General features: G+C 64.2%; 48 protein-coding genes, 2 tRNA genes and 1 pseudogene (1 of these 51 running past the window's edge). 32 read left to right on the plus strand and 19 right to left on the minus strand.

The window, feature by feature from the left end; all coding sequences use genetic code 11:
* Nucleotides 1-85 precede the first annotated feature (85 nt).
* Entirely contained in the window at nucleotides 86-1,666 is a 1,581-nt protein-coding gene (locus ACP7BY_RS18495) for an NERD domain-containing protein kinase family protein (protein WP_137903094.1), read from the minus strand.
* A 517-nt stretch (nucleotides 1,667-2,183) separates the two neighbouring features.
* Nucleotides 2,184-3,380: a Fic family protein gene (locus ACP7BY_RS18500; RefSeq protein WP_033964513.1), complete on the minus strand. Its 1,197-nt coding sequence runs from the start codon at nucleotides 3,378-3,380 to the stop codon at nucleotides 2,184-2,186.
* A 223-nt stretch (nucleotides 3,381-3,603) separates the two neighbouring features.
* Here ACP7BY_RS18500 and ACP7BY_RS18505 point away from each other — a divergent pair, with 223 nt between their 5' ends.
* The 14 genes from ACP7BY_RS18505 to ACP7BY_RS18570 all read left to right on the plus strand — a co-directional run bounded on the left by ACP7BY_RS18505 (nucleotide 3,604) and on the right by ACP7BY_RS18570 (nucleotide 16,625).
* The gene (locus ACP7BY_RS18505) at nucleotides 3,604-4,509 is read left to right on the plus strand and encodes a HEPN domain-containing protein (protein ID WP_137785126.1); all 906 of its coding nucleotides are present in this window, start codon (nucleotides 3,604-3,606) and stop codon (nucleotides 4,507-4,509) included.
* 161 nt (nucleotides 4,510-4,670) lie between these two features.
* Nucleotides 4,671-6,695, plus strand: a complete 2,025-nt coding sequence (locus tag ACP7BY_RS18510) for a conjugal transfer protein TraG (protein ID WP_137903093.1) — start codon at nucleotides 4,671-4,673, stop codon at nucleotides 6,693-6,695.
* A 7-nt stretch (nucleotides 6,696-6,702) separates the two neighbouring features.
* On the plus strand, nucleotides 6,703-7,107 hold the full coding sequence (locus ACP7BY_RS18515; protein WP_033964514.1) for a hypothetical protein: 405 nt from the start codon (nucleotides 6,703-6,705) through the stop codon (nucleotides 7,105-7,107).
* Nucleotides 7,107-8,105, plus strand: a complete 999-nt coding sequence (trbB, locus tag ACP7BY_RS18520; RefSeq protein WP_033964515.1) for a P-type conjugative transfer ATPase TrbB — start codon at nucleotides 7,107-7,109, stop codon at nucleotides 8,103-8,105. Before ACP7BY_RS18515 ends, trbB begins: the two co-directional genes overlap by 1 nt.
* Before the next feature lies 1 nt (nucleotide 8,106).
* A complete protein-coding gene (locus ACP7BY_RS18525) occupies nucleotides 8,107-8,442 on the plus strand; it encodes a TrbC/VirB2 family protein (RefSeq protein WP_033964565.1) in 336 nt (111 codons plus the stop codon).
* Nucleotides 8,439-8,699 (plus strand): VirB3 family type IV secretion system protein, encoded by a 261-nt coding sequence (locus ACP7BY_RS18530; protein ID WP_033964516.1) that lies wholly within the window; start codon nucleotides 8,439-8,441, stop codon nucleotides 8,697-8,699. The genes ACP7BY_RS18525 and ACP7BY_RS18530 overlap by 4 nt, the downstream gene beginning before the upstream one ends.
* Nucleotides 8,693-11,131, plus strand: coding sequence for a conjugal transfer protein TrbE (trbE, locus tag ACP7BY_RS18535; protein WP_137903092.1), 2,439 nt, complete (start codon nucleotides 8,693-8,695; stop codon nucleotides 11,129-11,131). The genes ACP7BY_RS18530 and trbE overlap by 7 nt, the downstream gene beginning before the upstream one ends.
* 6 nt (nucleotides 11,132-11,137) lie before the next feature.
* Nucleotides 11,138-11,884, plus strand: a complete 747-nt coding sequence (gene trbJ, locus ACP7BY_RS18540; protein ID WP_033964519.1) for a P-type conjugative transfer protein TrbJ — start codon at nucleotides 11,138-11,140, stop codon at nucleotides 11,882-11,884.
* Nucleotides 11,885-11,992: 108 nt separating this feature from the next.
* Nucleotides 11,993-13,297 carry a P-type conjugative transfer protein TrbL gene (trbL, locus tag ACP7BY_RS18545; RefSeq protein ID WP_033964521.1) on the plus strand — a complete coding sequence of 435 codons (1,305 nt, stop codon included), beginning with the start codon at nucleotides 11,993-11,995 and terminating at the stop codon, nucleotides 13,295-13,297.
* A gap of 19 nt (nucleotides 13,298-13,316) precedes the next feature.
* Nucleotides 13,317-14,117, plus strand: coding sequence for a conjugal transfer protein TrbF (trbF, locus tag ACP7BY_RS18550; protein ID WP_033964523.1), 801 nt, complete (start codon nucleotides 13,317-13,319; stop codon nucleotides 14,115-14,117).
* On the plus strand, nucleotides 14,114-14,956 hold the full coding sequence (gene trbG / locus ACP7BY_RS18555; protein WP_033964525.1) for a P-type conjugative transfer protein TrbG: 843 nt from the start codon (nucleotides 14,114-14,116) through the stop codon (nucleotides 14,954-14,956). Before trbF ends, trbG begins: the two co-directional genes overlap by 4 nt.
* The gene (locus tag ACP7BY_RS18560) at nucleotides 14,953-16,173 is read left to right on the plus strand and encodes a TrbI/VirB10 family protein (RefSeq protein WP_033964526.1); all 1,221 of its coding nucleotides are present in this window, start codon (nucleotides 14,953-14,955) and stop codon (nucleotides 16,171-16,173) included. The genes trbG and ACP7BY_RS18560 overlap by 4 nt, the downstream gene beginning before the upstream one ends.
* Before the next feature lie 9 nt (nucleotides 16,174-16,182).
* Nucleotides 16,183-16,413 carry a DUF2274 domain-containing protein gene (locus tag ACP7BY_RS18565; protein ID WP_033964527.1) on the plus strand — a complete coding sequence of 77 codons (231 nt, stop codon included), beginning with the start codon at nucleotides 16,183-16,185 and terminating at the stop codon, nucleotides 16,411-16,413.
* Nucleotides 16,410-16,625, plus strand: a complete 216-nt coding sequence (locus tag ACP7BY_RS18570; protein ID WP_033964529.1) for a helix-turn-helix transcriptional regulator — start codon at nucleotides 16,410-16,412, stop codon at nucleotides 16,623-16,625. The genes ACP7BY_RS18565 and ACP7BY_RS18570 overlap by 4 nt, the downstream gene beginning before the upstream one ends.
* A 6-nt stretch (nucleotides 16,626-16,631) precedes the next feature.
* On the opposite strand, the gene ACP7BY_RS18575 is transcribed toward ACP7BY_RS18570, so the two are convergent.
* The gene (locus ACP7BY_RS18575; protein WP_052192287.1) at nucleotides 16,632-17,939 is read right to left on the minus strand and encodes a tyrosine-type recombinase/integrase; all 1,308 of its coding nucleotides are present in this window, start codon (nucleotides 17,937-17,939) and stop codon (nucleotides 16,632-16,634) included.
* 445 nt (nucleotides 17,940-18,384) lie between these two features.
* Here ACP7BY_RS18575 and ACP7BY_RS18580 point away from each other — a divergent pair.
* A pseudogene (locus ACP7BY_RS18580) lies at nucleotides 18,385-18,578 on the plus strand (Arm DNA-binding domain-containing protein); the annotation flags it as partial.
* A 182-nt stretch (nucleotides 18,579-18,760) separates the two neighbouring features.
* Entirely contained in the window at nucleotides 18,761-19,075 is a 315-nt protein-coding gene (locus tag ACP7BY_RS18585) for a DUF3363 domain-containing protein (RefSeq protein ID WP_231565035.1), read from the plus strand.
* Nucleotides 19,076-19,198: 123 nt separating this feature from the next.
* Here ACP7BY_RS18585 and ACP7BY_RS18590 read toward each other — a convergent pair whose 3' ends face one another.
* On the minus strand, nucleotides 19,199-19,657 hold the full coding sequence (locus ACP7BY_RS18590; protein ID WP_033964533.1) for a MarR family winged helix-turn-helix transcriptional regulator: 459 nt from the start codon (nucleotides 19,655-19,657) through the stop codon (nucleotides 19,199-19,201).
* A 228-nt stretch (nucleotides 19,658-19,885) separates the two neighbouring features.
* Here ACP7BY_RS18590 and ACP7BY_RS18595 point away from each other — a divergent pair, with 228 nt between their 5' ends.
* Nucleotides 19,886-21,007 (plus strand): FUSC family protein, encoded by a 1,122-nt coding sequence (locus ACP7BY_RS18595; RefSeq protein WP_231565037.1) that lies wholly within the window; start codon nucleotides 19,886-19,888, stop codon nucleotides 21,005-21,007.
* A gap of 436 nt (nucleotides 21,008-21,443) precedes the next feature.
* Nucleotides 21,444-21,743, plus strand: coding sequence for a pirin-like C-terminal cupin domain-containing protein (locus tag ACP7BY_RS18600; protein ID WP_137903091.1), 300 nt, complete (start codon nucleotides 21,444-21,446; stop codon nucleotides 21,741-21,743).
* 429 nt (nucleotides 21,744-22,172) lie between these two features.
* Here ACP7BY_RS18600 and ACP7BY_RS18605 read toward each other — a convergent pair.
* Nucleotides 22,173-22,248: transfer RNA gene (locus tag ACP7BY_RS18605), tRNA-Thr, on the minus strand.
* A gap of 204 nt (nucleotides 22,249-22,452) precedes the next feature.
* Here ACP7BY_RS18605 and ACP7BY_RS18610 point away from each other — a divergent pair.
* Nucleotides 22,453-23,736 carry a PAS domain-containing protein gene (locus ACP7BY_RS18610; RefSeq protein WP_033964534.1) on the plus strand — a complete coding sequence of 428 codons (1,284 nt, stop codon included), beginning with the start codon at nucleotides 22,453-22,455 and terminating at the stop codon, nucleotides 23,734-23,736.
* Between the two features lie 83 nt (nucleotides 23,737-23,819).
* Nucleotides 23,820-28,424: an NAD-glutamate dehydrogenase gene (locus tag ACP7BY_RS18615; protein ID WP_137903090.1), complete on the plus strand. Its 4,605-nt coding sequence runs from the start codon at nucleotides 23,820-23,822 to the stop codon at nucleotides 28,422-28,424.
* 29 nt (nucleotides 28,425-28,453) lie between these two features.
* Here the strand turns inward: ACP7BY_RS18615 and ACP7BY_RS18620 are convergent, their stop codons facing one another.
* From ACP7BY_RS18620 to ACP7BY_RS18660, 9 genes are all read right to left on the minus strand, one after another.
* The gene (locus ACP7BY_RS18620; protein ID WP_033964535.1) at nucleotides 28,454-29,542 is read right to left on the minus strand and encodes a PepSY-associated TM helix domain-containing protein; all 1,089 of its coding nucleotides are present in this window, start codon (nucleotides 29,540-29,542) and stop codon (nucleotides 28,454-28,456) included.
* Nucleotides 29,542-30,225: a Fe2+-dependent dioxygenase gene (locus tag ACP7BY_RS18625; protein WP_033964536.1), complete on the minus strand. Its 684-nt coding sequence runs from the start codon at nucleotides 30,223-30,225 to the stop codon at nucleotides 29,542-29,544. The genes ACP7BY_RS18620 and ACP7BY_RS18625 overlap by 1 nt, the downstream gene beginning before the upstream one ends.
* On the minus strand, nucleotides 30,219-30,944 hold the full coding sequence (locus ACP7BY_RS18630; RefSeq protein WP_137903089.1) for a tetratricopeptide repeat protein: 726 nt from the start codon (nucleotides 30,942-30,944) through the stop codon (nucleotides 30,219-30,221). Before ACP7BY_RS18630 ends, ACP7BY_RS18625 begins: the two co-directional genes overlap by 7 nt.
* The gene (locus ACP7BY_RS18635; RefSeq protein WP_033964538.1) at nucleotides 30,941-33,403 is read right to left on the minus strand and encodes a TonB-dependent receptor; all 2,463 of its coding nucleotides are present in this window, start codon (nucleotides 33,401-33,403) and stop codon (nucleotides 30,941-30,943) included. Before ACP7BY_RS18635 ends, ACP7BY_RS18630 begins: the two co-directional genes overlap by 4 nt.
* A gap of 67 nt (nucleotides 33,404-33,470) precedes the next feature.
* Nucleotides 33,471-33,719, minus strand: a complete 249-nt coding sequence (locus tag ACP7BY_RS18640; RefSeq protein WP_033964539.1) for a ribbon-helix-helix domain-containing protein — start codon at nucleotides 33,717-33,719, stop codon at nucleotides 33,471-33,473.
* The gene (gene cobT, locus ACP7BY_RS18645) at nucleotides 33,712-35,559 is read right to left on the minus strand and encodes a cobaltochelatase subunit CobT (protein ID WP_033964541.1); all 1,848 of its coding nucleotides are present in this window, start codon (nucleotides 35,557-35,559) and stop codon (nucleotides 33,712-33,714) included. Before cobT ends, ACP7BY_RS18640 begins: the two co-directional genes overlap by 8 nt.
* Before the next feature lie 110 nt (nucleotides 35,560-35,669).
* Nucleotides 35,670-35,891: a hypothetical protein gene (locus ACP7BY_RS18650; RefSeq protein WP_137903088.1), complete on the minus strand. Its 222-nt coding sequence runs from the start codon at nucleotides 35,889-35,891 to the stop codon at nucleotides 35,670-35,672.
* The gene (locus ACP7BY_RS18655; RefSeq protein ID WP_033964542.1) at nucleotides 35,888-36,178 is read right to left on the minus strand and encodes a hypothetical protein; all 291 of its coding nucleotides are present in this window, start codon (nucleotides 36,176-36,178) and stop codon (nucleotides 35,888-35,890) included. The genes ACP7BY_RS18650 and ACP7BY_RS18655 overlap by 4 nt, the downstream gene beginning before the upstream one ends.
* A 56-nt stretch (nucleotides 36,179-36,234) precedes the next feature.
* On the minus strand, nucleotides 36,235-37,761 hold the full coding sequence (locus ACP7BY_RS18660) for an acyl-CoA carboxylase subunit beta (RefSeq protein WP_137903087.1): 1,527 nt from the start codon (nucleotides 37,759-37,761) through the stop codon (nucleotides 36,235-36,237).
* Between the two features lie 117 nt (nucleotides 37,762-37,878).
* Between ACP7BY_RS18660 and acs the strand changes: the two genes are divergently transcribed.
* Both acs and ACP7BY_RS18670 read left to right on the plus strand, forming a co-directional pair.
* On the plus strand, nucleotides 37,879-39,819 hold the full coding sequence (acs, locus tag ACP7BY_RS18665) for an acetate--CoA ligase (RefSeq protein WP_033964543.1): 1,941 nt from the start codon (nucleotides 37,879-37,881) through the stop codon (nucleotides 39,817-39,819).
* Nucleotides 39,820-39,894: 75 nt separating this feature from the next.
* Nucleotides 39,895-41,937: a M13 family metallopeptidase gene (locus ACP7BY_RS18670; RefSeq protein ID WP_033964544.1), complete on the plus strand. Its 2,043-nt coding sequence runs from the start codon at nucleotides 39,895-39,897 to the stop codon at nucleotides 41,935-41,937.
* A 48-nt stretch (nucleotides 41,938-41,985) separates the two neighbouring features.
* On the opposite strand, the gene gorA is transcribed toward ACP7BY_RS18670, so the two are convergent.
* The 3 genes from gorA to pgi are packed head-to-tail and all read right to left on the minus strand — an operon-like array spanning nucleotide 41,986 to nucleotide 45,226.
* Nucleotides 41,986-43,341 (minus strand): glutathione-disulfide reductase, encoded by a 1,356-nt coding sequence (gorA, locus tag ACP7BY_RS18675; protein WP_033964545.1) that lies wholly within the window; start codon nucleotides 43,339-43,341, stop codon nucleotides 41,986-41,988.
* Nucleotides 43,342-43,361: 20 nt separating this feature from the next.
* A complete protein-coding gene (locus tag ACP7BY_RS18680) occupies nucleotides 43,362-43,736 on the minus strand; it encodes a DUF4174 domain-containing protein (RefSeq protein ID WP_137903086.1) in 375 nt (124 codons plus the stop codon).
* Nucleotides 43,736-45,226, minus strand: a complete 1,491-nt coding sequence (gene pgi, locus ACP7BY_RS18685) for a glucose-6-phosphate isomerase (RefSeq protein WP_033964572.1) — start codon at nucleotides 45,224-45,226, stop codon at nucleotides 43,736-43,738. Before pgi ends, ACP7BY_RS18680 begins: the two co-directional genes overlap by 1 nt.
* A gap of 116 nt (nucleotides 45,227-45,342) precedes the next feature.
* On the opposite strand from pgi, the gene lepB reads away from it, so the two are divergent.
* The 5 genes from lepB (at nucleotide 45,343) to ACP7BY_RS18710 (ending at nucleotide 49,189) form a co-directional block, all read left to right on the plus strand.
* Complete coding sequence (gene lepB, locus ACP7BY_RS18690) at nucleotides 45,343-46,152, plus strand: signal peptidase I (protein WP_033964547.1); 810 nt, start codon at nucleotides 45,343-45,345, stop codon at nucleotides 46,150-46,152.
* On the plus strand, nucleotides 46,149-46,814 hold the full coding sequence (rnc, locus tag ACP7BY_RS18695; protein ID WP_033964548.1) for a ribonuclease III: 666 nt from the start codon (nucleotides 46,149-46,151) through the stop codon (nucleotides 46,812-46,814). The genes lepB and rnc overlap by 4 nt, the downstream gene beginning before the upstream one ends.
* A gap of 109 nt (nucleotides 46,815-46,923) precedes the next feature.
* Nucleotides 46,924-47,316, plus strand: coding sequence for a GIY-YIG nuclease family protein (locus tag ACP7BY_RS18700; RefSeq protein WP_081988672.1), 393 nt, complete (start codon nucleotides 46,924-46,926; stop codon nucleotides 47,314-47,316).
* Nucleotides 47,313-48,218, plus strand: a complete 906-nt coding sequence (gene era / locus ACP7BY_RS18705) for a GTPase Era (protein WP_126845104.1) — start codon at nucleotides 47,313-47,315, stop codon at nucleotides 48,216-48,218. Before ACP7BY_RS18700 ends, era begins: the two co-directional genes overlap by 4 nt.
* Nucleotides 48,215-49,189, plus strand: a complete 975-nt coding sequence (locus tag ACP7BY_RS18710) for a carbon-nitrogen hydrolase family protein (protein ID WP_033964549.1) — start codon at nucleotides 48,215-48,217, stop codon at nucleotides 49,187-49,189. Before era ends, ACP7BY_RS18710 begins: the two co-directional genes overlap by 4 nt.
* Before the next feature lie 4 nt (nucleotides 49,190-49,193).
* Here the strand turns inward: ACP7BY_RS18710 and ACP7BY_RS18715 are convergent, their stop codons facing one another.
* Nucleotides 49,194-49,901 carry an NAD-dependent deacylase gene (locus tag ACP7BY_RS18715; RefSeq protein ID WP_033964550.1) on the minus strand — a complete coding sequence of 236 codons (708 nt, stop codon included), beginning with the start codon at nucleotides 49,899-49,901 and terminating at the stop codon, nucleotides 49,194-49,196.
* Between the two features lie 203 nt (nucleotides 49,902-50,104).
* On the opposite strand from ACP7BY_RS18715, the gene ACP7BY_RS18720 reads away from it, so the two are divergent.
* From ACP7BY_RS18720 to ACP7BY_RS18740, 5 genes are all read left to right on the plus strand, one after another.
* Entirely contained in the window at nucleotides 50,105-51,973 is a 1,869-nt protein-coding gene (locus ACP7BY_RS18720; protein ID WP_033964551.1) for a methyl-accepting chemotaxis protein, read from the plus strand.
* Between the two features lie 118 nt (nucleotides 51,974-52,091).
* Nucleotides 52,092-53,735: an alginate export family protein gene (locus ACP7BY_RS18725; RefSeq protein WP_033964552.1), complete on the plus strand. Its 1,644-nt coding sequence runs from the start codon at nucleotides 52,092-52,094 to the stop codon at nucleotides 53,733-53,735.
* 106 nt (nucleotides 53,736-53,841) lie between these two features.
* Nucleotides 53,842-54,570: a 4-hydroxy-tetrahydrodipicolinate reductase gene (gene dapB / locus ACP7BY_RS18730; RefSeq protein ID WP_033964553.1), complete on the plus strand. Its 729-nt coding sequence runs from the start codon at nucleotides 53,842-53,844 to the stop codon at nucleotides 54,568-54,570.
* Nucleotides 54,567-55,229, plus strand: coding sequence for an endonuclease III (nth, locus tag ACP7BY_RS18735; RefSeq protein ID WP_126845108.1), 663 nt, complete (start codon nucleotides 54,567-54,569; stop codon nucleotides 55,227-55,229). The genes dapB and nth overlap by 4 nt, the downstream gene beginning before the upstream one ends.
* 378 nt (nucleotides 55,230-55,607) lie before the next feature.
* A tRNA-Arg gene (locus ACP7BY_RS18740) sits at nucleotides 55,608-55,684 on the plus strand.
* Nucleotides 55,685-56,392: 708 nt separating this feature from the next.
* On the opposite strand, the gene tnpC is transcribed toward ACP7BY_RS18740, so the two are convergent.
* Nucleotides 56,393-57,671 carry the 3' portion of an IS66 family transposase gene (tnpC, locus tag ACP7BY_RS18745; protein WP_171010576.1) on the minus strand. Its footprint extends 266 nt past the window's final position, so the window shows 1,279 of its 1,545 coding nt (coding positions 267-1,545); its start codon lies off the right edge, out of view; the stop codon is at nucleotides 56,393-56,395.

Consider the following 57,671-nt stretch of genomic DNA (forward strand, 5'->3'; position numbering starts at 1 on the left):
TCTCGGACCAACTTCACCGCCTCGAGCTTGAACTCTCGGCTGAACTTCCGTCGTTGCATCTACACCCTCCGGTTCCGAAAACACCTTATCTTGGTGTCCACGAAACCGGCAGCAGCTCAATGGAGCGTATCTTGCGATAGGCGATCAGTGCCGTCTCGCCGACCTCGGGATTAAGGACAACCTTGCCAACAAATGTGCCTATAGGTTCGTCAGTCTGGCCATCGAGTTGCTCAAGCTTGAACGTCCGGCCCGCCGCTCCCTCGCCAAGTCTTGAAACGACCCGAAACCGCTCATCATTCCATTCGATGATCGCTCCCTCGTCCCAATGAAGCGGTGATTTAGGGGGATTCGCTTGGCTTGGAACAACGGCTTCCGCTGTCAGAGCGTCGGCGATCTCGCGCGCGGGCGCTCGATGCGCGGGCGCGTCGCTAAGTCCCTGCTGCAGGATGACACAGGCGTCGTCGGCCTCGGCGGAGCCGTCTGTAAAGAGTTCCAGAAGCACCTTGCAAAGGCTGTACACGTCCGACCGTACATCGGCCGTGGCAAGGCCAGACCGTAGAACCTCGGGCGCAGCATATTGGTCAGCGCTGACATTCGCGCCAGCGCCAGCAATCGTCTCCGCTTTTGGCAATCTCGCCCACCGCCATCCGGCGAACAATGGCCGCCCGTCCGAACGGACGCGCACTGTTTCCGGCGTTAGAGAGCGGTGAACAAGCGTCTCTCCGTCCAGGGTGGGCTCGTGGAGATCTGAGAGTTCGCGCAAAGCTGCCGTAGCGAAGGCAAGCCGGCCAGCTATTGTCCAATCTAGATCCGTAGACGCCTCAGCGATGGACGTCGCAGCGCTATCAGCGGTCGAAAAGAAAAACAGCTCACCTGCATAGTCGGGCAAGGCTTGGAAGCTGTCGACCAGGCTTGGAAGTGCGGGCGATTTCTGAAACCGTCGGACAGTGTCGAATTCACGGCGTGCCAGATTCTCCGCGTTTGAGGCGCTGCTGGCTGATAAATCATACAGGTAGATTGTCACATGGTCGCCACCGCTGACATCCTGCGCGGAATAGACGCGCACGAACTGATCTTCAGCCGGTGACAGGCGTTGAAGCTGGGCATAGCGGCCGAGGCGCCTCAACTCACCGCGTGTGACGGAAAGCTCATAAGGCGCAAGTTCCTTCGCCAGCCGATGGGTATCAATGATCGCACGATTCGTAAGGATGTCCGCAAACGCCTCTTCGAGGTCCACCAGACCGTATAGCTTGACCCCTCGGACAGAGGGCAGTTGTCCATCGCGACGAGTCGTTTTCGGCCCGGTGGTAAGCAACATGCCTGCTGCTACGTAGCTGAGTTCGGGATAGAGGCGTCGCAAGCGCGTAGCTACACGCTTGGCCTTGGTCGTGATGAGGTCGGCATGATGCTCGAACTCGCGCGCACGGCCCTTCAACCGCCCAATATCCCAATGCTTGACCTCGATCGCCGTCGCGCCGCCAGGACCAATCACGACCAGATCGATTTCGTCGGGCTGACCGTCGGGCTTTAGCGCATGGGCCAGGTTGGTCAGAACATAAACGGTGCCCTCGCCAACCGTTGCCCGAAAATGGGCCTCGACGGCGCGATAAGCGAGTTCCTCGCTCCGGTTTGCAAAAGGCCCGCAGGGCAGATGTTCAACGCGCAACTTCGTCCCTCGCTAATCCAAGTCCGGCGATGCGCGATTGATTGAAACGGTGCGCCGGCCTTGTCCTCACGAAGAAAAAGTTCACGCCGCCACCCCCATTAACATTGCGCCCAGTTGCCCCACGGTAACCATAGGCGATTGCCCTCCCGTTCGTCGATGACGAAGATGTATTGATATCACCTTTAGGCGTCTTTGGTTACGTCCCGCGGGATAGATATCTCTCGCATTTCCACTGGCTTCTGGACGTTTTGCCTGGCCGGGAGAGCCTTGTAGATGCGAGCTAGTGATAGTGTCCGGTAGGCCCGCTCGCCACCAGCGGACCGTTCGGAACGGCCTCGCGGACCTCGCAGACCTAGTTCCCCTCCATGTGAACCAACGATCGCTTACAGCAATTGCCCGTCAAATCCTGACGGTGCGCAAGGTTCGACGTTGCCGACATTCGGCAAAACGATGGCGCGTTCGTTAGGTCGTTCGTTCGTGCGCTGATGGATGGCCCGTTGGAGCGACGGACGCGGGACTAAGTCGCTATTCCTGATGCTGCGGATGACAACGGTTCCGTCCCTTCGCTGAGGATAGCGAGATATCTGCGATAGCCGAACACCCGGCCTCGCTTCTTGCCCGTGATTTCATCGACCACGCCGAGGCGTTCAAGGTCTGCCAACGCCGCATTAACCGTCGGCGCCGAGAGCCCTGTTCGTTCGACGAGTTGGTTTGCGGTGAGAAACGGGTTCTGCTGGAAAAGATCATGAACCCGCAGGGCCGAGCCTGCGCGATCACTCTGGGCCGTGATGCGTTCGCGATCGTCCTTGAAAAGATCGACTATGCGGGTAGCGGCGTCGAAAGCCTGGTTGGCGGTGTCGGCGACACCGGCAAGAAAGAAGTCCAACCAGGCCTCCCATGCGCCATGCTCGCGCACCTCCTGAAGCAGCCGGTAATAGTCGGTCCGGTGGGTTTTCAGATACAGGCTGAGGTAGAGCAGCGGCTTGCGAAGGACGCCGTTGACGCAGAGGTACAGCGTCACCAGCAGACGGCCGATGCGGCCGTTGCCATCAAGGAACGGGTGGATCGTCTCGAATTGGACGTGGAGGAGACCTGCCTTGATCAGGGCGGGCAGGCGAGATTCACTCTCGTGCATGAAGCGTTCGAGAGCATCCAGGCAGCCATCGAGTTCCGTAATCGGCGGTGGCACAAACAGCGCGTTGGCTGGGCGCGTGCCGCCGATCCAATTCTGCGAACGGCGGAATTCGCCGGGGCTCTTGGTGCCGCCCCGGCCGCTTTGCAGCAAGCGTTCGTGCATCTCTCGGATGAGACGGAGCGACAGCGGCAGCTCTTCCAGCCGATCGAGCCCGTACATCATGGCGTCGACATAGTTCGAGACCTCGCGGATATCGTCGATCGGCTGGCCAGCCTGCGCCTCTGTTTCGAAGCGGAGCAGGTCCGACAAGGTCGATTGCGTGCCCTCGATCTGAGAGGACAGCACCGCTTCCTTTCGCACGTACATGTAGAGGAAGAGCTCCTGGCGCGGCAGCAGCATGGTGATACCGTCGAGGCGCCCCAAGGCGCGCTCGGCCAGACTGAGACGGTCGAGGAGGCCCAGCACGTCGATGGGTGGCGCTGGTGGAAGCGGTGGGGGCACGAAGGCTCGCACAACCTCGCCCGCAACGGGGGTCTCGACGAAGCGGCCCAGCCGCAGATTCGGTTCAGGATCGACCATGCGGACCCAATATGCGGAAAACCTCTTATTTAAGCAACTGGCACTTGGCTTAATTAGCAAACAAGCTAAGGTAAGCGGGCTTAAATAAGGGAGACGACGGGGCGATGCGCAGGCGTGTACGATATCTACGAGGCTGTGCTCGTGCGTGAGGCGGGACCATCGGCGTGTCCATGCACGCGGTCAAGGCTTGCCAAGCGCCTGGTCTCTCGCGAGAATCGTCGCCGTGCGCTCTGATGTTGATCATCTGCCCTCGGTCCAGCAAGGCGAACTGGATCGGGTGAAGCAATTGCTGATGGGCGAGTTTGCCGAGGCGACGGCGCGCGCGACCCAGCCCTGGAAGAAAAACGGGAGCATCCTCAAAGTCGTCCTGTTCGGCAGCTATGCGAGGGACGATTGGGTTGATGAACCCGAAAATGGCTACCAGTCCGACTATGATCTGCTGGTCATCGTCAGCCATCCCGATCTCACTGATATCGCCGATTACTGGTACGTTGCCGAAGACAAGATCCTGCGCGACACCGCAATCGCGCGACCCGTGAATATCATCGTCCACACGCTGGAGGAGGTGAACCAAGCGCTAAGCCGGGGCGAATATTTCTGGGTTGATATCGCCCGCGACGGGATCGTTCTCTACGAATTGCCCGGGAGCGCACTTGCCACGCCGCAGCCACTGACGGCCGCCGATGCTTATGAGATGGCCTCCACCTACTTCCAAGACTGGCTCGCCAAGATCGACAGCGGGATCAAACTGGCAGCATTCGCACTTCAGGAGGGCGAATTGAAAGATGCGGCTTTCCTGCTCCATCAAGCGACCGAGCGGGCCTATATTTGCTTCCTGCTTGTTCGCACCCTGTATTTTCCGCGCTCGCACAACATCAAATTCCTGCGCTCGCTCGCTGAGGACAGCGAACCCCGCCTGATCGAGGCATGGCCGCGTGCGACCCGGGTCGACCGCCGCCGCTTTGAACTTCTGAAGCGCGCCTATGTCGAGGCGCGTTATTCGGCGAGCTATGAGATCGGCAATGACGACCTCTGCGCCCTCTCACAGTCGGTCCGCGACCTTCGCGACATCGTCGAGACCGTTTCGCGCGAACGCATCGAAACGCTCCGAACAGACGCAGGCCTCTAACCGCCGGACGACGCCTGCCGGATAGCTTCCGGTTCCACCTCTCGGCCAAAGCAGGCCGACGCGAGCCCATCAGCGCCCATCAGCGCCGTTCCGTTTTTCGAGCCTGTCACCGAGTCTGAGACCGCCCCAGCCGATCCTGTTCGGCGGGCGGGAGCTTCGACGTGACACCCACCAAATTGCTCATCGGCCAGATCCTTGTCGTCTTCGCGATCGTCATCGCGGGGGTGTGGGCGGCGACGCAATGGGCAGCGGCGATGCTGGCTTATCAGCCCGAACTCGGCCTGCCCTGGTTCCGGCTCGGTAGCGTGCCGGTCTATCATCCCTGGGCGCTGTTCGGCTGGTGGTATCACTATGATGCCTATGCCCCGGTCGTCTTCGACAAGGCGGGCATGCTCGCCGGCGCCAGCGGCTTCGTGGGCTGTGCTGCGGCGATCTTCGGTTCGTTGTGGCGCGCCCGCCAGTCGAGCAACGTCACCACCTATGGTTCGGCGCGCTGGGCAAGCCCCCGCGAGATCGAGCGCGCCGGGCTGCACCGCGACGCGGGCGTCATGCTCGGCACGCTCGGTGGCCGCTATCTCCGCCACGACGGCCCCGAGCACATAATGGCGTTCGCGCCAACGCGATCGGGCAAGGGCGTGGGCCTCGTCGTCCCGACCTTGCTGTCCTGGACCGGTTCGACAGTCGTCCATGACATCAAGGGTGAGAACTGGACGCTGACCGCCGGCTGGCGCGCGCTGTTCTCGCACTGTCTGCTGTTCAATCCGACCGACGCCGCATCGGCGCATTACAATCCGCTGCTCGAAGTCCGGCGCGGTATCGACGAGGTGCGCGACGTCCAGAACATCGCCGACATCCTGGTCGATCCCGAAGGCGCGCTCGAACGCCGCAACCATTGGGAGAAGACCAGCCATTCGCTGTTGGTCGGCGCGATCCTTCACATCCTCTATGCCGAGGAGGAGAAGACGCTCGCGCGCGTCGCGACCTTCCTCTCCGATCCGCAGCGCAGCTTCGTCGCCACGCTGCGCCGGATGATGACCACCAATCATGTCGGCGACCACAAGAAACCCAGGGTCCATCCCGTCGTCGCCTCCGCCGCGCGCGAACTGCTCAACAAGAGTGAGAACGAGCGCTCCGGCGTGCTGTCGACCGCGATGTCCTTTCTCGGCCTCTATCGCGATCCGACCGTCGCCGAGGTCACGTCGCGCTGCGACTGGCGGATCGCCGACCTGATCGAGGCCGAACGGCCGCTGTCGCTCTATCTCGTCATTCCGCCATCGGACATCAGCCGCACCAAGCCGCTGATCCGCCTCGTGCTCAACCAGATCGGCCGCCGCCTGACCGAGCGGCTCGACCAGCCCGGAACGTCCACGCGCCGGCACCAGCTCCTGATGATGCTCGACGAGTTCCCGGCGCTGGGCCGCCTCGATTTCTTCGAGACCAGCCTCGCCTTCATGGCCGGCTACGGCATTCGTGCCTTCCTGATCGCCCAGAGTCTCAACCAGATCGAGAAGGCTTACGGCGACCACAATGCCATTCTCGACAATTGTCATGTGCGCGTCGCCTTCGCGACCAACGACGAGCGCACCGCCAAACGCATTTCCGACGCGCTCGGTACGGCGACCGAGCAGCGTGCCATGCGCAACTATGCCGGCCACCGGCTCGCCCCCTGGCTCGCCCACGTCATGGTCAGCCGCCAGGAAACCGCTCGCCAGCTCCTGACGCCGGGCGAGGTGATGCAGCTTTCTCCCGACGAAGAACTTGTGCTCGTGTCCGGGCTTGCGCCAATCCGGGCGCGCAAGCTGCGCTATTTCCGCGACCGCAACTTCGCCGCACGCGTGGCTGCCGCACCCAAACTGGCATCTGGCCAATATGCCGATCGGCCGAAGTCGCGCGGCGACGACTGGTCCAACCAGGTGTGCGGCACCGATGACCGACTGCACCAGGCGGAGGACGCCGCAGGCAGCGAGGACGATGGTGGCATGCAGCAGCAGCGCCATCCAGGCCTTCCCGAACAGGTCTCCAGAGCAACCGACGCCGCCGAAACGCGCGATCCCCAGATCGTGCCCGACGACGACGATGTCGCCGCCGACAAGCGCGCCATGGACCAGGCGCAAGGGCAGAACGCCGTCGTCCGGGGTCATGCCATCAACGAGGGCGCGAAGCGCGACCTCATTCCGGACTTCTGAGGCCGCGATGAAGATCCGCCAGAACCTCTATATCGACCGCGAACTCAGCGACGCGCTGGAAGCGCTCGCGGCCGGTCCGCGCGGCAACAAGAGCCACCTCGTCAACGATGCGCTGAAGGATTGGCTGGCGCGCCGTGGCACCAAGGAAGTCGACGACCTCCTCAAGGTTCGCCTCGACCGTCTGACACGCGAACTCGCCGGCGCGCGGCGCGACATCGATGTGCTGCTAGAAAGCCTGTCGTTGTTCGTCCGCTACCAGCTGATGGTGACGGCGCCGTTGCCCGAAGCTGATGCAGCAGCCCGTGCCATCGGCCGCGACCGGTTCGAGGCGTTCGTCTCGCAGGTCGGCCGCCACATTGCCGGTGGAAAGCGCACGCTGGTGCCCGCCGAACCCGCTGGAGGCGCATCATGATGTCCGCCCAGACGACAAGCGTCTCGGCGGAACGCCGCCGTGCCATGCTGCGCACCGCGATGGGGCCGGCGATTGCCGCCGCGCTCGCCGACCCGCGGGTGATCGAGATCATGGTCAATCCCGACGGCGCGCTGCGCGTCGATATCCTCGGCGAAGGCCGCGTCGATACCGACGTGAAGCTCGATGCGCCCCAGATCGAGCGGATCATCCGGCTGGTGGCATCCCATGTCCGATCCGAAGTCCATGGCGACAAGCCCATCGTGTCGGCTGAGCTGCCGCCGCTTGGTTCTGGTGCGGGCGAGCGGTTCGAGGGAATCCTGCCGCCCGTATCCACCGCCCCGTGCTTTTCGATCCGCAAGCCGGCGGCGCGCATCTACACGCTGATGGACTATGTGACCGACGGCATCATGTCGGCGGAAGCGGCGCGCCTCCTCTCGCTCGCCGTCGTCGATCGCCGCAACATCCTCGTCGCCGGCGGGACCAGTTCGGGCAAGACGACACTCGCCAACGCGCTGCTCGCCGAGATGGCCCATCTCGACGAACGGGTGATCCTGATCGAGGATACCCGCGAGCTGCAATCGCCGGCACGCGACACGGTCGCGCTCAGGACCCGGGCCGGCGCCGTCACCATGGGCGATCTCGTGCGCTCGACGCTGCGCCTTCGGCCCGATCGCATCATCGTCGGCGAGGTGCGGGGTGCCGAAGCGCTCGACATGCTCAAGGCTTGGAACACCGGCCATCCCGGCGGGATCGCGACCGTCCACGCCAACAGCGCGACGTCCGCGCTCTACCGGGTCGAGCAACTCATCCAGGAAGCCGTGGTCACCGTACCGCGCCGCCTGATCGCCGAGGCCATCGACATGATCGTGTTCATCGCAGGGCGCGGCACCGCGCGGCGCATCGAGACGATCGTCCGCGTCGCCGGGCTCGACCCGCAGGCCGACTACGTCGTCGTGGATCTCACCCCAACCCTGACCCCTGACCATGAAGGAGACTGACATGACCACCGTTCGTATTCCCAACCGCGACCGCTTCTTCGTCACCGGCCTGATCCTCGGCCTTTCGATCACCATGACCAGCCGCGCATATGCGAGCGGTGCGGGCATGCCGTGGGAACAACCGCTCCAGCAGGTGCTGGAGTCGGTCCAGGGACCGGTCGCCAAGATCGTCGCGGTGCTGATCATCATTTCCACTGGGCTCGCGCTCGCGTTCGGCGAGACCGCCGGCGGCTTCCGCAAGCTCATCCAGATCATCTTCGGCCTGTCGATCGCGTTCGCCGCCTCGAGCTTCTTCCTGTCCTTCTTCAGCTTCGGCGGCGGGGCGCTCGTCGCGTGAGCCACATCGAGGGATTCGAGGCGCCGATCCACGCCAGCCTGGGGCAAGCCATCCTGCTGGGTGGTGCGCCGCGCGGTATCGCGATCGTCAACGGCACGATCGCGGCCGCGGTCGGTCTGGGTCTCCAGCAGTGGCTGGTCGGGATCGCGATCTGGGCCATCGGACACAGCATCGCGGTCTTCGCCGCCCGCCGCGACCCGGACTTCGTGCCCGTGCTGCTCCGCCATCTGCGCCAGAAAGGATATCTGGCATGCTGAACCTCGCGGAATACCGGTCGCGTGCCGATCGGCTTGCCGATCATCTGCCCTGGGCAGCGCTGGTCGCACCCGGCGTCGTCCTTAACAAGGACGGCAGTTTCCAGCGCAGCTTCGCCTTTCGCGGTCCCGATCTCGAAAGCGCGACCGAGGCGGAGCTGGTCTCGGCCTGTGCGCGCGCCAACAATGTGCTCAAGCGACTCGGCTCGGGCTGGGCCTTGTTCTTCGAGGCCGAGCGGCGCGATGCGCTCGGCTATCCCGAGAGCGTCTTTCCCGATGCGGCATCCTGGCTGGTCGAGCAGGAGCGGCGTGCCGGGTTCGAAGCCGAGGGCCAGCATTTCGAGAGCCGCTTCCACGGCACACTCGTCTGGTTGCCGCCCGCCGACAGCAGCGATGCCGCGGGACGGACACTGGTCGAGCGGCCCGACGACGCGAAAGGGCGGGACTGGCACGCCAGCCTCGTCGGCTTCATCGCCGAGACCGACCGCGTGCTTGATCTCCTGTCGGGCTTCATGCCCGAGGTGCGGGCGTTGGGCGACGCGGAGACGCTGACCTATCTCCACGGCACCGTTTCCAGCCGTCGTCACCCGGTCGCCGTGCCGGAAACGCCAATCTATCTTGATGCGCTGCTCGCCGACACGCCGCTGGTCGGCGGGTTGGAGCCGACGCTCGGCGCAAACCATCTGCGCACGCTGACGGTGCTGGGATTCCCGAACCTCAGCCGGCCCGGCATCCTCGACGCGCTCAACCACCAGGATTTTGGCTACCGCTGGGTCACGCGTTTCATCGCGCTCGACAAGACCGACGCGACCAAGGCGCTGACGAAGATCCGGCGGCAATGGTTCAACAAGCGCAAGTCGATCACCGCGCTGCTGCGCGAGGTGATGTACAACCAGCCGGTCCAGCTTCTCGATAGCGACGCCGACAACAAGGTGGTCGACGCCGATCTCGCGCTGCAGGCGCTCGGCGGCGATCATGTCGCATTCGGCTATCTGACGACGACGATCACCGTCGCCGATACCGATCGTGCCCGCGCCGAAGACAAGGTTCGCGCGGTCGAGCGGATCGTCAACGGCCTTGGCTTCACAGCCAAGCGCGAAGGCGTCAACGCGGTCGAAGCGTGGCTTTCGTCGCTGCCCGGCCAGGCCTATGCCAATGTGCGGCAGCCGCTGATCCATACCCTCAACCTCGCCCATCTCATGCCGCTCTCGTCGGTCTGGGCCGGACCAACGGAAAACCGGCATCTCGGCGGACCGCCGCTGCTCTACGCCCAGACCAGCGGATCGACCCCGTTTCGCCTTTCGACCCATGTCGGCGATGTCGGCCACATGCTCGTCGTCGGGCCGACTGGTGCTGGCAAGTCGGTGCTGCTGGCGCTCATCGCGCTGCAGTTCCGGCGCTACGGCGGCTCCCAACTCTATATCTTCGACAAGGGCTATTCGGCGCGCGCGGCGGTGCTGGCGATGGGCGGCGCCCATCATGCACTGGGCCTCGGCGCGGACAGCAGCGAAACGCTGGCGTTCCAGCCGCTGCGCCGGATCGACGATCAAAGCGAGCGGAGCTGGGCGGCGGAATGGATCGCGGCGCTGCTGGCGCACGAGAAGGTCATCGTTACCCCCGAGGTGAAGGACGCCGTCTGGTCGGCGCTGGGCAGTCTCGCATCGGCGCCCCCGGAGGAGCGCACGCTGACCGGGCTCGCAATGCTGCTCCAATCGAATGCGCTGCGCACCGCGCTCACCGCCTATACGCTCGACGGCCCCTATGGGCGGCTGCTCGACGCGGCGGAACAGCATCTCGCGCTCGCCGACGTCCAGTGCTTCGAGACCGAGTCTCTGATGGGACAGGCCGGCGTGGTCGCCCCGGTGCTGACCTATCTGTTCCACCGCCTTGAGGAGCGCTTCGACGGCCGGCCGACGCTGCTGATCCTCGACGAGGCCTGGATCTTCCTCGATCACCCGCTCTTCGCCGCTCGCATCCGCGAATGGCTGAAGACGCTGCGCAAGAAGAATGTCGCGGTGCTGTTCGCGACGCAGAGTCTGGCCGACATCGCCGACAGCAGCATCGCGCCCGCCATCATCGAAAGCTGCCCGCAGCGCATATTGCTGCCCAACGACCGCGCGATCGAACCGCAGTCGCGCGCCGCCTATGAGAGGTTCGGCCTCAACGAGCGACAGATCGAGCTGGTCAGTCGGGCTACCCCCAAGCGGCATTATTATCTGCAATCCGCACGCGGCAACCGGCTGTTCGAACTGGGCCTTGGCCCGATTGCGCTGGCCCTCTGCGGTGCCTCCGATCCCGCGACCCAGGCCCGCATCGATGGGTTGCTGGCTGAGCACGGCCCCGAGGATTTCGCGGCGCGCTTCCTTGAGGGAGCCGGCCTCGACTGGGCCGCCGGCCTCCTCGCCGACTTTCCCGTCCCCCAAGCCAAGGAGTAAAATGAGATGCGTACCCCCACCCGCAAACATCTGATCGCGTCCGCGCTCGGGTTCGGCGCCATCGGTTCGCTCGCCTGCGCGCTGATCATGCCGAGCGCGCCTGCCCATGCGCAGTTCACCGTGTTCGACCCCAGCAACTATAGCCAGAACCTGCTCACCGCCGCGCGAACCCTCCAGCAGATCAACAATCAGATCCAGTCGCTCCAGAACGAAGCGCAGATGCTGACCAATCAGGCGAAGAACCTGACTCGCATCGATTTCCCCCAGCTCCAGCAGCTCACCCAGAACCTGCAAGCGATCGACCGACTGATGGCGCAGGCTCAGGGGATCGATTTCCGGATCGACGGCCTCGACCAGCAGTTCAGCCGCCTGTTTCCGACCGACTTCAACCAGGCGCTGACCACCAACCAGCGTGTGATCGACGCGAAGGCGCGGCTCGATGCTGCAATGGCCGGGTACCGGCAGACGATGGGCGTCCAGTCCCAGGTCGTCGCGAACGTGCAGGCCGACGCAAATGCAATGAACGGCATCGTTGCGCAGAGCCAGGGGGCACAAGGCTCGCTCCAGGCGCAACAGGCGACCAACCAGCTGCTCGCGCTGACCGCCAAGCAGCAGTTCCAGATTCAGAACCTGATGGCTGCCCAATACCGCGCCGAAGCCACGGAAGCGGCGCGCCGTGCCCAGGCTGAGGCCGAGGGGCGTGCTGCCACCGCGAAGTTCCTCGGTACCGGCTCCGCCTACACGCCCCAGTAGTCGGACGCCGGCCCGGCGGCGGCGGTATCGCCTCCCGTCGCCGTCGCCGCGGGGCGCGTGACGCTCCCCTACGCGCCCCGCGGCACCCCCTCTTGATGGAAGAGTGAAGTGAACGATCTCAGCGTCATCGACCGGTTCATGCAGGCCTTCATCCGCTACATCGATAGCGGATTCGGGCTGCTGGGCGGCGACGTCCACTTCCTGACCGTCACGCTGATCGGCATCGACATCACGCTGGCCGGCCTGTTCTGGGCAATGGGCGGCGAAGACAATGTCATCGGTCGCTTCATCAAGAAGATCCTCTACATCGGCGCGTTCGCGTTCATCCTGAACAGCTTCTCGACACTTGCCGACATCATCTTCAAATCGTTCGCGCAGGCTGGGCTCACCGCCGGGGGCGGAACCCTGTCGGCGGACGATCTGCTCAAGCCCGGCCGCGTCGCCTCGACTGGCTTCTCCGCCGCGTGGCCACTGCTCCAGCAGGCGTCGAGCATGATGGGGTTCGTCAGCTTCTTCGAGAATTTCCTGACGATCGCGGTGCTGCTGTTCGCCTGGGTGATCGTCATCCTCGCCTTCTTCATCCTCGCCGTGCAGATGTTCGTGACGATCATCGAGTTCAAATTGACCTCGCTGGCCGGCTTCATCCTCGTGCCCTTCGCGCTCTGGAATCGCACCAGCTTTCTCGCCGAGCGCGTGCTCGGCAACGTCGTCTCGTCTGGAATCAAGGTCATGGTGCTCGGCGTGATCGTCGGCATCGGCTCCAATTTCTTCGCCGAGTTCACGACCTCGATGCAGGGCCAGGAACCCGATCTCGGCGCCGCGATGAGCCTGACGCTCGGCGCGCTCGCGCTGTTCGGGCTCGGCATCTTCGGCCCCGGTATCGCCTCGGGCCTCGTCGCCGGTGCCCCGCAATTGGGGGCAGGCGCCGCGCTCGGTACAGCCGTCGGCGCGGCGGGCGTCACCATGCTTGCCGGCGGCGCTACTATCGGCGCGGCTCGTGCGGTCGGCGGTGCTGCGCTCGGTGCGATCCGGGCCGGCACGACCATGGGTTCGGCGGCTTCGGCTTCCTACCAGCTCAGCCAGACTGCGGCCGGATCGTCAAGCGTCGGCGCCGGGATTGGCGGCATGGCGCAGGCGGCCGGCAACGCGGTCCGCCAGAAAGTATCGGCGGCGCTGGGATTGTCAGAAGCCGCCGAGCGCGGCCGCGACGCCGCGTGGTCCGCTCTCAATGGCGCCGCCGGTTCTAAAGGATCAGCTCCCGATGCCGGCAGCGATGGTGCGCCGTCCTGGGCACGCTCGCTGCGGGCGCAGCAGACCGCTCGCCACCACCGTCAAGTCGCGTTGCACACTCTCCAGCAGGGCGATCGCGGCGGCGCATCCGCCACCCCCGACATCAAGGAAAGGGAAGATTGAGCCATGATCTTCAAACCCCATGATCTTTAAGCGCGCCGTCCAGCGCTACGCGCAAACGCCCGAGCCCGAGACGCCCTATCAACGCGCCGGCCAGGTCTGGGACGACCGCATCGGGTCGGCGCGCCTCCAGGCCCGCAACTGGCGCCTGATGGCGTTCGGCATGCTGTCGTTGTCGACCGCCATGTCGGGTGCGCTCATCTGGCAGTCGCTGCAAAGCCGGGTCACGCCCTATGTCGTCGAGGTCGATCGGCTCGGCGAGGCCCGGGCGGTGACCGAGGCCGAAGCGGGCTATCACCCCACCGATCCCCAGATCGCGTGGCATCTGGCGAAGTTCATCGAGAATGTCCGCGGGGTCTCGCTCGATCCGGTGCTGATGCGCCGCGATTGGCTATCGGCCTATGACTTCGCCACGACGCGAGGAAGCCAGTTTTTGGGCGACTATGCCCGCGCTGCGGACCCGTTCGCCAAGATCGGCGAGCGTACCGTTTCGGTCCAGGTGACCAGCGTCGTCCGGGCATCGGATCGCTCGTTCCAGGTCAAGTGGACCGAGACGGCCTATGAGCGTGGGAGTGAGGCTGGCTCCTCCCACTGGACCGGCATCCTGACGATCCTGACGAAGCCGCCAGTATCGGCTGACACGCTGCGGAAGAACCCGCTCGGTATCTACATCGACGCGATCGACTGGAGCCGCGAACTCGAGCCTGCCGCATCGACTGCTCCCGCGCGTACCGCGCAGCCGCCCAGCAACGTGCCGCTCGGCTCGCCGCTCGACCCGAACCTTGCCGCTCAACCGACCGTCAATACGGAGACCCAGCCATGACTACCACTCTCGCAGCCGCCGCGCTGCTGGCGCCTTGCCTGATCCTTGCTACCCAACCCGCAGAGGCGACCACACACAAAACCACGCCAGTCGCCGCCGCCAACCGCGCAGCGACGATCGAACCCGTCGCGCAGGGCTTCATCAACGCCGTGCAGGTCTATCCGTTCGCCGACGGCGCCATCTATCATGTCATCACCGCACCTGAGCGGGTGACGGACATCGCGCTGCAACCGGGTGAGACGCTGGTGGCAGTGGCCAGTGGCGACACGGTGCGCTGGGTGATCGGCGATACCACCAGCGGGTCGGGCGCGGAAAAGCGAACCCATGTACTGGTGAAGCCGTTCAGCGCCGGCCTGTCCACCAATCTCGTCATCACCACCGACCGGCGCAGCTATCATATCGCGCTGACCAGCGTGATGAAGACGGCGATGGCCGCACTCTCATGGACCTATCCCCAGGATGCGCTGATCGCATTGAAGCGGGCCGCCGCGGCAACCGAGGCGGCGGCCCCAGTAGCGGCCGGGATCGAGGTCGAGCAGCTCCATTTCAATTATGCCGTATCGGGCGATCGACCGGACTGGCGGCCGTTTCGTGCTTTCGACGACGGGCGCCAGACCTTCATCGAATTTCCCGCGACGCTGGCCGTAGGCGAGGCGCCGCCGATTTTCCTGGTGGACAGGAAAGGCGAGGCCCAACTCGTCAACTATCGCGTGAAGGGCCGCTTCTATGTTGTCGATCGCATCTTCGACGTCGCCGAGCTTCGCCTCGGGACAAAGCACCAGCAGATTGTCCGGATCAGCCGGGTGGCGGACGGCGCGCCCAAGCGGAGGGGATCATGACCGTCGAGGCGGCAGCCCCACCGGCACCCGAGGCCCCCGCCGCACCGGGCAAGGTGGACCCGGAAACGCTGGCGCTTCGCGCCCAGCCGGCACGGGCGATCCGCTTCAAGCGCGGCGCCGTGGTGGCGATAGCAGCACTCGGCTCCGTCAGTCTGATCGCAACGGCCTGGGTTGCGCTGCGGCCGACCGCGCTGCATCTCGCCGGACAAAGTGACGATCAGACCGTCACGGCGAAGGCGCCGGCTGATACACTGAGCGGACTGCCGGGGAGCTATGGCGACGTGCCGAAACTCGGACCGCCATTGCCGGGCGACCTCGGCCGGCCGATCCTCGATCATCAGCGCGCCATGGGCATCGCGCCAGCGAACGGCGAAACAGCGCGCGCGGACCAGGCCGTCGCCACCGAACGCGATCGACGGGCCGCGGAGCAGAAGGCGGCACGCGAGTCGGGATTGCTGGTGCAGTCCGGCAACCGCACCGATCCGACCCGCAGCACTGATGCAACACCGTCATCTCCCCCGGCAGCGGCTGCTGAGCAAGCTCGGCTCGCGATCGATCCAGATCGTGATCCCAATGCCCAGCAGCGAAAGGCTGACTTCGTTGCAGCGCGCGACACTGGCGGCGACGTAAACGAGCATCGATTGAGCCCGCCGGCGTCGCCGGACATGCTGTCTGCTGGCAGCGTCATTGCGGCAAGCCTGATCACCGGGCTCAGGTCCGACCTCCCCGGCCTCGTCACCGCCCAGGTGACGGAACGGGTCTTCGACAGTGCGACGGGCAGCATTCTTCTCATTCCGCAGGGTGCGCGGTTGATCGGCAGCTATGATAGCGTCGTCGCCTTCGGGCAGAAGCGCGCGCTGGTGGTATGGCAGCGGATAATCTTGCCGGACGGCAGCTCGATCCGGCTCGACAACGTGCCCGCGACCGACCCGTCGGGCTATGCCGGGCTTGCCGACAAGGTCGACTTCCACACCTGGACGCTGCTCAAGGGCGTTGCGATCTCGACCCTGCTTGGCGTGGGCGCGAACGTGACCTTCTCCGGGGAGAGCGATCTCGTCCAGGCGATTCGCGAATCCACGCAGCAGAACGTGTCGCGCGCCGGCGACCAGATTACGTCCCGCAATCTGCAGATCCAGCCGACCATCACCATCCGCCCCGGCGCGCCGGTCCGGCTGATCGTTCACCGTGATCTCATTCTCGCGCGCTGGAAGGAATAGGAGCCCGATATGACCGATCTCAAGCTCGCCCGCCTGCCGGACAGGACGCCGATCAAGTTGACCATCAGTATCGCGCCGGACCTTCAACGAGCCCTGGCGGACTACGCTACGATCTATCAACAAGCCTATGGTGAAGAGCAGGCGATTGCTGATCTGGTCCCGCACATGCTGGCAGCCTTCCTCGCGAGTGACCGCGGCTTTGCAAAGGCGCGTGAAGGGCTGGCGGAGCGGCGCAAATGACGGCCGAACCTGACGCAACGCAGCCGGAGAGGTTGCTCAGGCTGGCGGAAGTTCGCCACCGTGTAGGTCTGGGCAAGACCATGATCTACGCCATGATAGGCGATGGGCGCTTTCCGAAACCATACAAGATCACCGCCGCCGCTGCACGATGGAGCGAGCGCGAGGTCGAAGCGTGGATCGAGGGCGTCGTTCGCGATTCTCGGACAAAATGATCGCCGTCAGGCGGCCTCCAGCATGGCGCCATCAGCGTCTGAAAGCCCGGCATTACTGCGCTTCGCACGAGCATTTCGTTTCTGGATGGGCATCAGATAATCCTGCCACTCCTGCATGAGTGAGCGTCGTTTGAGGAATGCGTCGCCACGGCGATAGGCCCGGGTCGTCTCGTCGCCGATCTGGTGGGCCAGCGCCTGCTCCACGAGCGACTCCGGATGATCGGTCATGTCACCCATGTAATCGCGGAAACAGCTTCGCATGCCATGGACGGTGAAATGCCCAAGCTTCATTCTGCGCAGCACCATCGTCATCGCCATCTGCGACAATGGCCTCCCCGGCTTTTCGCCCGGAAAGACATAAGTACCCGGTGCCTGGCTTGACGTTCGAGCCTGTGCCTTGATGAGTTCGACGGCGTGGCTGGGCAACGGCACGCGATGCTCTATCCCCATCTTCATCCGCTCGCCCGGCACCGTCCACACGGCCTGTTCAAGATCGACCTCCGACCACGTCATCTGCAGCGTTTCGTTGGTACGGGTTGCGCACAATATTGTCAGTTCGAGCGCCCGCGCAGCCGTTGCTGGGCGCTGCCGCAGTTTGCCGAAAAAATCAGGCAGATCATCAAACGGCATCGCCGCGTGATGCTTGACCTGGGATTTCTTGGGCGGGCGCGGCAGGAGATGTATCAGATTTCCGCGCCACCGCGCAGGGTTCTCCCAAGGGCTGACGATGTGCTTGGACGCCTTTGCCGCGTCCAGGATGTTCTCGATCCGGCCTCGAAGGCGACCGGCCGTTTCGGGAACCTTGCGCCAGATGGGACGAAGGACGGCAACCACGTCATCCGATGTGATCGTGTCGACCGGCTTGTTCAGTAGCGACTTGGCATGCGTCTTGATCGTGTTGCGCCACTGCTGCCGATGCTTGGGATTTTTCCAGCCGTCCTCGTGGGCATCGATATACGTGTCGGCGAACTGGCCGAAGGTCGTGACGCTGGGAGTTTCGTCCGCGCTATCTTCAGTAGCCGCGGGAGCTTCCTGCTCAGCCTCTTTCGCGCGACGCTCTTCGATTGGATCAAGACCCTGCGCCAATAAGGCACGAGCCTCGGCAGCGAGTTCGCGTGCTGCCACAAGCGTTATATCGGAGGCGGCGCCCAGCCCCATCTCCCGGCGGCGTTTGGATCGCTCCCAGGCGAACACCCATTTCCGGGAGCCGTTGTTGTCAATGCGCAGCCAGAGCCCGCCACCGTCGCCGTGCCAGCCCGACGCCTTGATCGTCTCCACGCGACGGGCGCTCAGCTTGTGCATTGCGCGAGACATTCGAATTCTCCTTCGTCCGTCCATCGGCTTCAGTCCGGGTCCATCCGGGTTTTGTTCGAATCCCGGGCCCTCCGCCGATTGGCTCAGTCCGGGTTTCCGTCCGGGTTTGAGTCGCGGATTGGCGCGATCCGCTCCGAACCGCTGCGACCCGAAAAATCCGATTGGACTTAGGAAAGCCATTGTTTTACAATGACTTTAGAGCACAAAAACGGCGGATTTGCTAGGCCGCGCAAAGGGGAGTTCGAATCCCTCCCGCTCCGCCATTTGCCTGTTCCCAGCGGTCCGCATCGGACCACTGAAATCGACTTTTCTCTCCTGAAATCCAATACTGAGCAGACCGGTCCGACCTCGGCCGTTCGTAGCCGTTCGCGCCCATCCGGCGAATCGGAGGGGCAAAAACGAGGTACGCGCGGTCAAAAAACGTGGTGTTTTTGGAGACCGAACCATGCTTACCGATGCGAAGGTGCGCAACGCCAAGCCACGCCCCAAAACCTATAAACTCGCAGACACCAATCGCCTCTGCCTGATGGCCACCCCTAGCGGCGGAAAGCTGTGGCGCTGGAACTACGAATATGATGGCAAGAACAAGACGATGGCCTTTGTGCCTATCCCCGCGTCTCGCTGGCGGATGCTCGCGAAAAGCGCGATGAAGCCTGGTCCATGCTGTGCGAAGGACAGGATCCCAATGTCGCGAAGCGCCTGAAGATCGAGGCGAACCTCGAAGCCGGGCGACAGACGTTCGAGCGTGTGGCTCGCGAGTGGCACGAGAACGCCAAGGCCCAATGGGCCACCCTACGCGCCACGATGGCGGGACGGCAGCAATGGCTCGTCGAGCAGCAATTGGCAGACGTCGATGGCGATCGCGTGCGCCTGCGTGCCAACGCGATCATGATGCTTCAACGACGGGAGCTCCTGCGCACCGGCCGCGCGCCGGCGACATCATCGAAGGGCGATTGGCGCGCTGGGTGGATCTCGCCAGCGGACGGTTCGCTCTCCTTGAGAAAGATCGGGAATTCACGCTCGTTCGGTTGCGACCAGTACTCGAGAACCAGCTTGGCAAGACCGTGCACGGGATTGCGCGCGGCGACGGTGTCACCTGGCAATTCGGGTGCAGCCGTGGGCCGGAAATTTCATGAGCCTTGCTCCCTCAGCACGACGTCGTGCGCTCGGGAGCGGGCCCCATCCTTGCGGTCGGGCAAGGCCCGTTACATCGTGCTCACGGTCGAGTAATGTCCGCAGCAGCAGGCAGCGTCGGCTCATCAATCGGCGGCCTGGTCCTCCTCCAGGGGATCGGCAATCCTGAGCATGATCTCGGCGGCAGCGCGCAGGCTTGCGCGCTCCGTCTCGTTTAGCCGCTCGGCCATCACGCTACCCAGCCATTCGCGGCGCTGGGTCATCGCCGAACGCAGCGCGTTGCGTCCCCGGGAGGTCAGCGTGATGACATGGCGTCTCCGGTCCTCGGGATCGATCCCCCGCTCGATCAGTATCCCGGCCTCCATTCGCACAAGCAGGCGACTGAGCGATTGCGGTTGCAGCCCCTCAGCTCGGGCGAGCGCCACTGCACTCAGCGGGCCCTTGCGATAAAGCGTCGCAATCAGCGCGAGCGCACCGCCCGTCAGTTCGCCTGCCCGCGCTGACCGGCGCATGGCCCTCGCAAGGCGCAGCACCGCCCGCACAATCCGCGCCTCGTCACTTTCCCGATCGTTCGCGCTCGACATAATAATACGCATAGCGTATTAATAGTTGGTCCACAACAAGGAGCGTGTGCGTGCCGGTTGCTCGTCCGCGTCGGCTGGCCAAGCGGCCTGGTTACCCCCGCGACGATGGAAGCCGATCGATTACGGACGCACCGGAAATCGACTGACGGGTTGGGACGCTCGCGTGCTGGGCAGCGCCGCCCGCACTCTTCCGGGCATGGGCATGGACGGTGCAGCAGGAACCAGATCGTGAAATCCCTTCACCTCCCCTCCCGGCTTTGGCGCGATGTCGTGGCGATCGATCCGGGGGAACCCGTGAGCCTACGCATGCTCGCGATCGCGGCGCTCGGCATGGGCGTCCCCGTCGTTGCCGGCCTTATGCTTGGACAGGCGGAGGCAGGCTTCACGATCGGTCTCGGTGCCATCCTGCTTGCTGGCGCACCGACCGGGGCCAGCGGCAGCGCGGCAACGCAGCCCCCTCCCCTCAGCCAGTCAATTGCGCCTGCGCTGATCGCCGTTGCTGTGGCGACCGGGGTCTCCGCACTGCCGCAACCCGACCTGGCGTTGATCTCACTCACCGCGGTGGCGGCCCTTCTGTCGGGCTACAGTCGACCAATCGCAGGGGGTGCCATCCGTTTCATCATCTATTTCGTGCTCAGCGTCGGCTTTCTCGACGGTGCCCCAGCGCATCGTGGCGCTGCAGCGCTGATATTTGGATTGGGTGCGTTGTGGAACATCGCCCTGCGCGGCATCTTGGCCGGCGGCCGCAGGAGCCAAAAAGGCGTTGCACACAAGACGCGGCAAACGCCCACCCACGCGCAACGTCGCGCCTATTTTCGCCGCACGCTATACAGGCTCGAGGGATGGCAATTCCCGCTTCGGCTTGCCCTCGGTCTCGGCATCGCCAGCGTTCTGCGCCATCTCTGGCCGACGCATCATTTCTACTGGATCCTGCTCACGGTCGCGCTGCTGACGCAGCGCCCTATCGAACATGTACCGGTGAAGACCGTGCAGCGATTGGCGGGCACCCTCGGCGGCGTTGCCCTGACGGGTGCGATCCTGTGCTACGTGTCGTCGCCAGTGGCCCTCGGCATCGTCGCGTGCCTGCTTGCCACGGTCGTGCCCTTGGCACGCGCGCGAAATTATCTCCTCTACGCAGTCGTCAGCACCCCGCTGATCCTGCTGGTGCTCGACATCGGCAAGCCGATCGCGTCTGCACTGCTAACCGACCGACTGATCGCAACCCTGGCAGGAGGTCTAACGGTGATGACACTCAACGTGCTCTTCGATCGTTTGCTTGCCGCCAGCGCCGGGGACGGGTCAGACCGCCAGCTTGGCCATCAAGTTACGGTGCAATCCAAAGATCGATAGGAATGCGCCGCACTGAATCCTCTATTCGTCTCAAGGACTTCTGGGCAATGCTTTGAGACCCATCCCCGGTCACTCGCGACCCGTTTTCGGCTCCTCAACATCGGACGTGGGTTCGTGTTCAGATGACGCGTCGGATTGGCCGAAGTAAGACCCGCTGCGCCGAAAGCGGACTCCGGCGCGACCGAGCGGAGATCATGTAGTGAGTTCATAATCCCGCCGACGGGCCTGATCACAGATTCCGGCTGCCAGCTACGGTGCGTCCGGTGCCCCGCCGACTACCGCAGCTAAGATTGCTGCTGACTATGCGCGCCGGCATATTCGCACCGCCCACGAAAACCGCGTGAAAGACCTCCCGATCGCCGGGATTGAACGGTTCGAGCAACGGCATCGGTCGCCGTTCCGCCCTGTACGATGCTCGAGGTGCGGGTCGAAAGCGATGGTGCATTTCGGCACGGGTTTGCGGCGACCGACAACACCTTTGTCTACGTCATCGAAGGCGGTCGAGATCGGGCCCGCCGGTAATCTTTTGAGCGCTGGCCCGCTTGGCTGGTTAACGCGATCGGAGGAGCCCGGAACGTCGGACCTTACCATAAGGGCGCGGGGCACTGTCGCCCGATTTCTGCTTTTCGCCGGCCAGCCTTTGCGTGAGCCGATCGCCTTTGGCGGCCCTTTCGTCATGAACACGCAGGCGGAAATCCAGCAAGCCTTCGTCGATTACCGGGCCGGCCGCTTCTAAACGTTCAAATCGATTTGGCGGATGCGTGGCGGCTGTGGTGACCGCCTTTTGGACGCGCTCGGCGGCAAGGTGGTCCTGGGCCCAGCCGACCCCGCCGCCCCCAAAGGAGTGCCGACGCTCCCGGGCTGTCCTATGTCGCGGTATATGGCGCTTTTCAGCGGCCTATGGACGCCGGAACTGTTGGGTCGTTCCGGAGCTGGTTCGTGATGGCCTCTGCCCTCGATCCTTTTGAGTGTCGAAAGCAGGTCGTGGGTCGACTGTCAGCGCCCTCTGGGGCCTCCAATCCTTCCAAAATCACGAGGCCCTCACATCGGCCCCCGAATCGGTCGGATTAGGGCGAACGGATACGGAACGCCGCAAACCGCCTCTGATTGATTTACCAGAATTTTCAGGATTTTGCGAGGATTTAGAGCCGTCTCGGGCCTATAATGGTGCCGCTTACAGGACTCGAACCTGTGACCCCCGCATTACGAATGCGATGCTCTACCAACTGAGCTAAAGCGGCGTGGCGCTGATCCGTACGAACCAACGCGAGGGCGGGCGCTTATCAGGTCGTTTGCGGGCTGACAAGCGTTGCGATGCGAGGTGCATCGCGCGCTCTCCGAAAACGGATGCCCTTTACCCCACGTTTACCACGCACGGCGCACAAGGTGTGCCGGTGACGCTCGCCCATGTCGGGTCGGGTCGCGCCAGGTGAGGCGTTTGCGCAATGGATAGTGTTCGCGGTTTCGAGGAAGATCGGCTCGGCACGGATGAGATCGACAGCGGTCGCGCCGACCAAGACGCCGATACCGGCGGCGTCGATACGCAGATAGACGTCGGCACCGACGAACGGCGGATGCACGTTCGCGCTTATAATTATTGGGTGTCGCTGCTTGGCGGGCGCGCTTATCCGTCGATCGAGGATCTCGATCCGGCCAACATCACCGATTTCGGCCCGCATAGCGTGCTGCTCGATTTCTCCGCCGGGATCGAAAATCCTGCCATCGCCTTTCTCGGCAAGGCGCTGCGCGAGGAATGCGCGCTCGACTCCTCCATCACCCACATCGCGCAAGTGCCGAGTCGCTCGCTCTTGTCGCGGCTGACCGACCATTATCTGCAAATCATCGCGAATCGCGCGCCGATCGGATTCGAGGCGGAGTTTGTCAGTACCCGCGGATTCAACACGATGTATCGCGGCATCCTGATGCCCTTTTCCTCCGACGAGGATTCAATCGATTTCATCTACGGCGTCATCAATTGGAAGGAGCTGGTCGACGCGGAGACGCAAGCCAAGCTCCAGGCGGAAATCACGGCGGCGGTCGCGACCGCACCCAAATCTGCCGTGACCGCACCGGTGTGGGCCGATGGTCCCAGTGCCGGTTTCGACGACGATGCGCCAATGGACCGCGAAAGCCCGACGATCGCCGGAGCCACGCTGATCGACCAATTGATGCTCGCACAGCAGACCGCCGCTGCGCTCCGCGCCGCCGACACCCGCCACCGCGCCACACTGTACCGCGTGCTCGGACGCGCCCACGAATTTGCCGCAGCGGCGGACGCCGATCCGGTCGGATATGACGCGCTGCTGGCATCGGCAGGAATCGCCGTACAATTGCGCGCGCCGATGACACCGATCGTGAAACTGATCTTCGGGGCCGATTACGACAAAACCCGTCTGACCGAATATGCGGCTGTCCTTGCCCACGCCCGCCGCATGGGCGTCGCAATAGGGGCCTTGGGTGACTTCCTCGATTCGTTCGAGGGAGGCATCAAGGGCGTGGTCAAGGCCGAGCGCGCCGCCCGAACCCCAAATCCGAAGGCGCGGGTCGATCGCGCGTCGGCGCTGGCCAATCGTCCGACCCTCGCCAGCGTCGCGATCGAAAGCAACGTGGCGCCGGGGGACTATGTCCTGCTGCTCGCGCGCGCCAGCGACGGGGGCATGCTCGATATCGTCGCTGAAATTGGCGACGACGCTACGCTGACCGAGCGGGCGATGCGCCGGATGGTGTAAGCCGCCCCCTCCGCCCCGGCCGGGCAAATTTGTGCGCTGCCACAAGTCTTGAGGTCGTCACGCGACCGGCGCATAGGGCGGCTATGGCAAAAACCACGCTGAAATCGCTGTCGGATGCATTGGCCGTCCGGTTGACCAAAGGTGCGCTTCCGGGCGAATTGCAGGGGTTCGGCAAGACCGAGCGCGCGGATGCTGCGGCGTTTGTCGCCGCCACGGCCGAACGGCGCACGACCGGCGTTCCGAATATCGCGCTGGAGCCGCTGCCCGGCACCGACCCGCGCCGACGGATGCGGCTGGCCATCGTCAATGACGACATGCCCTTCCTGGTCGATTCGATCGCCGCGACGATCGGCAGCCACGACATTGCAATCGACCGCATCATCCACCCCGTCGTGTGCGTAAGCCGCGATTCGGACGGGGCGCTGGTCAGCGTCGACGACAAGGGTTCGCCCGAATCGATGATCTATATCGAGCTGGAGCGTGCCGATGCGCGCGAACGGCGCGATTTGATCGCCGCACTGGAACGCAATCTGGCCGATGTGCGCGCAGCGGTGGGAGACTGGCAGGCGCTGCAGGATGCGATGGCGGCGGACATCGCCACGCTGCCCGCCGGGGAAGGTGCCGCCTTGCTGTTCTGGCTGCTCGACCAGAAGTTCACGCTGCTGGGCCATGAATTGTGGATCGGCCGGAGCGAGACCGCGCTTGGCATTGCCCGCAACCCGCGCGCGGTGCCGATCCTGGCCGAAGCCTCGCGCACGCTCGCGATGGAATGGTTCGCCAAGGGCGGGCAAGCGCCCTTGCTGCTCAAATCCAACCTGATTTCGGGCGTGCATCGCCACGTCCCGCTCGATCTGGCGGTCGTGCCGGTTCGCGACAAGGACCAGATCGTCGGCCTGTCGATCCACGCCGGTCTGTGGACCAGCAGCGCGCTGAATGCGGCCCCGCAGGATGTGCCGGTATTGCGCGAACGGCTCGCGGCGCTCGAGGCGAAGTTCGGTTTCGATCCCAAGGGCCATACCGGCAAGGCGCTCACCCACGCGCTGGCCGGTTTGCCGCATGACCTGGTCATCGCCTTTACGCCCGATGCGCTCGAGGATGTCGCGCTTACCGCGATGTCGCTCGCGGACCGCCCGCGCCCGAAGCTGCGGCTGGTGCGCAGCGTGCTCGGTCGGCATCTGTTCGCGTTCGTTTGGCTGCCCCGCGACGACCTGACCACCGCGCGCCGCACTGCGATCGGCGACATGCTGGCGGAGGCGGCCAAGGCGAGCGTGCTCAACTGGTCGATCGAAGTCGACGACACGATTGCGCTGATTCGCTTCACGCTCGATCTGCGCGAGGGCGGCGTGCTGCCCGATACCGACGCTCTCGACACGCGGATCGCGCGGATGGTGCGCGGCTGGGTGCCGGCGGTCGAGGCGGCGCTGGTCGAACAGACCGATGCGGCGCGCGCCGCACGGCTTGCCCTGAAACATGCCGCCAATTTCCCGGCGGGCTATCGCAATGCCAACACTGCCGAGGAGGCCGCGCGCGACATCGTGCGGCTGGCGCGGCTGGAAACCGCAGCCGATCGCTCGGTGCGGATGTATCGCGACGAACGCGGCGCGGCGCGGCTGAAAATCTATCGTCTGGGCGGGGCGCTGGCACTGTCGGATGCGGTGCCGGTGCTGGAGAATTTCGGCTTCCGCGTGATCGAGGAATTGCCGACCGCGCTGATCGGCGACGAACAGGGTTTTGTGCATGAATTTCTGGTCGAGGCGGCGGGCGTGCGCTTGTCAGCCGACACCAGCGTGCTGGAAAATGCGATCCAGGCTGTGCTGGAGGGCAAGGCCGAAAACGATGCGTTCAATCGCCTGATCGTCGATGCCGACATGGCACCGGCATCGGTCGTGCTGTTCCGCGCATGGTTCCGCTATCTGCGCCAGGCGGGACTGACCTATGGTCTGGTTACGGTGGTCGACGCGCTGCGGCGCGCGCCGAAGGTGGCCGCCGCGCTGATCGAGCGCTTCGCTGTTGCGCATGATCCGGCACGCAAGCGCCGTGACATCGCCGCCGCCGACGCCGCGATCGATACCGGGCTCGACGCGGTTTCCGCGATCGACGACGACCGCATCCTGCGCTCGCTGCGCAGCGTCATCGCCGCAACGCTGCGCACCAACGCTTTTGCCCCCGCTGGCCAGGCGGCGCTGGCGTTCAAGCTCGACAGTCACCTCGTTCCCGGCCTGCCCGCGCCCGTGCCATGGCGCGAAATCTGGGTCTATTCGCCGCGGATCGAAGGCATCCACTTGCGCGCCGGGCCAGTGGCACGTGGCGGCTTGCGCTGGTCTGACCGGCGCGACGACTTCCGCACCGAAATCCTGGGCCTGATGAAGGCGCAGCGCGTCAAGAATGCCGTGATCGTACCGACCGGTGCCAAGGGTGGCTTCTACCCCAAGCAATTGCCGCCTGCGTCCAATCGCGATGCCTGGCTGGCCGAGGGCACCGAAAGCTACCGTGTGTTCATCCGGGCGCTGCTGTCGATCACCGACAATATCGTCGAGGGCGCGGTGGTGCATCCGGCCGACGTCGTCATCCACGATGGCGACGACCCCTATTTCGTCGTCGCCGCCGACAAGGGCACGGCGACCTTTTCCGACGTCGCCAATGCGATTGCGCTCGAACACCATTTCTGGCTGGGCGACGCCTTCGCCAGCGGCGGCTCGGTCGGCTATGACCACAAGGCGATGGGCATCACCGCCAAGGGCGCGTGGGTCAGCGTCCAGCGCCACTTCGCCGAGCGCGGGGTGGACGTGCAGACGCAACCGATCCGCGTCGTCGGCTGCGGCGACATGTCGGGCGACGTGTTCGGCAACGGCATGTTGCTGAGCCAGACGCTCAAGATCGTCGCGGCGTTCGACCATCGCCATATCTTCCTCGATCCCGATCCCGACCCCGCCGCAAGCTGGGCCGAGCGGGCGCGCATGTTCGCCCTGCCCCGTTCGAGCTGGGCGGATTACGACGCCTCGCTCATCTCCAAGGGCGGCGGCGTGTTCCCGCGCACCGACAAGATCATCAAGCTGTCCAAACAAGTGCGCGCGGCGCTTGGCATCGAGGCAAGCGAAATGGAACCGGGCGCGCTGATCTCGGCGATCCTGAAGGCCCCAGTCGACCTGATCTGGTTCGGCGGCATCGGCACCTATGTGAAGGCGCGCGCCGAGAACAATATCGCGGTCGGCGATCCCGCCAATGATCGGCTGCGCGTCGACGCCGAGGATCTGCGCGCCACCGCGATCGGCGAAGGCGCGAACCTGGGTGTCACCCAGGCCGCGCGCATCGCCTTTTCGGCACGCGGCGGGCGCATCAACACCGACTTCATCGACAATTCGGCCGGCGTCGATTGTTCGGACAATGAGGTCAACATCAAGATCGCGCTTAACCGCGAGATGATCGAAGGCCGCCTCGGCTATGACAAGCGCAACACCTTCCTCGCCGGGATGACCGACGATGTCGCGCATCTCGTGCTGGAAGATAACCGCCTGCAAACGCTCGCGCTGTCGATCGCCGAGAGCGATGGCGCGCGCGACGTGCCGAGCTATGTCCGCTTGATCGAGATTTTCGAGGCAGGCGGTTCGCTCGATCGCGCGGTCGAGGGGCTGGCCGGCAATGACGACCTGTTGCGGCGCGCCGCCGAAGGGCGCGGGCTCACCCGGCCTGAACTCGCCGTACTGCTGGCGACCGCCAAGCTCGCCCTGCAGGCATCGATCGAGAAAGCGGGCCTCGGTCTCGATCCCGAGTTACTGCCCGATCTCCACGCCGCCTTCCCGCCTGCAATGCGCAAGAAGTTCGGTGCGGCGATCGACCAGCACCGGCTGCGCGGCGAAATCGTCGCCACCAAGCTCGCCAACCGCATCGTCAACCGCATGGGCGTGCTCTACCCGTTCGAACTCGCCGAGGAAGAAGGCGCGGCGATGAGCGACATCGCGGCGATGTTCGTCGTCGCCGAACGCCTGTTCGACTTACCGACCTTGTGGCGCGAGATCGAAACGGCGGCGATGCCCGAAAATGCGCGCATTGCCTTGTTCGACGAAGTTGCGGTCGCAACGCGCTCGCAAATTGCCGATCTGCTGCGTGTCACGCGCAGTGGCACCGGGCCGGGCGCGGCGCTCGCGCGGCTCAGCAAGGGCATTGCCCAGCTCGACAAGCAGACCAAGGCATTGCTGCTCGAAGAAGCCAGCGCGCAGAGCGCCCGCATCGCCGTCACTCTGGAAACGGCGGGGGCACCCAAGAAGCTGGTGCAGAAGGTCGTGCGCCTGTTCGAACTCGACGGCGCGGTCGGCCTGGCCGATCTCGGCGAGCGGCTGGGCCTGAACGAGACCGTGTTGACGCGCGCCTTCACCCGGCTCGGCCAGGCGCTGGGGCTGGATTGGGCGCAGGCCCATGCCGCGCGCATTTCGTCGAGCGATCCGTGGGAACGCTTGCTGATCGCAGGCCTCGCCCGCGACTTCCAGCAGTTGCGGCTGGAATTTCTCGGGCGCGGCGCGAGCGGCAGCGACGCGGATCCGCAGGCGCTGGTCGAGACGTGGCTGGCCGACAATGCCGGGCGCGTCGGCCAGTTCAAGGCGGTGGTCGACCGCGCCCGCATGGCCCCTGCACCCAATGCGGCGATGCTGGCGCAGATTGCGGGTCAGGCGCGGGTACTGCTGGGTCGGTAAACCGGTGATCCTCCCCGTGCCGGGGAGGATCAGGCCCGCGCCCGCTGCCGCGCCTTCAGTTGCGCCCGCCAGCCCCGCGCGCGCCACCACATGATGATTCCGGTCACCGCCAGGATCGCGGGCAACAGCCCGCCCAGGAAGATCACGATCTGCCACACCAGCCCCATCCGGGTGCCGTCGTGGATTCGCCGCATCGTGCGCGCGAACGGTTCGGGCGCGGCGCGGGTCGCCTCGGTCGCGCCATTCCGATCATCGATCGCAACGCCGCGTGCTTCATGCGCAAAGCCGACCTTCCACATCGGTTTCTGATCGGTCGGCCATTCCACTTTGGACACCTCGCCCGGTACCGCCGCCCGCGCGCTGGCGATCACTGTAGCAAGCGCGAGGCCCGGCTGCGCCAGCGGCACCGGGCGCGGTGCATTCGGCCGCATTCCCGCCGCCGGGCCGCCACCGCCAAAGACTTGCGGGAAGGAAATCCACGCCCCCGTCAGTGACAGCACGAACAGCGGCAACGCGATCCAGAAGCCGAGCAAATGATGCAGATTGGTGTCGGTGTTGCGGTGCCGCCGCCAGCGCAAGCCGCGTACCCAGCGCCCCACCGTCGGCCACCACAGCCATAGCCCCGATACGCACGACAGCAGCATCGCGACGCCGATCCAGCCAACCACCTGCCGCCCAACGCCCGGAATGAGCATCGACCCGTGGATCATGTGCAGCGTGCGGATCAGACCGCTCCCGCTATTGGCAAAATCCAGCACGCGCGCGCTCGGCGGATCGAGCCAGACCGTCTTGCGCGGCGGCGGACCTTGGACCCGCATGCCCTTGCCCGCGAGGCTCGCCGAAACGACGACCGGTTCGCCCGGCGCATCCGGCAGCGTCAGTGCCGCAATGCGGTCCCCCGGCTCGAGTACCCCGCGCGCGGCCGCAACGTAACGCTGCGGGTCCAGCGTGTTGCTGCCGCTGGTCGCATAGCGTTGCGGGTTGAGCGCATGGTCGAGCGCTTCGTCCCACACCAGCGCAGCCCCAGTCAGCGAGAGTGGGATGATGAGGATCGCGAGGGTCAGGCCGATCCATTTATGAACCTGAAACCAGGCGTTGCGCAGACCGATCTTGCTCATCACACCTCCGCCCACTGGCGCAACAAATTGTGGTAGACACCGGTCAGCCGGACGACCTCGCTGTCCCCCTGCCCCAGCCGCGCGCCGACCGACTGGATCGCGGTGTCGAGATCGAGCAGCGTGGCGCGCGCTTCGTTGTTGCGGATCATCGACTGGATCCAGAAGAAGCTGGCGACGCGCGCGCCGCGCGTTACCGGCGCGACATGGTGCAGGCTCGACGCCGGATAGAGCACCATCTGCCCGGCCGGCAGCTTCACCCGCTGCTCGCCAAACTGCATCTGGACGACGAGTTCGCCACCGTCATAGCTGTCGGGATCGGCGAGGAAGAGCGTCGCCGACAAATCGCTACGAATGCGGAAGTCGCTGCCGCGGCGGATACGGATTGCGGTGTCGACATGCGCGCCGAAGCCGTCGCCCGGCGCATAGCGGTTGAACAGCGGCGGAAACACCTTGAGCGGCAGCGCAGCGGCCACGAACAGCGGCGAGGCGGCGAGCGCGTCGAGCACCATCGCCCCGCCGCGCCGCGCCGCCTCCGAATCCTCGGGCAGTTGCGCATTGTGCTTGGCCAATGCCGACTGGTTGCCCGAGGTATCGTTCCCGTCGATCCATTGCGCGGTATCGATCAGCGCGCGCACTTCCGCGACCTGGGTCGCGCTCAGCATATCGGGAATGACGGTCAGCATGATGCAGCGGTCCTGAGGGCTTGCACGCCACGTTTGCGCAGCGCGGGGATATCGGATGTCGCCAGCCAGGCCGCTGCCTTCTCGACAAAGGCCGGGGTCGCTGTCGCGCCCGCGCGGCGAAGCCAGTTCAGTGCTTCGTCGATCCCACCCTTGGCAGCCAGCATACGGGCGTGGTTGAAGGCACCCCGGAAATCACCGCCGTGCGCCGCGCGGGCATAGCAGGTTGCCGCCTTGGCAAGATCGCGCGGCACGACCCAGCCATCTTCATGAAAGCTGCCGACGAAATTGATCGCCTTGGCATTGCCAAGCGCCGCCGCCTTGCAGAACCACTCCAGCGCCAGCGGCTTGTCCTCGGTCACGCCCTGCCCGAGCGCGAGCAGCGTCGCATAATTGTACATCCCCCAATCGAGCCCGCGCTCGGCGGCGATGCGATAACACGCTGCCGCGCGCGCCTTGTCGGGCGCGGTGCCCCAGCCGAGATCGTAGCACCGCCCGACCATGTTGATCGCCATCAGGTGATGCTGCGCCGCCGCCTTGACGAACCAACCCAGCGCGGCGGGCGCATCCTGCGCCACACCCGTGCCGTCGAGCAGCAATTGACCGTACAGCGCCTGCGCCTCGGCCACCCCGCCTTCGGCGCACTCGCGCAGGAAGGCGGCGCGCTCTTCCGGCGATCCGGACAGGCGCGCGGCGATCTCCGCTTCCGACAGCGCGATCAAAACGCCACCTTCACCGTGCCGAACACGGTACGACCGGGCGCGATCGACGCATAATGGCTGGTGTAAGTCTGCGTGAAATAGACCTTGTCGGTCAGGTTCTGCGCGTTGACCGACAGTTCCAGCCGATCGTTGAGCTTGAACCGCGCCTGCGCGTCGAAGCGCCAATAGCTGGGGATGCCGCGCGTCAAGATCTTCGTCGCAGGATTGACCGTGATCACCCCAGCCGCAGTCTGCGTGGCCGTGCGATTGTCGGCATAGCCGCCATTCTGCTTGTCCATGTAATAGGCCCCGCCGCCGATCGAGAGGCGTTTGGTGACTTCATAATTGGTCGACAGAGTGAAGCTGTTGCGCGCCGTCTGCGGTACGTCCTTCCCGGTGTTGACCGAGGGCACCAGCACCGTCGTTGCCTTCGCCGCGCCGTTTGCCGCCACCGTCAGTGCGGTGAAACCGCCATCGACGATCTTGGCATCGAGGAAAGTATAGCCGCCGAACACCGTCCAGCCCGGCAGCACGGTGCCGCTGGCGGTGAGTTCAACGCCGCGAATGCGTGTCGAACCAAGATAAGCGATGTTGTTATTGGCATCGGTCACGCGGGCATTGGCAATGTCGGTCTGGAACACTGCCAGGCCCAGCGCCAGCTTCTCGCCGAACAGGCTCGCCTTCGCGCCGACCTCATACGACTTGGTCTTTTGTACCTTTAGCGAATCGAGCACGTTCGCGGTCGCTGTGGTGGTCGGCAACGCATTGTCCTCGCGCCCCTCGCCGAGCAGGCTGTTGGGCGGTGTCGCGGCGGTGGCGTAGCTCGCATAGACGCTGGTTTCCTTGGTCGGTTTGAACACCAGCCCGGCCTGCCAGTTGAACAGCTCGTCGGTGCGCGAGAAGCGGAACGCGGTGGTCGCATTGGCCGCCTGCCCCGGCGTGATCCGCGAGGTGAAGCGGTCATAGCGCGCGCCGACGTTGAGGATCAGCGAGGGCAGCAACGTGATCGAATCGAACCCGTAAAGCGCCTGGGTTTCGGCGTCGTTCTGTGTCTCTTCCAGCGGCAGCGAGCGCACGATCGGCGACGCGGTGGTCGAGGTGTCGCTGGCGTAATTGACCCAGGGGTCATTCGGATTGGCCGAAAAGATGCTCGCGCAATAATAACGCGCAACGGTGGCGGTGCTGCAGCGCGGGGAGATGGTCGAGCCGCTGGACAGGATCTCGACCCCACTGGAATTGAGATAACCGCGCGTGACATAGGTGCCGCGCCGCGCCTTTTCCCACGACACTTCGGCACCAACCGCAAAATCATGCTTGATCGTACCGGTGTTGAAGCTGCCCGACAGATCGAGCTGGTCGATGATGCTTTCGGCATAGCTGTAGCGCGTGTTCGAGCGCCGCCACACTTGCCCGCTGCCATAGACGTTGCCGGTCGAATCGTCGGGCAAGGTGTAGATATAGGCCTGGCTGTCATGGCTGAAACGCGCGGTGTTGCGCAGCGTCACCCCGCCAAAATCATGCTCGACCCGCACCGTCGCCTGGTCGGTGGTGCTATCGCGGAAATCGCGGCTGGTGAGACCATAAAAGGTCGAGCGCCCCACGTAGCCGGTCTGCCCGGTGGCGGTGGTGATTTGCCCAAGCGCCGGTTCGGTGCGGATTGCGCCCGTCCCGGGCGCATTGGCGATCGTGTAGAGATAGGGAATGCCGCTATCGGGCAATTCGTGACTCTCGAGGCGATAATAGCCGACGGTCAGCCGCGTTGGCGTGCCAAGCCCGATTGTGAAGCTGGGGGCCACACCCCAGCGCCGTTGATAGATGGCATCGCGTCCCGCGACATCCTGGTCGTGCCACATGCCTTCGATGCGGAAGGCCGCCGTATCGCTGAGCTTGAGGTTGAGATCCCCGACGATGCGCTTGTAATCGGCATTGCCATAGCTGCCCGCGATCGAGCCAAAGGTACGCGCTTGCGGCAATTTGGTCAGGATGTTGATCGTCCCACCTGCGCTGCCGCGCCCGCCGAGCGTGGAATCCGACCCGCGCACGATCTGCACCGAATCGATCGCGAACACTTCGCGCGTCTGTGAGGCCAGGTCGCGCACCCCGTCGACATAAATCGAGCCCTGGCTGTCAAAGCCGCGGATGAACGGCCGGTCCCCGATCGGGTTGCCGCCCTCAGCCGCACCGAAGGTGATGCCGGGCACGGTGCGCAGCGCATCCTGCAACGTCGTCGAACCGGTTTGTTCGATCACCGACTTGTCGAGCACCACGATCGACTTGGGCGTGTCGACGATCGGCGCGACCAATTTGGGGTCAGCGGGGCGACGCTCGTGGATGCCGTTGACGATGATATCGGCCTTGCGCTCCGGATCCTCATCATTGGCGGGGGGCGGCGCGACATCGTTGGCGAAGGCCGGAAAACTGGCAAACGCCCCGACACAGGACAAAGCGAGATAAGCGGGCTTGCGAACGGCGTGTGACAAAGTGTGATCCCCTTGAAGATGGAGATCGGCTATTGCGAGTCACTCGCATTGTCAACGCTATTGCGATTTATTCGCATTTTTGCGCCGCCAACACCCAGCTTCGCAAAGCGCTGGCAAGGTTGGGGGGATCGTCCGCAAGGATCCGCACCGAATCGATTTGCGCGATCAACGCGTTGAGCGGCAGCAGGCGCATTTCCGCCTGCTCCTCCAGCGCACGCCAGAAGATCGGCTCCAGACTGATCGACGTTGGGTGTCCGGCAATGGTAACGGAACGCTTGACCGGGCCGATAAACCCGCCCGGCGGCGCTTCAACCACGCCCTCGCCCCATCGGGGCGTCGAAAAGGGCGGCGATCTGCTCTATGATCGTACCCCCTAGCTGTTCCGCATCCATGATCGTCACCGCGCGCGCATAATAGCGTGTCACGTCATGGCCGATACCGATCGCCGCCAGTTCGACCGGCGACTTGGCTTCGATCCAGCCGATCACCTGCCGCAAATGGCGTTCGAGATACGACCCGGAATTGACGCTCAGCGTCGAATCGTCGACCGGCGCGCCGTCCGATATCACCATCAGGATCTTGCGTTCCTCGGGCCGCGCGATGATCCGCGAATGCGCCCAGAGCAGCGCCTCGCCATCGATATTTTCCTTTAGCAGCCCCTCGCGCATCATCAGCCCAAGCGAGGTGCGTGCGCGCCGCCACGGCTCGTCGGCCTTCTTATAGACGATGTGGCGCACGTCGTTCAGCCGCCCCGGCTGCGGTGGCCGCCCGGCGGCGAGCCAGGTCTCGCGCGATTGTCCGCCCTTCCACGCGCGCGTGGTGAAGCCGAGGATCTCGGTCTTGACCCCGCACCGCTCCAGCGTGCGCGCCAGAATGTCCGCGCTGATCGCCGCGATCGAAATCGGGCGACCGCGCATCGACCCCGAATTGTCGATCAGCAGCGTCACCACCGTGTCGCGGAAATCGGTTTCGCGCTCGACCTTGTAACTGAGCGACAGCGTCGGATTGACCACGATCCGCGCCAGCCGCGCCGCATCGAGAATGCCCTCTTCCTGGTCGAAATCCCAACTGCGGTTCTGCTGCGCCATCAAGCGGCGTTGCAGGCGGTTGGCGAGCTTGGTCACTGCCCCCTGCAAATGCACCAATTGCTGGTCGAGATAGGAACGCAGCCGCGTCAGTTCATCCGCATCGCACAGATCGGTCGCCGCGATGACTTCGTCATAGGCGGTGGTCCATGCTTTATATTCGAATTGCGGCGCGAAATCCGCGAACGGTCGGTTGGGGCGCACCGGGAGCATCCCCTCCTCGCCTTCGTCGCCGGGCTCGCCGTCCATATCGTCGAACGAATCGTCGCTTTGCTCGGTGCCTTCGCCCTCTTCGCTGTCGGAATCCTGCTCGGACCCGCGCGCCTCGATTTCGCCCTGGCCCTGCTCGCCTTCGTCCTCGCCTTCGTCGCCCTGATCGTCCTGCTGCTCTTCCGAGCCTTCATCCTCGGAACCGCCTTCCTCGGATTCGTCGGGGATCATGTCCCCTTCGATCAACTCCAGATCTTCGAGCAGCTTGGTGGTCAGGCTGGCAAAGGCGCGCTGATCGTCGATCGCGAGCCCCAGCGCATCGAGATCGCGCCCCGCTTTCTGTTCGATCCAGTCGCGGACGAGCTCGAGCCCCGGCACGGTGGCGTCGGGCGGCGGGGCACCGGTCAAGCGTTCGCGCACGATCAGCCCGAGCGCGGTCGACAGCGGCACCTCGTCGCGCGTCCGTGCGCGCGTGATCGGGTCGGCGCGCAACCGCGTCTCCAGCGCAACGTCGAGATTGGCCGCGATCCCGGCATAACCGCGCGCGCCGAGTGCCTCTACGCGTGCGCCCTCGACCGCATCGAACACCGCACGCGCCACCGCCTCGTGCGGGGCGATCCGGCCGTGCAGCGCGGTGTCGTGATAGCGCAGCCGCAGCGCGAAGCCGTCGGCGAAACCACGCGCCTCGGCCACTTGCTCGGGCGGCAGCGTGCGCGCGGGCATCGGCACCTTGATATGCTTGCCCGACTGGCTCGGCGAGTCGGCGGTGAAGGCCAGCTCGATCTCGGGCTCATGCGCAACCGCGCGCGCTGCGCCGCCCAGCACGGCCTTGAAACGATCGAGGGGGGTCTCAGTAGGCACGGCTCAGCTCCGACGACACGCTATGCCTGCGGACAAAAAAGGCAAGACGATGGATCATGGCGTCCCTGCTACCAGATTGCGGCGCGTCGGAAAGCGGGGATGTTCCGATACTATCCTTCGATCCTCGGCAGGTCAGATGCAGCGGCGGCATCCCTGCGACCGCGTAGGTAGCCCTCAATCGTGCTGACCCGGTCGCGCAGCGAGACATGGCTATCCGCCAGCCGCGTCAGGCCATCGCTGAGCGCGGCCAGTTTTTTCTCCAGCCCATTCATACGCTCTTGATAGGTCAAAACGGCCTTGACGAGCGCGAATGCCTTTTCGCTCGTGCTCACGCCGGGTCGCCTGCCAAGGCGCGATCGATCGCCGCGCAGGCGCGGTCGATCGATTCATTCATCGCGTCCAACTGGCGGTTCCACTTCGCAAGACTGATTTCAAGCTCCGGCAGCACCAGGGCGAGCGCCTCATCATAACTGTCCGCTTCGCTTTGCCCCCCAGCAAGGTATCGGGTCGAAGCCTCACGCAGGACATGCCCAACGGATTTTCCCGCGCCGGACGCATAAGAGTCTAGCGCCGCCTTGTTCTCGGGAGTGGTCAGAAAGGTGACACGTTCGGTCTGCATCGCGGCAATCCTTATCATGTGATTATAAGGTTTTCGCGCCCTTGGACAAGATCCCCTCACAGCGGGATATTATCGTGCTTCTTCCACGGGTTCTCCAACTGCTTGCCGCGCAGCTTGCGCAAGCCCAGCGCGATGCGGCGGCGGGTCGAGTGCGGCTGGATCACCTCGTCGATGAACCCCTTGCTCGCCGCCACAAACGGGTTCGCGAAGCGCGCCTCATACTGTGCGGTCTGCTCGGCAATTTCCTCGGGCGTGCGGCCGCGAAAGATGATTTCGACCGCACCTTTCGCGCCCATCACCGCGATCTCGGCGGTCGGCCAGGCGTAATTGAGGTCGCCGCGCAAATGCTTCGAGGCCATCACGTCATACGCCCCGCCATAAGCCTTGCGCGTGATGACGGTGATCTTGGGCACGGTCGCTTCGGCATACGCGAACAGCAGCTTCGCGCCGTGCTTGATGATGCCGTTCAGCTCCTGCGCGGTGCCCGGCAGGAATCCCGGCACGTCGACAAAGGTGACGATCGGGATTTCGAAGGCATCGCAGAAGCGCACGAACCGCGCCGCCTTCTTGGACGAATTGATGTCGAGGCACCCGGCCAGCACCATCGGCTGGTTGGCGACGAAGCCGACCGTGCGCCCCTCGATCCGCCCGAAGCCGATAATGATGTTCGCGGCATGGGTCGGCTGAACCTCGAAGAAGTCGCCCTCATCGACGGTCTTTCGGATCAGCTCGTGCATGTCATAGGGCTGGTTGGCCGACGCTGGCACCAGCGTGTCGAGCGACGCCTCGATCCGGTCCCATGGGTCCGACGAGGGACGTTCGGGTGCGCCTTCGCGGTTCGAGGCGGGCAGGAAATCGATGAAGTCGCGCGCCGCCAGCAACGCCTCGATATCGTTTTCGAACGCGACATCGGCCACGCCGGATTTGGTGGTGTGCGTCACCGCGCCGCCCAATTCCTCCTGCGTGACGATTTCGTTGGTCACCGTCTTCACCACATCGGGCCCGGTGACGAACATGTAGGACGAATCCTTCACCATGAAGATGAAGTCGGTCATCGCCGGGGAATAGACCGCGCCGCCCGCGCACGGCCCCATAATCAGGCTGATCTGCGGCACCACGCCGCTCGCCAAAACATTCCGCTGGAACACCTCGGCATAGCCGCCAAGCGAAGCGACGCCTTCCTGGATGCGCGCGCCGCCGCTGTCGTTGAGGCCGATCACGGGTGCCCCGACCTTCAGCGCCATGTCCATGATCTTGCAGATCTTCTGCGCATGGCGTTCCGACAGCGAACCGCCGAACACCGTGAAATCCTGGCTGAACACGAACACCAGCCGACCGTTGATCGTGCCCGATCCGGTGACGACGCCATCGCCCGGAATCTTCTGCTCGGCCATGCCGAAATCGACGCAATTATGTTCGACATACATATCAAGCTCTTCGAACGAGCCTTCGTCGAGAAGCACATCGAGCCGCTCGCGCGCGGTGAGCTTGCCCTTGGCATGCTGCGCGGCGATGCGTTTCTCGCCCCCGCCCATGCGCGCGGCTTCACGTTTACGTTCCAGTTCGGCGATGGTCGAGGACATGGTCACTCCCTAAAACCCGTTGTGCGCTCTTTTCGCGGTTTGGCGACGGAACGCAACCCATGCACCCTTGCCAAGCACCAGCAGGGAACGGCAAATGCGCGCCCATAGGAGACCAAGATGTCCGAGCAGGAGCTTTATCCCGTCCCGCCCGAATGGGCCGCCCACGCCCGCATCGATGCGGACGGCTATGACCTGCTTTATGGCCGTAGCCTGGCCGATCCCGGCAGCTTCTGGCTCGACCAGGCCAAGCGGCTCGACTGGATCAAGCGCCCGGAGATCGCTGGCGATTGGTCGTTCGACAAAACCGATTTCCACATCCGCTGGTTCGCCGACGGCAAATTGAACGTCGCCGCCAATTGCCTGGACCGGCATCTTGCAAAACGCGGCGGCGACACCGCCTTGCTCTGGGAACCCGACGAACCCACGGAGGAACCGCGCAGCTTCACCTATGCCGAGCTTCATCGCGAAGTCTGCGTCTTTGCCAATGTGCTCAAGGCGCAAGGGGTCGCCAAGGGCGACCGTGTCACCATCTATCTGCCGATGATCCCCGAGGCAGCATTCGCAGTGCTGGCCTGCGCGCGGATCGGGGCGATCCATTCGGTGGTGTTCGCTGGCTTTTCACCCGAGGCGCTGGCCGGGCGGATCGAGGATTGCGGATCGAGCATCGTCATCACCGCCGACGAAGGGCGGCGCGGCGGCAAGCGTGTGCCGCTGAAAGCCAATGTCGATGCCGCCGCCGCGCACGCGCCCGGCCTCAAGACCGTCATCGTGGTCGCCGCAACGGGTGCCGCCGTGCCGTTCGAACCGACACGCGATGTCTGGTATCACGAAGCGCGCGACGGCGTGCCCGCCCTTTGCCCGCCCGAGCCGATGGGGGCCGAGGACCCGCTGTTCATCCTCTATACCAGCGGATCGACCGGCCAGCCCAAGGGGGTGATGCACACCAGCGGCGGCTATCTGTTGTGGGCCAGCCTCACCCACGAATTGTGCTTCGATTATCGGCCGGGGGATGTGTGGTGGTGCGCAGCCGACATCGGCTGGGTGACCGGACACACCTATATTCTCTACGGCCCGCTCGCCAATGGCGCGACGACGCTGATGTTCGAAGGCGTGCCCAACTGGCCCGACGCCAGCCGCATCTGGCAAGTGGTCGATCGCCACAAGGTCCACACAATCTTCACCGCACCCACCGCGCTGCGCGCGCTGATGAAGGATGGCGACGATTTCGTGGCCCGGACCGATCGCAGCTCGCTCAAGCTGCTCGGCACTGTCGGCGAGCCGATCAACCCCGAAGCATGGCGCTGGTATCACGAGGTCGTCGGCGGCGGCCGCTGCCCGATCATCGACACCTGGTGGCAGACCGAAACGGGCGGCGCGATGATCTCTCCGCTTCCCGGCGCGACCGCGCTCAAGCCCGGTTCGGCGACCAAGCCGATGCCCGGGGTCGACCCGCAACTGGTCAATGCCGATGGCGAGATTCTGGGCGGCGCGACCGAAGGCAACCTCGTCATCGCCCGCAGCTGGCCGGGACAGATGCGCGGCGTATGGGGTGATCGCGAACGCTTCTTCCAGACCTATTTCACCACCTATCCCGGCAAATATACCACGGGTGACGGCGCGCGCCGCGATGCCGATGGCTATTGGTGGATCACCGGCCGCGTCGACGACGTGATCAACGTCTCGGGCCACCGCATGGGCACCGCCGAGGTGGAAAGCGCGCTGGTGCTGCACCCCGAAGTGGCCGAGGCCGCCGTCGTCGGGATGCCACACGATATCAAGGGCCAGGGCATTTACGCCTATGTCACGCTCAATTCGGGGCACGCCCCGTCCGAGGCGTTGCGCAAAGACCTGATCGCCTGGGTCCGCAAGGAAATCGGCCCGATCGCCGCGCCGGACAAGCTGCAATTCGCGCCGGGGCTGCCCAAGACGCGCTCGGGCAAGATCATGCGCCGGATCCTGCGCAAGATCGCCGAGGGCGACGTGTCGAGCCTGGGCGATACCAGCACGCTCGCCGATCCGTCGGTGGTCGATGATCTGGTGGCGAACCGCGTGGCCTGACGCGCAGGCACGTGTTGCGGAGCCCCCACCCCACTGTTATGGTCAAGCATAACACAGGTTTTAGGGGGCTCCTTCATGCGTACATCCACCTTCGCCCGGCTCGCCGCCGCGGCTGCCATCGTCGCGCTCGCGGCACCCACGCTCGCCAAGGATGCCAAGAGCGGGCCGCGCTACGGCACCTTCGGTGTCGATCTGACGACGCAGGACAAGGCGATCAAGCCGGGCGACGATTTCTGGACCTTCGCCAATGGCGCGTGGAACAAGCGTACGCAGATCGCCGCCGATCGCACCTCGGCCGGCTATTGGGTGGTGATCAGCGACGAAGCCGAACAGCACGTCCGCGACATCCTGACCGATCTCGCCGCCAATCCCGCCAGCTTTGGCGCGTCGGGCAAGCAGATCGGCGATCTCTACGCGAGCTGGATGGACCAGGCCGCGATCGATGCGCGTGGCACCACATCGCTCCAGCCCTATCTCGCCAAGATCGCTGCCGTGCAGGACAAGGCCGCGTTGCAGACGCTGTTCGCCAGTGTCGGCTATGCCTCGCCGGTCGAACTCGGCCAATTGCCCAATCCGTCCGACCCGACCCGCTATGTTGCCGCCGCCAGCCAGGGCGGGCTCGGCATGGGCGGGCGCGATTACTACCTGCTCGAAGGCGCGAAATATGACGGCTTCCGCAAGGCCTATCGCGACTATGTGATCCAGATGCAGACGCTGGCGGGCATTCCCGACGCCGCGACCAAGGCCGATGCGATCATCGCGCTCGAAACCGCGATGGCCAAGGAGCAATGGAGCCCCGAGCGCCAGCGCAATCTGATGGAGATGTTCAAGCCGATGGACCGTGCGGGCATGAAAGCGCTCGCGCCGCAATTCGACTGGGATTTGATGCTGAAGACCGCCGGGCTCGACAGCATCCCGACCGTGATCATGGCGACCAGCACCGCGCTGACCGCCAATGGCAAATTGCTCGATTCGGTGCCGCTGCAGACATGGAAGGACTGGGTCGCGTTCCGCTTCGTCAGCGATCACGCACAATTCCTGCCCAAGGCGTTCGACGATGCGAGCTTCGCCTTTTACGGCAAGACGCTACGCGACCAGCCGACCCAGCGCGACCGCTGGAAGCGCGGTGTTGCCCTCGTCAATGGTGCGTTGGGCGAGGCGGTCGGCCAGATTTACGTGGCGCGCTATTTCCCGCCCGAGAGCGAAGCCAAAATGGGCGAGCTGATCGGCGATCTGCGCGGCGCACTTGGCGAAAGGCTCACGGCGAATAGCTGGATGGACGCCAAGACCAAGGCGGCGGCGCTTGCCAAGCTCGACAAGTTCGACCCGCGCATCGGCCACCCGGCCAAGTACATCGACTATGCCAGCCTCAAGATCGATCGCGGCGATCTGCTCGGCAATGCGATGCGCAGCGGCGACTTCCAGCATCAGCTCGATCTCGACCGGCTGACCAAGCCCGTCGATCGCAGCCTGTGGGACATGACCCCGCAGACGGTGAACGCCTATTACAATCCGCTCTCGAACCAGATCACCTTCCCCGCCGCGATCCTGCAGCCGCCCTTCTTCGACCCCAAGGCCGATGCCGCGGTCAATTACGGCGCGATCGGCGCGGTGATCGGGCATGAGATCGGCCACGGCTTTGACGATCAGGGCAGCCTGTTCGACGGGACCGGCAAGATCAGCAACTGGTGGACGCCCGAATCCAAAAAGGCCTTCACCGCGCGCACCGCCGTGCTCGGCAAGCAATATGACGGCTATGAACCGATCCCCGGCACGCACATCAAGGGATCGCTCACCATGGGCGAGAATATCGGCGATCTGGGCGGCGTGGAAATGGCCTATGCCGCCTATCAGCGCTATCAGGCCAAGCACGGCAAGGCACCGGTGATCGGCGGGCTGACCGGTGACCAGCGCTTCTTCCTCGCCTGGGCGCAAGTCTGGCAGGAAAAGGACCGCGAAGGCGCGCTGCGCCAGCAATTGCTGACCAATGCGCACAGCCCGGCCTTCTTCCGCGTCAACGGCGTCGTGCGCAATGTCGATGCCTGGTACACCGCCTTTAACGTCAAGCCCGGCGACAAGCTGTACCTCGCCCCCGCCGACCGGGTGCATATCTGGTAAGGTGAATGAGACCGGTCGTCCTTCCCGCCGCGCGGGAAGGACGATCGGTTACCGCAGCAGCACCAGTTCCTCCGCCATCGACGGATGCAGCGCGACCGTCTGGTCGAAGGCGTCCTTGGTCAGCCCGGCCTTCACCGCAACCGCCGCCGCCTGCAAGATCTCGGGTGCATCGGGGCCAATCATATGCAGCCCCAGCACCACGCCGGACTCGGCATGGCACACCATCTTGTAGAGCGCGCGTTCGTTGCGGCCGGCGAGCACATTCTTCATCGGGCGGAAGTCCGAGGTATAGACCTTGACCGAACCGAACTTGTTCTTCGCCTGCGCCTCGGTCAGGCCGACGCCCGCCATCGGCGGGTGGCTGAACACCGCGCTCGGGATATTCTCGTAATCGACTTGGGTAGGCTTGTTGCCAAACAGCGTATCCGCAAACGCCTGCCCCTCGCGGATCGCGACTGGGGTCAGTTGCACGCGATTGGTCACGTCACCGACGGCATAGATGCTGTCGCAGCTCGATTTGTTGTCGTCATCGACGACGATCGCGCCCTTGTCGTCCAGATCGACGCCCGCCGCCGCCAGGCCAAGCCCTGCGGTATTGGGGGTGCGTCCGGTTGCGAACAGCACGCAATCGACCTCAATCGGTTCATGATTGGTCATCGAGACCAGCAAGCTGCCGTCGGCTTGCTTCTCGATGCCGCGGAACGCCGCGTTGAAGCGGAAGTCGAGCCCCTTCATCATCGAGATCTGCAGCAGCCGGTCGCGGATCGATTCGTCATAACCGCGCAGGATCACATCGCTGCGGTTGATCAGCGTCACCTTTGCGCCGAATTCGTTGAAGATACCGGCGAATTCATTGGCGATATAGCCAGCGCCCGCGATCAGGATGCGCTTGGGCACGGCGTCGAGATGGAATACTTCGTTCGAGGTGATGCCATGTTCGTGCCCCGGGCATTCCGGCACCACCGGCGTCGCGCCGACCGCGATCAGAATGTATTTAGCGGTCACCTCGCGCCCGTCGCCCAGCCGCACGCTATGCGGCCCGGTCACCTCCGCGCGATCGAGGATGATGTCGACGCCATTGTTGTTGAGCGTGGCGGTATAGGCACCGTTGATGCGGCTGACTTCTTCCATGACATTGTCGCGCAGCCGCACCCAGTCGAAGCCGAGATTGTCGGGCACGTCCCAGCCAAAGCGCTTGGCGTCCTTCAGATCCTCGGCGAAGTGCGCGCCGTAGACGAGCAGCTTCTTGGGCACGCAACCGCGGATAACGCAGGTGCCGCCAACGCGATATTCCTCGGCCACCGCCACCTTCGCACCATGTGCAGCGGCAACGCGCGACGCGCGCGTACCGCCCGAACCGGCACCGATGACGAAGAGATCGTAATCATAAGAAGCGGTGGTCATCGAAAGCTCCGTAAGGGAATTCAGCGCAAGCCCGCGCGCCGCATCGGCATCGCGTCGATCGCGGCGATCAGGGTTGCGGGGGTAATCGGATCGGTCTGTCGCAGGGCTACATGCCCGTCCTTGCCGATCAACAGGACAGCGAAACGATCACGCGGTAGCGACCAAAGTTGGCGCAACGCCGCCGCGGAATCGCGCACGCCCGCCACGCGATCCGCCATGACCGTGACGATCACGACGTCGCGCGCGGCGAGCGGCTCCTGGCTTGCGGCAAGCGCAGCGATCTGCTGCTGCGCTTGCCGATCGGCTTCGGCGGGCGCGGCGATGACAAGCAATCGGTGGTGATGACGCATCTCCACCACCGATTGGGTCATCAACGCCAGCGCCGCCAGCAACATCAGCCGAACGCGCGCTTGATCAGGTCGGTGGTCGACACGTCGAACTCTTGCCCGCCCGCATCGGCCGCCTTGGCCATTTCCTTGCCCAGCTCGACGCCGAACTGGTCGAACGGATTGATGCCGAGCAGCACGCCATTCACGAACACACGCTGCTCGTAAAACGCGATCAGCGCGCCGAGCGTGCGCGCATCGAGCACTTCGAGGAGGATCGTCGAAGACGGCCGATCGCCCGAATAGCTGCGCGCGAGATCGTCATTGGGCCGCCCCTTCATCAGCGCCGCCCCTTGCGCAAAGGCATTGAGCAGCAATTGGCGGTGATGTTCTTCGGCCAGCGTATCGCCCGGTTCGATCACCGCGACGAATTCGACCGGCACCAGATGCGTGCCCTGATGCAGCAACTGGAACACGGCGTGCTGCGCATCGGTGCCGACGCCGCCCCAGGTGATGGCAGCACTTGGACGGCCGAGCGGCTTGCCGTCGATCGTCACGCCCTTGCCGTTCGATTCCATTTCGAGCTGCTGGAGATAGGACGGCAGCAACCGCAACCGCTCATCATAGGCGAAGGTCGCGCGCGTCTCGGCGTGGCGGACCTGCGTGTAATAGAGATCGGCAAACGCTGCCAAAGCCGGCGCATTCTGGCTGAGCGACGTCTGGCGGAAATGGCGGTCCATTTCGCCCGCACCATCGAGCATGTCCTGGAAATTGTCCCATCCGAGCGCCAGCGCCGCCGGGAAGCCGATCGACGACCACAGGGAATAGCGCCCGCCAACCGACTCGGCGAAGGGCAACACGCGGGTTTCATCGACGCCCCATTCGACCGCCTTGTCGGGGTCGGCGGTCAGCGCAACGACGCGGCCATAGACGTCATCCACCCCGCCTTCGCCCATCCACTGCAGCACCGATTCGGCGTTGGTCAGCGTTTCCTTGGTGGTGAAGGTCTTGGACGCGATCACCAGCAATGTGGCGGTCGGATCGAACTTCTTGAACACCTCTTCCAGTGCCGCACCGTCGATGTTGGAGACGATCGCGACGTCGTAGCGGCTGTCTTCGCGCCCCAGCGCGTCGATCAGCAGATCGGGCCCAAGTGCCGATCCGCCGATGCCCACGTGCAGCACATGGCGAATCGGCCCGAGCGCCTCGCCCTCGATCGCGTCGATCAACGCGCGCATGCGCGCGTGCAGCACCCGGGCCTGGGCGACATCGTCGACACTGCCTTCGCCACGCTCGGCGACATGGGTGACGGCGCGGCCTTCGGTGGTGTTGATGATCTCGCCCGCGAACAGCGCCTCGCGCTTGCCCGCCAGGTCCTGCGCCTTGGCCAGCGCCTCGAACGCGGCCACCGCTTGCGCCGTCAAATGCGTCTTCGACCAGTCGAAATGCAGACCCGCCACATCGACGCTGAAGGCCGCCAGCCGGTTGGGGTCTTCGGCGAACAGGGTTTCCAGGCGCGGCGCGGGCAAGGCTTCGATCGCGGTCCAGTCGGCAGGCATTAGGGCACCTCTTTGGTCAATGGGGGCGGGGGGAGGGTCCGCCTTAGATTGCCCTAGCGCCGCGCGGTTACAACCGCCAGCTTGACGCGACACCGGAGCCGCACCAAACCGCGCGCATGGCCGACCCCACCTCCCCCGCCCGCAAATCCGAAACGCGCGAGACGCTCGTCTTCTTGCTGAAGCTCGCGGTGATCGTATTCGTGTTCCGCAGCTTCGTGTTCGCGCCGTTCAGCATCCCGTCGCAATCGATGCTGCCGCGATTGTACATCGGCGACTATCTGTTCGTGTCGAAATGGAATTACGGCTATTCGCGCTGGTCGCTGCCGTGGGGCGTTCCGCTGATCCCGGGCCGCATCCTTGGGCGCGATCCGGCACGCGGCGACGTGGTGGTGTTTCGCGGCCCGCCCGGAGAGGATCACGATGTTATCAAGCGCGTGATCGGCCTGCCCGGCGACACCATCCAGATGCGCCACGGCCAGGTGATTCTCAACGGCACGCCCGTGCCCAAGGTCCGTGTCGCCGATTTCACCATCCCGCTCAGCCCGAATTATCCCGGCGGCAGCGAATGCCCGAGCGAGTTCGAGGACAGCCTGAACGGCACCCCGATCTGCCGCTATCAGCAATTCCGTGAGACGCTGCCGAACGGCAAAAGCTACAACGTGCTCGACCGGGGCGAGCAGCCCAATGCCGATGAGACTGGCGTCTATGCCGTCCCCGCCGGGCATATCTTCGTGATGGGCGACAATCGCGACGACAGCGGCGACAGCCGCTTCGATCCGCCCGAAGGCATGGGCATGGTGCCGATGGAGCGCGTCGAGGGCAAGGCAGTCTTGTCGTTCTTCTCGACCGATGGTTCGGCCAACTGGTTCCTGCCGTGGACGTGGTTTTCGGCGGCGCGCTGGAGCCGGATCGGGGCAGGTTTTTGAGCAACACGCTGCACGACTGGCTGACCGCGGCGCTGGGCCACGCCCCGCTCGACCTGATACCGTTCGAACGCGCGCTGACGCATGGCAGTCAGGCCGCAGCGAATTATGAGCGGCTCGAATTTCTGGGCGACCGCGTGCTCGGGCTGGTGATGGCCGAATGGCTGTTCGAGCTGTTCCCGGGCGAGCCCGAGGGCGCCTTGTCCAAGCGGCTGAATGCGCTGGTGACGGGCGCGGTCTGCGCCGATGTCGCACGCGGCCTTGGCGTCGCCGCGCAGCTCCGCCTCGGCAAGCAAGCGCGCGACGATGGCGCGGCCGACAGCGACAATGTGCTGGGCGACGTGATGGAGGCACTGATCGGTGCCTTATACCTCGAAGCGGGGCTGGACGGCGCGCGCCGTGCGATCCGCAAGATCTGGGCGGACCGCCCCAGCCGCCAGATCGCCGCCCCGCAACACCCCAAATCCGCGCTGCAGGAATGGGCCGCCGCGCACAATCGCAAGACGCCGGCTTATGACGTGGTCGAGCGCTCCGGCCCCCACCACGCCCCGCGCTTCCGCGTAAAGGCCACGCTCGGCACGTTTGCCGAAGCCGAAGCCGAAGGCAGCTCCAAACAGGAAGCCGAAACGGCGGCGGCGGCGGCGTTGCTCGCCAAATTGCGCTAAGCGCGCGACAGGTTCAGGGCGAACGGTGTATGGGGGGCGGACGGTATCGTTACTTCCGTTCGCCCTGAGCCTGTCGAAGGGCACCTTCCCACACGGGCGAGGCTGACATATGGCGTTCTGGGCCTATCTCTTGCGCTGTTCCGACGGTAGCTTCTACACCGGCCATACCGAAGCGCTTGAACATCGCATCGGCCAGCATCAGTCCGGCCAGATCCCCGGCTACACGCACACCCGCCGCCCGGTGACCCTGGTTTGGAGCCAGGACTTCCCCTCTCGCCTCGAAGCGCTGGAGGCAGAGCGCCAGATCAAGGGGTGGAGCCGCGCCAAGAAACAGGCACTGATCGCTGGCGATTGGGAACGGCTTTCCTTACTGGCACGGAATCGCCAAGATACGAGCAGCCCTTCGACAGGCTCAGGGCGAACGGAATTGGCGGGCGATGTCTCCCGTACCGTTCGCCCTGAGCCTGTCGAAGCGCCCGCACTACCCAAGGACCATCAATGACTGACCCCACCCCCCAACATTGCGGCCTCGTTGCCATTCTCGGCGCGCCCAATGCGGGCAAATCCACCTTGGTCAATGCGCTGGTCGGGCAGAAGGTGGCGATCGTCAGCCCCAAGGCGCAGACCACGCGCGTGCGGCTGATGGGCGTCGCGATCGAGGGCGACACGCAGCTCCTGCTGGTCGATACCCCCGGCATTTTCGAACCCAAGCGGCGGCTCGATCGCGCGATGGTGCAGGCCGCCTGGGGCGGTGCCGAAGGGGCCGACGTGCTCGCCTTGGTCGTCGATGCCAAAGGCGGGCTCGGCGCCAAGGTCACCGATATTGCCGAGGCGATCAAGGACCGCCGCGAACCCAAATATCTCATCCTCAACAAGGTCGATCTGGCCGACAAGGGCAAGCTGCTGCTGCATGCCGAGAAATTGACCGGCATGGTCGATTTCGCCGAGACCTTCTTCGTCAGCGCGGCGACCGGCGACGGCCTGCCCGAACTGAAGGCGCACCTCGCCAAGGCGATGCCCGAGGGCCCATGGCATTTCCCCGAGGATCAGGTATCCGACGCAAGCGAGCGCAGCCTCGCCTCCGAAGTGACGCGCGAGCAGCTCTATCTCCAGCTCCACGCCGAACTGCCTTATGCCTCGGCGATCGAGACCGAACAGTATAAGGAGCGCGAGGACGGCTCGGTCGAGATCCACCAGCAGATTTTGGTCGAGCGCCCGACGCAACGCGCGATCGTGCTCGGCAAGGGCGGCGCGCGCATCAAGGAAATCGGCGCGCGCGCGCGGGCGGAACTCAGCGAGATCATGGGCCGCCCGGTCCATCTCTATCTGCACGTAAAGGTGCGCCCCGGCTGGGACGACGAACGCGACGTCTATCGCGAAATGGGGCTGGACTGGGTGGAATGAGCAAGACCGTGAAGGCGGCGCTGGTCCAGGCCGCCCCTATCCCGCTGGCAATCGGCGACGGCATCACCGCCCTGCTCGATCACGTTGCCGATGCCGCCGATATCGGCGCACAGTTGGTCGCGTTCGGCGAGACGTTTCTCGGGGGCTATCCGATCTGGCTGGATGAAGCGCCCAATGCGGCCTTGTGGGATCATCGCGGGACACAGGCATTGCATGCGATCCTGCTCGACCAGGCGCTGCGCCCCGACGATCCGCGCCTGGAACCGCTGCAGCAATTGGTCGATGCAGCCAATATTCTCGTTTCCGTCGGCGCGCATGAACGGGTGCGCTCGAGCCTGACCAACACCCAATATCTCTTCCGCCCGGGCTTGCCGCCGCTGCTCCATCGCAAGCTGGTGCCGACGCATGGCGAACGCATGATCTGGGGCCGGGGCGACGGCTCGACGCTCGATGTGCATCAAGCACCGTGGGGCACCGTCGGATCGCTGATCTGCTGGGAGCATTGGATGCCACTTGCGCGGGCAGCGATGCACCATGCGGGCGAAGCCGTGCATGTCGCGGCGTGGCCGACGGTGCGCCCGATGTACCGCGTCGCCTCGCAGCATTATGCGTTTGAGGGGCGTTGCTTCGTGCTTGCGGCCGGGCTGGTTCAGCACCGGCGCGATTTGCTGGACGGGCTCGACCGGGTCGGCGGCGATGCAGATGCGCGCGACCTGATCCTCGGCATCGCCGATACCCAACTGCAATCGGGCGGGAGTTGCATCATCGCGCCCGACGGGACACTGCTTGCCGAAACCGGCGCGGATCCCGACCTGTTGATCGCCGAGCTGGATCTCGATGCAATCGGGCGCGGGCTGACCGCGCTCGATACCGATGGCCATTATGCCCGGCCCGACGTCTTCGAATTGCGGGTCGATCGTCGGCCCCGGCTGGGCGTGGCCGATGCCGAGGACGGATTCGCGCAGGGCTGAACGTTCAGGAAAGGCTCGTCAGCAGCGCATCGACCCAGGCTGGCACCAATTCTCCCGCGGGGCCGAGCCGGGTTTCGTGAAAATAGCCGCTGCCCGCCGACCGCTCCAGGTTCAGTTCCAGCGTCCGCGCGCCCGCATAGCGCGCACCCTGCACAAAACCGGCGGCGGGATACACCGCGCCCGACGTACCAATCGAAACGAACAGGTCAGCCTCCCCCAGCGCGCGCTCGATCCGGTCCATCGCATAGGGCATTTCCCCGAAGAATACGATGTCGGGACGCAGCGCCAGCCTCCCGCACGCGCCGCACGGTGCCTTGGGCGGCAGAGCCGTTACCCAGCGCACACGCGCGCCGCAGGCGGCACAAAGGGCCGATTGCAATTCGCCATGCATATGCACCAACCGCGCAGCGCCCGCGCGCTCATGCAGATCATCGACATTTTGCGTGACGATCAACAGTTCGCCACGCCACGCCGCATCGAGCCGCGCGAGCGCGACATGCGCCGCATTGGGGACAACAGCCGACAGCGCGGCGCGGCGTGCATCATAAAACCGATGGACCAAAGCCGGATCGGCGGCGAGCGCATGAGGCGTACATACATCCTCGACGCGGTGCCCCTCCCACAAGCCGCCAGGACCGCGAAACGTGGCAATTCCACTTTCGGCCGAAACACCAGCACCGGTCAGGATCACAAGGTTGTGCGCGTCGGACATTAGACCACGCATAACTTAATCCTCGCCCCCGTGCCACGTCCGGTACCGTCATTCGACAAGATCCGTCCGTCGCCTCGGACAACAGAAGCGTCTGCACTTATATATGGTTAATATTTAAATAATTATTACAAAACGTTCTGCCGACACGATGCTCACTATTCCGACGCTCTACAATACAAAAAAATGAGCAATTGGATTTTAGAATGAACTTTCTTGCCCAAGTTAAAATCGGTAAACGATTGCTTATCATTGGCGCAGCATCACTGGCCGGTCTTTCGCTCGTATTGATCTTGTCGGTCAATCAGCTGAATTCGGCTTTGCGACAGGGCTTTAACGAGCGCACCAAGCAGACCCTTGAAGTGGCCTATAGCCAACTTCAGCGCTTCCAGGCCGAGGAAAAAGCCGGCCGGATGACGCACGATCAGGCTCAAGCCACTGCAAAAGAAGCGATCCGGACGATGCGCTTCGGCAAGGACAGCTATTTTTTCATCCTCGACACCAATTACAAGATGATCCTGCATCCGGTGAAGCCCGAGAAACAGGGCAAGATGGTCCGTGACGAAAAGGATGCCGACGGAAGAACGCACTATCAAACGATGGTCGAGGTCGCGACATCGCCTGCGGCTGCCGGCTTTGTCGATTATAATTTCAAGCTTCCCGATGGTTCGGGTTCAAAGCCGAAAATCTCGTATGTGCGCCTGTTCAAGCCGTGGGGCTGGGTGATTGCCACCGGCGTGTTCAACTCCGAGATCAACGAGGCCGTTTCCCGCTCGGCGTGGAACCTGGCGATCGTAGTGGTCCTGGTTCTCGCCGCGCTCGCCGCCGTAATCCTTACGATCAGCAATTCGATTACGGGACCGCTCAAGCATATCACCGCTCGCATGGGGAGCCTCGCCGACGGCGATACCCAGGCCGAAATCCCGGGCACGGAACGCGGTGACGAACTGGGCGGGATGGCGCGTGCGCTGCTCGTGTTCCGCGACAACGCCATTGCCAAGTCGTTTGCAGAAGCGGTCCAGGCCAAGTCGGACGCCGACCAAAAGGCGATCGTGTCGCTCCTTTCGGAGAAGCTGGAAGCTCTGTCCGAGGGCGACCTCACCAGCACGCTGCAGGACGGTGTTCCCGCCGACTATGTCGCGCTGAGCAACAACTTCAACACCGCGCTTTCCAACCTGCGCGATTTGATCGGCGTCCTCGCCGAGGGCTCGATGCGGATCGAAACCGGTTCGCATGAAATCGCGGCCGCCTCGGACGACCTCGCCCGGCGCACCGAGAGCAATGCTGCAAGCCTGGAACAGACGTCCGCAGCGCTTTCGCAAATGAACAGCCGCCTCCGCTCCAGCGCCGAAGCCGCAGACCGTACCGTCAATTCCGCACAGCAAGCGATCGGCGTGGTCGGGTCGGGTCGATCGACCGCCGAACAAGCGACCGCCGCGATGATCCGCGTTTCCGATAGCGCGCGCGGCATCGACAGCGTCATCGAAGGTCTCGACAAGATCGCCTTCCAGACCCGCGTTCTCGCCATGAATGCGGCGGTGGAAGCTGGCCGGGCGGGTGAAGCCGGGCGCGGTTTTGCGGTGGTCGCCGATCTGGTTTCCGCACTGGCGATGCGCGCAGAGGAAGAGGCACGCCGCGCCCGCGAACAATTGACCGCGACGCAGACCGATATCGTTGTCGCAGTCGATGCCGTTAAGAATGTCGATAGCGTGCTGCAGCAGATCAGCGGCAGCGTCGAGCAAGTCCACGAGTTCGTCGAATCGATGGCGAACGACAACCGCGCTCAGTCGTCGACGATCAGCGAGATCGCCTCCGCCGTGAATGCGATGGACCACTCCACCCAACAGAATGCTGCCATGGTCGAACAAACCTCGGCCGCCGCGCGCAATCTGGCTGGTGAAGTTGCCACGCTCAGCCGCCAATCGGCCCGCTTCAATGTCGGCTCGACCTCGCCGACCAGTATGCCAAAGCCGGTGGCCATTGCAGCGCGCGCGCGGCCAAGTGGAAAAATCTCCCAGCCGCCGCTTGCCGCCCGCACACCGACCGCCGCCAACGCCGACTGGGCAAGCTTCTAACTCCCGAGCGGGGTGACCTGCGAAGGCCACCCCAAACACCGCTCCCTTCACGACACCACCGCTCCGCGCCCCGTTTGGGACGCCTGGCGGAGCCTTGCCAACAAGATCGAGGATCATCATGCGCATCTCCCGTTCCGGTTTCGCCATTGGCGTTTCGCTGCTTTCCCTTGCCACCGCCTCGGGCGCAGCCCACGCCGCACCGGATGCTTCGGCTTCGCCGAGCGCGCCCGCCGCCAGCCCGTCGCCAACCTCCGAAGCGAGCAGCACCAAGCCGACCGCCGTAGCCAGCGCCGCCAAGACAGCGCAGCAAGCCAATGTCGACCCCAACCGGCCAGTACCGCCCGCACAACGGTCGACCCCGCCGAGTGAAGCAACCGAGCAGCGCGCGCCCGCCAACCCGTCGGTGCGCACCTATCCGCGTCAGGCCGACGGCCATGGCATCATGCTGGGTGGCTATAACGCCTCGCGATGGGCCGAAGATTGGCGCGCGATGCGGGACCCTAAGAAGCGCAAGGATATCCTCGATCGCCTCAAATACATCCCGATCGACGACCAGGGCAAAATCTACATCACGCTGTCGGGCGAGGTGCGCTATCGCATCAACGACTATTCGGAGCCCAATCTGGTAAAATCGGGATATCGGCTGGAGGAGCAGACGCGTCTGGTCGGCGGTGCCGATGTCCATATCGGTCCCGTGCGTTTCTACGGCGAACTCGGCCATGGTGGGTTGAGCGGGTACAATTACGGCGTGGCACCGGCAAAATCGCGCGACGCCCTCATCGCCCAGCAATTCTTCGGGGAAATCAGCGGGACGATCGGCAATTTCGGCCTCGGCGTGCGCTATGGCCGTCAGGAATTTACCGATGGCCCCTCCAATCTGGTGTCGCAAAAGGACAACAACACCATCCATACCTCGGTGCAGGGTCTGCGCGCCTGGGGCCAGACCGGCGACGTCCGCGCCGACATCTTCGATTTCAAGCAAGTCACGCTCGGCACGCAGGGGCTCAGCGACGATGTCACCGACGACAAGACGCGTTTCTCCGGGGCGACGTTCGGCCTGGTGCTCGCCAATTCCGCGACCCGTAAGGTGTTCCTTGATCCGTTCGCCTGGCGCGAGCGCAATGATTCCCTGAAATGGGGCCGCGTGACCGGACGCGAAGTGCGCAACTATTATGGTGCCCGCCTGTGGGGCAGCCTCGATCGGTTGACCCTCGATTGGACGGTCGACCATCAAAGCGGCACCTTTGCCGGGCACGACATCAGCGCGTGGAACGCCTTCATCGCGCAAACCTATGTCATCGATCCCAAACACTGGAAGCCAAAGGTCGGCATCCATTTCGACTTTGGCGAAGGCGGCGGCAGCTATGGCAGCGGTACGCTTCATGTCGCCAAGGCCCCGTTTGCGGGGACGATCGCCTATAGCTATCAGGGGGCGCTCAACTTCACCAACCTGTTCCAGGCGTCGCCCAACCTCACGGTCTCACCCTTTAAAAAGCTGGATCTGACGACCGAATATCAACACAGTTGGCGGGTCAGCCCGCACGACGCGATCTACCGCGGAGCGGGCACCCCTTATACCGGCAGCGAAACCCTTCCCGGTAATAATGTTGGTGACGCGATCCGCCTTCAGGCGACGTTGAAGGTTACGCGTCGGCTGTCGATCGTCGGGCGCTATGAATATTTCATGCCCGGCCCGATCCTCGACCGGCTCGGCTATGTCGATTCCCACTATCTGGCCAGTTGGGTAAGCTACCGCTTCTGACGATCCGCCTGCCCCCGCCCTAGTCGCTGCGTTTCGACCAATTCCTGCATGGCGTCGGCGGCTCTGCTTCGGTAGAGCCGCCTCGCAGCAAATCGGGAGACGTGCGATGACCGCAATCGGGATTATCGGCAGCGCGGGCCGAATGGGCCAGGCGCTTGCCGCCGTAGTGCCCGACCTGGGCGCGACATTGGCTGGAGGAATCGACGCGGGTGGCGATCCCGCCGTGCTGGCGCTGGATGCTGACGTGCTGGTCGATTTTTCGACGCCGGCAGCGCTGGAGCGCACGCTTGCCGCGGCACGGCAAGCGCGCACGCCGATCCTGATCGGCACCACCGGACTTGCTCCAACGCATCACGCGCTGATCGACGTCGCCGCAGCCGAAATCGCGGTGTTGCAAACGGGCAATGTCTCGCTCGGTGTCACCTTGCTCGCCAAATTGGTGCGCGAAGCGGCGTCGAGGCTGGGGCCCGATTGGGACATTGAAATCGCCGAGATGCACCATCGCCACAAGGTCGACGCCCCCTCTGGCACCGCCCTGCTGCTCGGCGACGCCGCCGCCGCCGGGCGCGGTATCACCCTTGCCGAAGCGCGCGTGGCGGACCGTGCCGGGCTGACCGGCGCACGCTCCGAAGGGACGATCGGCTTTGCCAGCCTGCGCGGCGGATCGGTTGCGGGCGATCATCTGGTGATCTTTGCCGGCGAGGGCGAGCGGATTGAGATCGGGCACCGCGCCGAAAACAGAGCGATTTTCGCGCGCGGTGCTATCACCGCCGCGCTGTGGCTCGCCGAGCAAGGCGCCGGACGCTACAGCATGGACCAGGTGCTGGGGGTTTGAAAAAAGCCGACGTCGTCGAATTTTATGCCCGGCTGGCGGCGGACAATCCCCATCCGGAAACCGAGCTGGAAGCGGGCAACCCGTTCCAGTTGGTCGTCGCAGTCGCGCTGTCGGCACAGGCGACCGATATCGGCGTCAACAAGGCCACCAGGCGGCTGTTCGAACAGGTGAAGACGCCCGCGCAAATGGTTGCGCTTGGCGAGGACGGGCTGAAGGAGCACATCAAGACGATCGGCCTGTTCAACACCAAGGCCAAGAATGTGATCGCCTTGTCGCAGCGCCTGATCGATGTTTACGGTGGCGAGGTGCCCGCCGATCGCGACGCGCTGGAAACGCTGCCCGGTGTCGGGCGCAAGACCGCCAATGTCGTGATGAACGTCGCCTTCGGGGCCGAGACGTTCGCGGTCGACACGCATATCTTCCGCGTCGGAAACCGTACCGGTCTGGCGCGCGGCAAAACGCCGCTGGCGGTCGAACTGAAGCTCGACAAGGCGACCCCGCAACCGTTTCGGCTGCACGCGCATCACTGGCTGATCCTGCACGGCCGATATGTCTGCAAGGCCCGCACCCCCGAATGCTGGCGGTGCGTCGTCCGCGACCTGTGCGCGTACAAGCCCAAGACGACAGCACCAAAGCGTGGCGCGACAGAAGCGACGTGACACGCATATGATGGCGCTGTGCCGGTCATGCCAGACCGCAGGTAGGGACTGGCGCAGCGCGATTGGCTTTGCTAGGCGAAGGATCAGGCACCCGTAGCTCAGCTGGATAGAGCGCTGCCCTCCGAAGGCAAATGCAAGCTCTTTCTGATGGTCGAGGGTGTCGTAAAAAACGAGTGAAACCAAGCGATTGGCGAAACTCGAAGGAAGCACGAAAATCGCATTCGAGGTCGCGGAAGCACCACGGAAGCAAACCGAAAGGAGGTTGTGGAGTACGAATGGCGATGATCGGCGAGGCTTTAGCCCGCGTCGTTTGAGCCATGTCGATTCTAGAATTCGCGATTGACCGTGGTCGATCTCGGACACTATCTGAATATCGATGCGCCCGTAGCTCAGCTGGATAGAGCGCCACCCTCCGAAGGTGGAGGCCACACGTTCGAATCGTGTCGGGCGCGCCAACTTAATATTAGGTTGATATCTTGCATATTTGCGGAGCGCCGTTGCAGAGCAATTCGCCGTATTGACCTCCAGATATTTCAGAGGTCATTCAAGTTGGCAGCGCCGCAGAGCGCGATGTTCAATTCTTGCAGGACGATTTCTTCCGGATAGCGGCTCCTCGTTGCCCTCCCGTGACCGAGTCCGGATCCATCCCGTCCCGTCGATTGCCGCTGCTAGTACATCAAACACCGCTGATGTCTTCATGCTACCAGACTGAGGCTTAGTCCGGGAGTCTTGGATCTGTCCCTGTCGGATGGCACGCACGGCGCTCGCTTGGTAATCTCTATAGCACTCGACGGGTGTACTCTCGTTCGGGAAGCGACCAGATCGGATGTCTCAAACGTCGATTGTCAGGGAAAATTCAGACAGGATTGTTAGAGAACAAACTGGGAATAATATAATGCACGTACTTGAGGCTACTCTTTGCTCATTTGCATTACGCCGCTGTATACGAGAACACGAACTGCATCGATCCTAGCGCGAACCACCCGCTGGAAGCGTTGTGCTCTTACGTTATTGAGCACAACGATATTTATTGCGTACTTTGCAATTAACTGTAAGCGACGTTCGCGTCCCATTCGCAAAGGTTTGGCGTGGGGATTGCAGCCTGTTGATCAGCGTGTTTGCAAATCGTTGGCGGCGGGTATGGAGGCGGCAACGACGGAGAATCACGAGGTGCGGCCGAACGACCAGGGCAGGAGTTCGTCGATCCGGGACTGCGGGTGACCAGTTGCGATCGCTTTGAGGGTCGCTTTCATCCAGGCGTAGGGCTCCACGCCGTTGATCTTGCAGGTGGCGATGAGCGAAGCTATGCGCGCCCATGAACGACCTCCTTCGTCGTGACCAGCAAATAAACTATTTTTACGCGTCAGAGTCAGCGGCCTGATTTGATTTTCGACGGGATTGGTGTCCATCTCAACGCAACCATCGTCGAGAAACAAGGTGAGGCCATCCCAATGGTTCAGGAGATAGGCGATCGCCTTGCCCATCTCGCTGCCCGGCGACAGGCGGGCGGCTTGCTCGCGCAGGAACCTCTCGAGTTCAGCGACCAGCGGCCGTGATCGCTCGTTACGGGTCTTTTGCCGAGCCGGGGCGTCGGCGCCACGGATCTCCTTCTCGATTGCATAGAGTGCGGCGATGCGCGCGAGAACGGCTTCGGCGATCGGTGAGCCGGCTTTCGGAGTTGCTGCGATGATCTCACGCCTTGAGTGGGACCAACATGCGGCCAGCCGCAGTGGCACGCCGCCTTTGCGCTCGGGCCGTGCGAGCCGATGATAGCCCTGGTATCCGTCGACCTGAAGGATGCCGTCGAAGCCCTCGAGGATGCGCTCAGCATGTCCGCCACCGCGTCCTGGTGCGTAGTGGTAGACCACGATTGGTGGATCAGCGCCGCCGTGGCCGCGATCGTCGCGCAGGACAGCCCACAGATAACCGGTCTTCGTTCGGCCCCGGCCCGGATCGAGCACGGGCGCCCTGGTCTCGTCCATGAACAAGCGGCCCGATTGCTTCATCACGACGCTCATGCGCTCGACCAGCGGCGCGAGGTGGAAGGCGACCGTTCCCATCCAGTCTGCCAGAACGGCGCGATCGATGAAGATGCCATGCCGGGCCAGAACCTGCGACTGACGATAGAGTGGCATGTGCTCGCTGAACTTGGCGACCGCCACCTGCGCCAGCAGCGCCTCGGTGGGGATGCCACCCTCCACGAGATGGGCGGGCGCCGGCGCCTGAGCAACACCGGCGCAGCCGTTTGCGCAGGCGTAGCGCGGTCGCACCGTCTCGATCACCCGATACTGGGCCGCCATGACATCGAGACGACGGGAGCGATCCTCGCCGATCTGGACCATCCGACCGCAGCCGCAGGGACACTCGAGGTTCTCGGGTTCGATCACCTGCTCGATGCGCGGCAGGTGCGCGGGAAAGGCACGGGCAGCGCGGCCGGTCCGG

It is taken from the genome of Sphingomonas sp. PSPC2-2 (assembly GCF_049897725.1).
In the GTDB taxonomy this organism is placed as follows: Bacteria; Pseudomonadota; Alphaproteobacteria; order Sphingomonadales; family Sphingomonadaceae; genus Sphingomonas.

Coding starts and splice junctions, on each gene's coding strand:
- ACP7BY_RS18500 (WP_033964513.1), bottom strand. CDS start 3,380: ATGGTCGATCCTGAACCGAATCTGCGGCTGGGCCGCTTCGTCGAGACC.
- ACP7BY_RS18515 (WP_033964514.1), top strand. CDS start 6,703: ATGAAGATCCGCCAGAACCTCTATATCGACCGCGAACTCAGCGACGCG.
- trbB (WP_033964515.1), top strand. CDS start 7,107: ATGTCCGCCCAGACGACAAGCGTCTCGGCGGAACGCCGCCGTGCCATG.
- ACP7BY_RS18525 (WP_033964565.1), top strand. CDS start 8,107: ATGACCACCGTTCGTATTCCCAACCGCGACCGCTTCTTCGTCACCGGC.
- trbE (WP_137903092.1), top strand. CDS start 8,693: ATGCTGAACCTCGCGGAATACCGGTCGCGTGCCGATCGGCTTGCCGAT.
- trbJ (WP_033964519.1), top strand. CDS start 11,138: ATGCGTACCCCCACCCGCAAACATCTGATCGCGTCCGCGCTCGGGTTC.
- trbF (WP_033964523.1), top strand. CDS start 13,317: ATGATCTTTAAGCGCGCCGTCCAGCGCTACGCGCAAACGCCCGAGCCC.
- trbG (WP_033964525.1), top strand. CDS start 14,114: ATGACTACCACTCTCGCAGCCGCCGCGCTGCTGGCGCCTTGCCTGATC.
- ACP7BY_RS18560 (WP_033964526.1), top strand. CDS start 14,953: ATGACCGTCGAGGCGGCAGCCCCACCGGCACCCGAGGCCCCCGCCGCA.
- ACP7BY_RS18565 (WP_033964527.1), top strand. CDS start 16,183: ATGACCGATCTCAAGCTCGCCCGCCTGCCGGACAGGACGCCGATCAAG.
- ACP7BY_RS18570 (WP_033964529.1), top strand. CDS start 16,410: ATGACGGCCGAACCTGACGCAACGCAGCCGGAGAGGTTGCTCAGGCTG.
- ACP7BY_RS18575 (WP_052192287.1), bottom strand. CDS start 17,939: ATGTCTCGCGCAATGCACAAGCTGAGCGCCCGTCGCGTGGAGACGATC.
- ACP7BY_RS18585 (WP_231565035.1), top strand. CDS start 18,761: ATGGCTCGTCGAGCAGCAATTGGCAGACGTCGATGGCGATCGCGTGCG.
- ACP7BY_RS18590 (WP_033964533.1), bottom strand. CDS start 19,657: ATGTCGAGCGCGAACGATCGGGAAAGTGACGAGGCGCGGATTGTGCGG.
- ACP7BY_RS18600 (WP_137903091.1), top strand. CDS start 21,444: ATGGTGCATTTCGGCACGGGTTTGCGGCGACCGACAACACCTTTGTCT.
- ACP7BY_RS18610 (WP_033964534.1), top strand. CDS start 22,453: ATGGATAGTGTTCGCGGTTTCGAGGAAGATCGGCTCGGCACGGATGAG.
- ACP7BY_RS18615 (WP_137903090.1), top strand. CDS start 23,820: ATGGCAAAAACCACGCTGAAATCGCTGTCGGATGCATTGGCCGTCCGG.
- ACP7BY_RS18620 (WP_033964535.1), bottom strand. CDS start 29,542: ATGAGCAAGATCGGTCTGCGCAACGCCTGGTTTCAGGTTCATAAATGG.
- ACP7BY_RS18625 (WP_033964536.1), bottom strand. CDS start 30,225: ATGCTGACCGTCATTCCCGATATGCTGAGCGCGACCCAGGTCGCGGAA.
- ACP7BY_RS18655 (WP_033964542.1), bottom strand. CDS start 36,178: ATGCAGACCGAACGTGTCACCTTTCTGACCACTCCCGAGAACAAGGCG.
- ACP7BY_RS18660 (WP_137903087.1), bottom strand. CDS start 37,761: ATGTCCTCGACCATCGCCGAACTGGAACGTAAACGTGAAGCCGCGCGC.
- acs (WP_033964543.1), top strand. CDS start 37,879: ATGTCCGAGCAGGAGCTTTATCCCGTCCCGCCCGAATGGGCCGCCCAC.
- ACP7BY_RS18670 (WP_033964544.1), top strand. CDS start 39,895: ATGCGTACATCCACCTTCGCCCGGCTCGCCGCCGCGGCTGCCATCGTC.
- gorA (WP_033964545.1), bottom strand. CDS start 43,341: ATGACCACCGCTTCTTATGATTACGATCTCTTCGTCATCGGTGCCGGT.
- ACP7BY_RS18680 (WP_137903086.1), bottom strand. CDS start 43,736: ATGTTGCTGGCGGCGCTGGCGTTGATGACCCAATCGGTGGTGGAGATG.
- pgi (WP_033964572.1), bottom strand. CDS start 45,226: ATGCCTGCCGACTGGACCGCGATCGAAGCCTTGCCCGCGCCGCGCCTG.
- lepB (WP_033964547.1), top strand. CDS start 45,343: ATGGCCGACCCCACCTCCCCCGCCCGCAAATCCGAAACGCGCGAGACG.
- ACP7BY_RS18700 (WP_081988672.1), top strand. CDS start 46,924: ATGGCGTTCTGGGCCTATCTCTTGCGCTGTTCCGACGGTAGCTTCTAC.
- era (WP_126845104.1), top strand. CDS start 47,313: ATGACTGACCCCACCCCCCAACATTGCGGCCTCGTTGCCATTCTCGGC.
- ACP7BY_RS18710 (WP_033964549.1), top strand. CDS start 48,215: ATGAGCAAGACCGTGAAGGCGGCGCTGGTCCAGGCCGCCCCTATCCCG.
- ACP7BY_RS18715 (WP_033964550.1), bottom strand. CDS start 49,901: ATGTCCGACGCGCACAACCTTGTGATCCTGACCGGTGCTGGTGTTTCG.
- ACP7BY_RS18720 (WP_033964551.1), top strand. CDS start 50,105: ATGAACTTTCTTGCCCAAGTTAAAATCGGTAAACGATTGCTTATCATT.
- ACP7BY_RS18725 (WP_033964552.1), top strand. CDS start 52,092: ATGCGCATCTCCCGTTCCGGTTTCGCCATTGGCGTTTCGCTGCTTTCC.
- dapB (WP_033964553.1), top strand. CDS start 53,842: ATGACCGCAATCGGGATTATCGGCAGCGCGGGCCGAATGGGCCAGGCG.